34 protein-coding genes are annotated in these 43,575 nt (G+C 64.0%); 10 read left to right on the forward strand and 24 right to left on the reverse strand.

Annotated features, from left to right (window positions below; all coding sequences use genetic code 11):
* Positions 1–50 precede the first annotated feature (50 nt).
* A complete protein-coding gene (locus BLT42_RS13930; protein ID WP_233342520.1) occupies positions 51–329 on the forward strand; it encodes a transposase in 279 nt (92 codons plus the stop codon).
* On the opposite strand, the gene queG is transcribed toward BLT42_RS13930, so the two are convergent.
* The 4 genes from queG to BLT42_RS13950 are packed head-to-tail and all read right to left on the reverse strand — an operon-like array spanning position 326 to position 4,136.
* Positions 326–1,450 (reverse strand): tRNA epoxyqueuosine(34) reductase QueG, encoded by a 1,125-nt coding sequence (gene queG, locus BLT42_RS13935; protein ID WP_091771782.1) that lies wholly within the window; start codon positions 1,448–1,450, stop codon positions 326–328. The two genes, BLT42_RS13930 and queG, sit on opposite strands and share 4 nt — an antisense overlap.
* 11 nt (positions 1,451–1,461) lie before the next feature.
* The gene (gene fzlA, locus BLT42_RS13940; RefSeq protein WP_091771783.1) at positions 1,462–2,139 is read right to left on the reverse strand and encodes an FtsZ-binding protein FzlA; all 678 of its coding nucleotides are present in this window, start codon (positions 2,137–2,139) and stop codon (positions 1,462–1,464) included.
* A 31-nt stretch (positions 2,140–2,170) separates the two neighbouring features.
* On the reverse strand, positions 2,171–3,148 hold the full coding sequence (locus BLT42_RS13945) for a cation diffusion facilitator family transporter (RefSeq protein WP_091771784.1): 978 nt from the start codon (positions 3,146–3,148) through the stop codon (positions 2,171–2,173).
* A 46-nt stretch (positions 3,149–3,194) separates the two neighbouring features.
* A complete protein-coding gene (locus BLT42_RS13950; RefSeq protein WP_091771785.1) occupies positions 3,195–4,136 on the reverse strand; it encodes a nucleoside hydrolase in 942 nt (313 codons plus the stop codon).
* 99 nt (positions 4,137–4,235) lie between these two features.
* Here BLT42_RS13950 and BLT42_RS13955 point away from each other — a divergent pair, with 99 nt between their 5' ends.
* On the forward strand, positions 4,236–5,039 hold the full coding sequence (locus BLT42_RS13955) for an undecaprenyl-diphosphate phosphatase (protein WP_091771812.1): 804 nt from the start codon (positions 4,236–4,238) through the stop codon (positions 5,037–5,039).
* Positions 5,040–5,262: 223 nt separating this feature from the next.
* On the opposite strand, the gene leuB is transcribed toward BLT42_RS13955, so the two are convergent.
* From leuB to ilvD, 9 genes are read right to left on the reverse strand one after another with little or no spacing between them, the layout of a single operon-like run.
* The gene (gene leuB, locus BLT42_RS13960; protein ID WP_091771786.1) at positions 5,263–6,333 is read right to left on the reverse strand and encodes a 3-isopropylmalate dehydrogenase; all 1,071 of its coding nucleotides are present in this window, start codon (positions 6,331–6,333) and stop codon (positions 5,263–5,265) included.
* Positions 6,330–6,917, reverse strand: a complete 588-nt coding sequence (leuD, locus tag BLT42_RS13965; protein ID WP_091771787.1) for a 3-isopropylmalate dehydratase small subunit — start codon at positions 6,915–6,917, stop codon at positions 6,330–6,332. The genes leuB and leuD overlap by 4 nt, the downstream gene beginning before the upstream one ends.
* Positions 6,910–8,337, reverse strand: a complete 1,428-nt coding sequence (gene leuC / locus BLT42_RS13970) for a 3-isopropylmalate dehydratase large subunit (RefSeq protein ID WP_091771788.1) — start codon at positions 8,335–8,337, stop codon at positions 6,910–6,912. The genes leuD and leuC overlap by 8 nt, the downstream gene beginning before the upstream one ends.
* Positions 8,327–9,283, reverse strand: a complete 957-nt coding sequence (locus BLT42_RS13975; protein WP_091771789.1) for a branched-chain amino acid transaminase — start codon at positions 9,281–9,283, stop codon at positions 8,327–8,329. The genes leuC and BLT42_RS13975 overlap by 11 nt, the downstream gene beginning before the upstream one ends.
* A 14-nt stretch (positions 9,284–9,297) precedes the next feature.
* Complete coding sequence (locus BLT42_RS13980) at positions 9,298–10,884, reverse strand: 2-isopropylmalate synthase (protein ID WP_091771790.1); 1,587 nt, start codon at positions 10,882–10,884, stop codon at positions 9,298–9,300.
* Complete coding sequence (locus tag BLT42_RS13985) at positions 10,866–11,183, reverse strand: ACT domain-containing protein (protein WP_091771791.1); 318 nt, start codon at positions 11,181–11,183, stop codon at positions 10,866–10,868. The genes BLT42_RS13980 and BLT42_RS13985 overlap by 19 nt, the downstream gene beginning before the upstream one ends.
* A 2-nt stretch (positions 11,184–11,185) precedes the next feature.
* Positions 11,186–12,886 (reverse strand): acetolactate synthase 2 catalytic subunit, encoded by a 1,701-nt coding sequence (gene ilvG, locus BLT42_RS13990; RefSeq protein WP_091771792.1) that lies wholly within the window; start codon positions 12,884–12,886, stop codon positions 11,186–11,188.
* 28 nt (positions 12,887–12,914) lie between these two features.
* The gene (gene ilvC, locus BLT42_RS13995) at positions 12,915–13,934 is read right to left on the reverse strand and encodes a ketol-acid reductoisomerase (RefSeq protein ID WP_176780376.1); all 1,020 of its coding nucleotides are present in this window, start codon (positions 13,932–13,934) and stop codon (positions 12,915–12,917) included.
* A complete protein-coding gene (gene ilvD / locus BLT42_RS14000) occupies positions 13,931–15,649 on the reverse strand; it encodes a dihydroxy-acid dehydratase (RefSeq protein WP_091771794.1) in 1,719 nt (572 codons plus the stop codon). The genes ilvC and ilvD overlap by 4 nt, the downstream gene beginning before the upstream one ends.
* A gap of 934 nt (positions 15,650–16,583) precedes the next feature.
* Between ilvD and BLT42_RS14005 the strand changes: the two genes are divergently transcribed.
* A complete protein-coding gene (locus BLT42_RS14005) occupies positions 16,584–17,933 on the forward strand; it encodes an ammonium transporter family protein (RefSeq protein ID WP_091771813.1) in 1,350 nt (449 codons plus the stop codon).
* Positions 17,934–18,168: 235 nt separating this feature from the next.
* Positions 18,169–18,861: a TorF family putative porin gene (locus BLT42_RS14010; protein WP_091771795.1), complete on the forward strand. Its 693-nt coding sequence runs from the start codon at positions 18,169–18,171 to the stop codon at positions 18,859–18,861.
* Positions 18,862–18,910: 49 nt separating this feature from the next.
* Here BLT42_RS14010 and BLT42_RS14015 read toward each other — a convergent pair whose 3' ends face one another.
* Positions 18,911–19,969 carry a beta propeller repeat protein gene (locus BLT42_RS14015; RefSeq protein ID WP_091771796.1) on the reverse strand — a complete coding sequence of 353 codons (1,059 nt, stop codon included), beginning with the start codon at positions 19,967–19,969 and terminating at the stop codon, positions 18,911–18,913.
* On the reverse strand, positions 19,966–22,464 hold the full coding sequence (locus BLT42_RS14020; RefSeq protein ID WP_233342518.1) for a zinc-dependent metalloprotease: 2,499 nt from the start codon (positions 22,462–22,464) through the stop codon (positions 19,966–19,968). The genes BLT42_RS14015 and BLT42_RS14020 overlap by 4 nt, the downstream gene beginning before the upstream one ends.
* A gap of 328 nt (positions 22,465–22,792) precedes the next feature.
* Between BLT42_RS14020 and BLT42_RS14025 the strand changes: the two genes are divergently transcribed.
* The 3 genes from BLT42_RS14025 to ppa all read left to right on the forward strand — a co-directional run bounded on the left by BLT42_RS14025 (position 22,793) and on the right by ppa (position 29,391).
* Positions 22,793–24,235: an NAD(P)-dependent oxidoreductase gene (locus BLT42_RS14025; protein ID WP_091771798.1), complete on the forward strand. Its 1,443-nt coding sequence runs from the start codon at positions 22,793–22,795 to the stop codon at positions 24,233–24,235.
* Positions 24,232–28,761 carry a glutamate synthase large subunit gene (gene gltB / locus BLT42_RS14030; RefSeq protein WP_091771799.1) on the forward strand — a complete coding sequence of 1,510 codons (4,530 nt, stop codon included), beginning with the start codon at positions 24,232–24,234 and terminating at the stop codon, positions 28,759–28,761. The genes BLT42_RS14025 and gltB overlap by 4 nt, the downstream gene beginning before the upstream one ends.
* A 93-nt stretch (positions 28,762–28,854) precedes the next feature.
* A complete protein-coding gene (ppa, locus tag BLT42_RS14035) occupies positions 28,855–29,391 on the forward strand; it encodes an inorganic diphosphatase (RefSeq protein ID WP_091771800.1) in 537 nt (178 codons plus the stop codon).
* A gap of 7 nt (positions 29,392–29,398) precedes the next feature.
* On the opposite strand, the gene BLT42_RS14040 is transcribed toward ppa, so the two are convergent.
* Genes BLT42_RS14040 through BLT42_RS14065 form a run of 6 tightly spaced genes read right to left on the reverse strand, consistent with a single transcriptional unit; the run spans position 29,399 to position 34,759 of the window.
* Positions 29,399–31,024: a phytoene desaturase family protein gene (locus BLT42_RS14040; RefSeq protein ID WP_091771814.1), complete on the reverse strand. Its 1,626-nt coding sequence runs from the start codon at positions 31,022–31,024 to the stop codon at positions 29,399–29,401.
* 55 nt (positions 31,025–31,079) lie between these two features.
* Positions 31,080–31,472 (reverse strand): hotdog family protein, encoded by a 393-nt coding sequence (locus BLT42_RS14045; RefSeq protein ID WP_091771801.1) that lies wholly within the window; start codon positions 31,470–31,472, stop codon positions 31,080–31,082.
* Entirely contained in the window at positions 31,469–31,840 is a 372-nt protein-coding gene (locus BLT42_RS14050; RefSeq protein WP_091771802.1) for a MaoC/PaaZ C-terminal domain-containing protein, read from the reverse strand. The genes BLT42_RS14045 and BLT42_RS14050 overlap by 4 nt, the downstream gene beginning before the upstream one ends.
* On the reverse strand, positions 31,837–33,339 hold the full coding sequence (locus tag BLT42_RS14055) for an AMP-binding protein (RefSeq protein ID WP_091771803.1): 1,503 nt from the start codon (positions 33,337–33,339) through the stop codon (positions 31,837–31,839). Before BLT42_RS14055 ends, BLT42_RS14050 begins: the two co-directional genes overlap by 4 nt.
* Positions 33,336–34,118, reverse strand: coding sequence for an enoyl-CoA hydratase/isomerase family protein (locus BLT42_RS14060; RefSeq protein ID WP_176780377.1), 783 nt, complete (start codon positions 34,116–34,118; stop codon positions 33,336–33,338). Before BLT42_RS14060 ends, BLT42_RS14055 begins: the two co-directional genes overlap by 4 nt.
* Before the next feature lie 32 nt (positions 34,119–34,150).
* Complete coding sequence (locus BLT42_RS14065; protein WP_091771805.1) at positions 34,151–34,759, reverse strand: TetR/AcrR family transcriptional regulator; 609 nt, start codon at positions 34,757–34,759, stop codon at positions 34,151–34,153.
* Between the two features lie 144 nt (positions 34,760–34,903).
* Here BLT42_RS14065 and BLT42_RS14070 point away from each other — a divergent pair, with 144 nt between their 5' ends.
* The 3 genes from BLT42_RS14070 to BLT42_RS14080 all read left to right on the forward strand — a co-directional run bounded on the left by BLT42_RS14070 (position 34,904) and on the right by BLT42_RS14080 (position 39,118).
* Positions 34,904–35,755: an alpha/beta fold hydrolase gene (locus BLT42_RS14070; RefSeq protein WP_176780378.1), complete on the forward strand. Its 852-nt coding sequence runs from the start codon at positions 34,904–34,906 to the stop codon at positions 35,753–35,755.
* On the forward strand, positions 35,752–38,058 hold the full coding sequence (locus tag BLT42_RS14075) for a TonB-dependent receptor (RefSeq protein WP_091771807.1): 2,307 nt from the start codon (positions 35,752–35,754) through the stop codon (positions 38,056–38,058). The genes BLT42_RS14070 and BLT42_RS14075 overlap by 4 nt, the downstream gene beginning before the upstream one ends.
* A 118-nt stretch (positions 38,059–38,176) precedes the next feature.
* Positions 38,177–39,118: an alpha/beta fold hydrolase gene (locus BLT42_RS14080; RefSeq protein ID WP_091771808.1), complete on the forward strand. Its 942-nt coding sequence runs from the start codon at positions 38,177–38,179 to the stop codon at positions 39,116–39,118.
* A gap of 7 nt (positions 39,119–39,125) precedes the next feature.
* On the opposite strand, the gene BLT42_RS14085 is transcribed toward BLT42_RS14080, so the two are convergent.
* The 3 genes from BLT42_RS14085 to BLT42_RS14095 form a co-directional block, all read right to left on the reverse strand.
* A complete protein-coding gene (locus BLT42_RS14085; RefSeq protein ID WP_176780379.1) occupies positions 39,126–39,503 on the reverse strand; it encodes a BlaI/MecI/CopY family transcriptional regulator in 378 nt (125 codons plus the stop codon).
* 52 nt (positions 39,504–39,555) lie between these two features.
* On the reverse strand, positions 39,556–40,044 hold the full coding sequence (locus BLT42_RS14090; protein ID WP_091771810.1) for a hypothetical protein: 489 nt from the start codon (positions 40,042–40,044) through the stop codon (positions 39,556–39,558).
* A 74-nt stretch (positions 40,045–40,118) separates the two neighbouring features.
* Entirely contained in the window at positions 40,119–43,475 is a 3,357-nt protein-coding gene (locus BLT42_RS14095) for an error-prone DNA polymerase (protein WP_091771811.1), read from the reverse strand.
* Between the last annotated feature and the right edge of the window lie 100 nt (positions 43,476–43,575).

Here is a 43,575-nt window from a genome sequence, read left to right on the forward strand (position 1 = left end):
CGGACAAAACGATTGCGCCCCAACTCCTCGGTGCCTTGCCGCCCGGATGTGTGATCGCCGACCGAGGTTATGACAGCATGGCGCTCGTGAATTTTGTCCGGGACCGCGGCGGCGAGGCGCATATCCCCACCCAGAGCCGGGTTCGCATCCAGCGCAGCGTCCCTCCGAGCCTTTACCGTCAGCGCAATCTGGTCGAGCGCTTCTTCTGCAAACTCAAACAGTTCCGCCGCATCGCCACACGCTTCGAAAAACACGCCGACAATTTCATGGCCGCCCTCGCGCTCGCCTCAGCCCGAATTTGGATGCGCGCTATGGAGTCCACGCCCTAGCCGGCCGCGTCCGCCGCCAGCACGCTGCGCCATTCGGAAAGTACACCGGCATCCGCCTCATCCCCCGAACCGGCCATGGCGAGCGCATGCGCCTCTTGCGGTGCCAGTTGCGACAGGGCCCAGATGGCAGCGCCGCGCACCATGGCGTCTTCGTCCTGGACGTTGGCGCGCACAGCGGGCAGCAGGGTCAGATCCTGCGAATTGCCGATCGCGATCATCACATTGCGCACGAAGCGGCCCCGGCCGATCCGCTTTACCGGCGAAGCGGTGAAGACCTGGCGGAAGCTCTCATCATCCAGCGCGGCGAGCTCGCTCAGCAGCGGCCCCTTGAGTTCCGGACGCGGATGGAAGGCCATCTCCGCCGTCACCGCGGCGAACTTGTTCCACGGGCAAACGGCGAGACAATCATCGCAGCCATAGATCCGATTACCCATCGCGGCGCGAAACTCGAGCGGGATCGGGCCCTTATGTTCGATCGTCAGATAGGAGATGCAGCGCCGCGCATCGAGTTTATAGGGGCCGGGGAAAGCCTTGGTCGGGCAGATATCGAGACAGGACGTGCATGAGCCGCAATGATCGGTTTCCGGCGCATCGGGCTCCAGCTCGGCCGCCGTCAGCATGACGCCGAGAAACAGCCAGGAGCCGTGTTCCCGGCTGACCAGATTGGTGTGCTTGCCCTGCCAGCCCATACCGGACTTGGCCGCGAGCGGTTTCTCCATCAGCGGCGCGGTGTCGACGAAAACCTTCACCTCGGCACCGGTCTTGTCCACGAAGGCGCGGGCGAAATGCTTCAGCCGCTTCTTCATCAGGTCGTGATAATCGGTGTTTCTCGCATAGACCGAGATCACGCCCTCGGACTTGCGCTCCAGCGCCGCGAGCGGGTCGATATCAGGTCCGTAATTGAGCCCGACCACCACGGCCGATTTCGCGTCTGGCCACATCGCGGTCGGATGCTGGCGCCGCGCCAGCGTATCCTCCATCCAGGCCATTGAGCCATGCTGCCCCTGCGCCACGAACTCCGCCAGCCGCTCGCCGGCGGTCCAGGCATCATCAGCCCGGCAGATGCGCGCTTCGGTGAAGCCCGAGGCGAGGGCGAGGGATTTGACGGTGTCGGCGTCCATGATTGGCTCGCTTAGAAATCCAGATCCGCATAATGCTCCGAAGGCTGGGTGCCGGGAAGCTTGTCGGTAAGCAGGCCGCGGAAGGCGGGGCGGCATTTGACGCGCAGATACCATTGCTTGACCGGCTCGAACTCGTCCCAGGGGACATCGCCGAGATAATCGACGCAGGACAGGTGCGCCGCCGCGGCGATATCAGCCAGCGTGTAGCGCGGGCCGGCGAGGCCATCGCGGCTCTCCAGCAGCCAGGCCATGTGGTCGAGATGCCAGCGCAAATGCTCGCGGCCCTGGCGGATGGCGGCCGGGTCGGGCGAGCCGAGGCCCTGGACGCGTTTTTCCAGTTTTTCGTGCAGGAGATAGGCATTCACCTCGCCGTCGAACTTGCGGTCGAACCAGTCCATCAGGCGGCGCGCTTCGGCGCGGTCGGCTGGCCCGCCGGGCAGGAGGCAGGGGCTCGGCGAGGTCTCCTCGAGATATTCCAGGATCGCGCGGGTTTCGATGATGACGCGGCGGCCGCCGCCGGATTCGTCCACCAGGACAGGCGTGGTGCCGGCCGGGTTGAGCGATTGCAGATGGTCGGCATGCTCCCACGGCGTCTCGAGCTGAAGCTGGTGCTTCAGGGATTTCTCGTCGAGGGCCACACGGACCTGGCGCGAGAAGGGATCGAGGGGCCAGAAATGGAGAACGCGCATGGCGTCAGGTTAATCCGGTTTCACTTAACGACTAATGTTCATGATTGGGTGCAAGCCCGGCGCGGAAGAAAGCGGTGCCGTGCGGCTCGGCGGCTCCGTGCGGGTCGGCATGGATCATGATGTCAGCGGCCGGGTAGACCGCCATCAGGCGCCGCTCGCACTCGACCTCGATTTCGTGCGCCTCGCGCAGGCTGAGATCGGCGGGCAGGCCGAGATGGAACTGGATGTGCACCAGGGGCCCCGAAGCCCGCGTGCGCAATTGATGCAGGTCGATAATGCGCGGATCCTCGCCGAGCGCGATCTGGCGGATGCGCTCACGCTCCTCATCGGGCAATTCGCGGTCCATCAACTGATCGAGCGCACCCTTGGCGACGCCCCAGGCGGTGATGCCGAGCCAGAGGGCAACGCCGAGCGCCACAGCCGCGTCGAGCCAGAGCCAGCCGAGATAGACCGAGCCGGCAATACCGGCCATGACGGCCAGATTGGCGCCGAGATCGGAATAGTAATGCGCCCGGTCGCCCTCGACCGCGATCGAGCCGGTCTGCTCCACCGCCCGCGTCTGGATGATGACCAGGCCGATGGTCAGAACGATCGACAGGACCATGACAGCCAGCGCCCAGCCACTGGCCTCGATCTGCACGGGCTCGAATACGTGTTGAATGCCCTCGCGGAACAGCAACGCGGCCGAGGCCGCCACGAAAATTGCCTGCATCACGCCGGCAAAAGCCTCCGCCTTGCCGTGCCCGTAACGGTGTTCGGCATCGGCTGGTTCGGCGGCATAGCGCACGGCGAACAGGACGGTCAGCGAGGCGGTCAGATCCAGCGCGCTATCGGCCAGTGAGGCGAGCAGGGCGACCGAGCCGGACAGATACCAGACCACTGCCTTGGTCACGACCAGCACCACGGCGACGGCCACGGAGGCCGAGGTCGCCAGACCGGTGACGCGGCGCGCCTCGGCTGGTGCCAGGCGGCCGGGACCGCCGGAATCGTGGGAAAGATCGTGGGGCATGATGTAAAACCTCTCAGCCAGCTTTATGGCGCACTGACAAGGCGCGTCAATGCGGCGCGGGCGCGCAAATACACGCCTCGATCCAGTCCAGCGCCGCGCGCTGATCGACCCTGGTCGCGATTTGTACGGACCGGCCCTGGCCGCTTTCGCGCAACAGGCCGGGAAAGCTGGCATCATCAGACAATTCCAGCGCCAGGGTCTGGAAGCGGAACATGCCGGGCGCGGCCACTGCCGCGATGGCGAGCGTATCATGCGGGTAGCAGCCATCAATGCCGTCACTGGCGCGGTAGCGGTCCATATAATGGTTGTGCGCCCGTTGCAGGAAATGCGTCAGCGGTGACCCCGAACGCTCGGCTATCACGGCCAGACGCGCCCGGCGCAATACGACCTGGCGGCAAGTGTCGAGGGGAATCACGGTCAGGCGCGGCGCGGCCGCCAGCACACCACGCACCGCTTCCAGGTCTGAGCCAAAATTGAACTCCACCGTGCCGCGCCGCGAGCGCGGAATGCTCAAGGCGCCGCCCATACAGACGATCTGGCCGAGCCCGGCAAAGGCGTCGGGCTCCCGGCGCAGCGCGATAGCGAGATTGGTCAGCGGACCGAGGCAGACCAGCGCGCCGTCCGCACCGGTCCTGCGGGCAAAGCCGGCGATATGCCGGGCGCAGATCTCCGGCCCGTCCTCATGCACATGGCCGATTTCATAGCCCAGTACATGGCCGGAACTGGCACCGCCCAGCCCGTCCTCGCCATGGATGATGCGGGCATCGCGCCAGTGTCCGGTCAGGGGAGCAGTCGCCCCGACGCTGATGCCGACATGTGGCGGCTCGAAGAAGGATTGCACCAGCGCCGCATTGCGGGCCGCCTTGCGCGGCGCAACATTGCCGAACACGGTCGAGATCCCGGCCAGTTCAAGGCGCGGCGCGGCGAACGCACAGGCCAGCGCCAGCGCATCATCGATGCCGCCATCCGTGTCGATCCAGACCTTCATGCTGCCACCCCCACCCGCGCCGGACGGACGCGTGACAATCCACTGGCCAAGTTACCGCAAGTGATCGAATATGCCGCCCAATCCAGCAAAACGGCCCTCATGACCCTGATCCACCTCGTCGTCCTCGCCCTGATTCAGGGTATCACCGAATTCCTGCCGATCAGCTCCTCGGCGCACCTGATCCTGACGCCCACCTTGCTGGGCGAAGCCGATCAGGGGCCGCTGATCGATGTCATGGCGCATGCCGGCACCTTGTTGGCCGTGCTGGTCTATTTCTGGCGCGACATCCGCGATGTCGCGATCGGCAAATTTGCCCTGCTCACCGGCCGGGTCACGCCGGGAGGGCGTCTGGCTCTGCTGGTCGCGGCCTCGCTGCCGCCGGTGCTGATTTTCGGCGGCGCGCTGTTCGCCTTCGATCTGATCGACGCGCTGCGCTCGCCAATGGTGATCGCGATCTCGACCCTGGTCTTTGCCCTGCCGCTCTGGCTGGCTGACCGCTATGGCCGCAGCGTCAAATCGATCGAGACCATGAGTTTCAGGGATGCCGCCCTGATCGGTCTGGCCCAAGCGATCGCCCTGATCCCCGGCGCCTCGCGCTCCGGCGTCACAATGACTGCCGGCCGCGCCCTCGGCCTTGGCCGCAGCGAGAGCGCCCGCTTCTCCATGCTGATGTCAATCCCGGTCATCGTCGCCTTTGCTATCGTCTCCGTCATCCGCCTGATGGCCGAAACTGAAGCCACCACACAGCTCAATGACGGCCTCATCGTCGCCGCCCTGTCCTTCATCTCGGCGCTGGGCGCGATCGCTGTCCTGATGCGCCTCGTCGACCGTATCGGCTTCCTGCCCTTCGTGCTCTATCGCGTCGCGCTGGGGGTTGGCTTGCTGGTCTGGCTGGCGATGTAGCGGCAAAGATGGCGCGGATGACGGGGGGCACGCCCCTTTATCCCCGACCCGCCGGACCCATGCGACAATCCCCAGGCTCTTTGAACCCGTGAACCCCCCACCCCGCCTCCGGCCACGCGCCGGCCCAGACATTTGCCCGCCACTGTGAGCCGGTCATAATAGTCGTCGTAGTAGCAGTCGAATTTCCCGATTTCCGGGAAAAGTCCCGGATGTCCCGCCGCCGCTAACCCGCCGCCATCGCCGGTTGGCGCTCGAGATGCTGGATCAGGCGGATGCCGGCCTCCGAACAGGTCAGCGTGCCGCCGAGATCGCCGGTCCAGTCGCCGGCTTCGTGCATCGCGCCGACGGCCGCTCGCAGGCGGGCTGCGGCTTCGGTTTCGCCCAGTCCGGCCTCGAATAATTGCGCCACGCTCTCAATCGCGCCAAACGGGTTGGCCTCGTCCTGGCCGGCGATATCGGGCGCCGAGCCATGGATCGGCTCGAACACACCGGGGCGCGTGTCACCGAGCGAGGCCGAGCCGAGCAGGCCGATCGAGCCGGGCAGCATGGAGGCCTCGTCGGACAGGATATCGCCGAACATATTCTCCGTCAGCACGACATCGAATGAGGCCGGGTCGCGCAGCAAATGCATCGCCGCGGCGTCGACATACATGTGGCCGAGCTCGATATCGGGATAGGTTCTGGCGCCCATCTCGGAGACGACGCGCCGCCACAGACGGCTGGTTTCCAGCACATTGGCCTTGTCGACCGACATCAGCTTGCCTCGTCGCAAACGCGCCTGCTGAAAGGCGATATGCGCGACGCGTTCAATCTCGGCGCGGCTGTATGCGCACTCATCGCTGGCATAATCCTCGCGCTTCTGCCGGGCGCCGAAATAAATCCCGCCCGTCAGCTCGCGCACGATCAGCATGTCGACACCGGCGACCAGTTCGGCCCGCAAAGGGGACTTGCCGGCCAGCGCCGGATGCACGCTGACAGGGCGAAGATTGGAATAGACCTGCAAGGCCTTGCGCAAGCCCAGGAGGCCGGCTTCGGGGCGTGAGGCGGCCTTGTCCCATTTCGGCCCGCCCACGGCGCCGAGGAAGATGGCATCGCTGGCCTGGCAGGCTCTCAGCGTTTCAGCGGTCAGCGGCTCGCCAAACCGGTCGATCGAGGCACCGCCAAAAGCGTGCTCGGAGAATTTGAGGGCAAAGCCGGACAGGGCCGCCACGCTTTCCATTGCCGCACGGGCAACGGCGGTGACTTCCGGTCCGATCCCGTCGCCGGGCAGGAGGACGATTGAATAGGTTCTCATGCGCTGCAGGCCTCGTAAGCTGTGATGTCGTCGCTGTGCGAGAGCAGGAATCCGAGCGGATCCGTGCCCTCGATCAGGCAATGCTTGGCGAAGGGTTCGATCTCGAAATGAAAGCCGGGGCCATTGCCCAGATCGACATATTGCCGTTCCAGATCGATCTTCACTTCCACCCCCTCATGCTCGAGCAGCCAGGCATGGGAATGAGGCGGGGCGAGGATGGGGACGATATTATTCTTCGCCGCATTGGAGCGGAAGATATCGGCAATTTCGCTGGAGATGACGGCGCGAACGCCGAAATCATGCAGTGCCCAGGGCGCATGTTCACGCGAGGAGCCGCACCCGAAATTGCGCCCGGCCACGAGGATGGCGAATTCGCCGGTATCGAGCGTATTGAGGGCGCAATCATCGCGCGCCTTGCCGTCCTCGTCATAGCGCCAGTCATGGAAGGCCAGCTTGCCGAGGCCATCCTGTGTCGTGGTCGTCAGGAAACGCGCCGGGATGATCTGGTCGGTATCGATATCCTCCTGCGGCAACAGGAAGGTGCGGCTGTGCAGATGGGCCAGGCTGGCCGGATTGTCAGACATGGGCGGGCTCCATCAGGCTGCGTGGATCGGTGATGAGACCGGTCACCGCTGCCGCCGCGGCGGTCGCCGGGCTGGCCAGCACGGTGCGTGCGCCGGGACCCTGGCGGCCTTCGAAATTGCGGTTGGAAGTCGAGACCACCAGCTCGCCGGCCTCGCCACGATCGCCATTCATGGCGATACACATGGAGCAGCCCGGCTGACGCCATTGCGCGCCGGCGGCGACGAAAATCTGGTCGAGCCCTTCGGCCTCCGCTTGCTGGCGCACCTGGACCGAACCGGGAACAACAAGCGCCCTGACACCGGGAGCGACCTGGCGTCCACGCATGATTTCGGCCGCCTGGCGCAGATCGGTGATGCGCGAATTGGTGCACGAGCCGATGAAGACCTGATTGACCTTGGTGCCGGCAATCGGCTGTCCGGCCTCGAACTGCATATAGTCGAGCGCTTTCTGGTGCGAGGCCGAGCGGGCATCGGGCACGTGGCCGCCAATCGAAATCCCGGTATCGGGCGCCGTGCCCCAGGTGACCATCGGGGCGATCTCGCTGGCATCCATCTCGATCTCGCGATCAAAACGGGCACCGGGATCGCTGGCGAGCTGTGACCAGCGTGTCACCGCCTCGTCCCAGGCGGCGCCCTTGGGGGCGAGCTTGCGGCCTTTCAGCCAGGCAAAGGTTGTTTCGTCCGGCGCGATCATGCCGGCGCGGGCACCGGCCTCGATCGACATGTTGCAGACCGTCATCCGGCCTTCCATGTCGAGCGCCTCGATCGCCTCGCCGGCATATTCGATCACGCTCCCCGTGCCGCCATCAATGCCGAGGCGGGCAATGATCGCCAGCACGATATCCTTGGCCGATACGCCGCGGCCGGGGCGGCCATTGACGGTGACGCGCAGGGATTTCGGCTTGCGCTGCAACAGGCACTGGCTGGCCAGAACATGGCCGACCTCGGTCGTACCAATGCCGAAAGCGAGCGCTCCGAAGGCGCCATGAGTGGCGGTATGGCTGTCGCCGCACACCACGGTCATGCCCGGCTGGGTCGCGCCGAGCTCCGGGCCCATTACATGGACAACACCGCGATATTCGCTGCCCCAGCCATGCAGCGGGATGGAATTGGAGGCCGCATTGACTTCGAGCCTCTCGACCTGCAGCTGCGCCGCCCTGGTGGCATAGGGCGGCGCCTCGCCGGCCTTGAAGTCCAGCGTTGGCGTCGAGTGATCGATCGTCGCCAGGGTGCGGTCCGGACGGCGCACCTTGAGGCCCCGCGCCGCCAGCGCCGAGAAGGCCTGGGGCGAGGTGACCTCGTGGATCAGGTGCAGGTCGATATAAAGCACGCCGGGAGTTTCGGCGGTTTCCGCCTTGACCTGGTGGGCATCCCAGACCTTGTCGAACAGGGAACGCGGCGTGCTGTCGTCAGGCGACATGCTGGACCTCCATGCCATTGCCATGGGCCGGGTGCAGCCAGCCATGACGATCCGGGGTTTCGCCCGAGAACAGGCCGAAGAAGCGTTTCTGCATCAGCTCGGCAATCGGGCCGCGGCCCTCGCAGCGCACGATATGACCATCGACCGAGCGCACCGGCGTGATTTCCGCAGCCGTGCCGGTGAAGAAGATCTCGTCGGCGACATAGAGGCTTTCGCGCGACAGGGTCTGTTCTCGCACATCATAGCCTTCCGCCTCGGCCAGCTTGATCACCGCATCGCGCGTCAGGCCCGACAGGATGGAGGCCGAGGTCGGCGGCGTGCGGATGATACCATCGGAGACGACGAAGATATTCTCGCCGGCGCCTTCGGAGACCAGGCCATTGACGTCCAGCCCAATGCCTTCATCAAAGCCGCGCGAATGCGCTTCATGGCTGATCAACACCGAAGACAGGTAATTGCCGCCAGCCTTGGCGCCGGTCGGGATGGTGTTCGGCGCCGGGCGGTTCCAGCTGGAAATGCAGCAATTGACGCCCTGGGTCAGGGCCTCCTCGCCGAGATAGGCACCCCAGGGGAAGGCCGCGATGCAGACTTCGATTTTGGTGTCCTTGCCCGGCAGAACGCCGATCCCGCCATATCCGAAGAAGGCCACGGGGCGGATATAGGCGTCCTTCAGCCGGTTGCATCGGATGACCTGCTTGCAGGCTTCCTCCAGCTCGGCCTCGGTATAGGGCAGCGGCATGTGATAGACGCGCGCGGAATCAAACAGCCGCCGCACATGTTCCTTCAGCCGGAAGATCTGTGGTCCGTTCGGCGTGTCGTAACAGCGAATGCCCTCGAAAACGGAGGTGCCGTAATGCAGGGCATGGCTGAGCACATGCGTCTGGGCATCGTGCCAGTCGACCAGCTCGCCATTGCGCCAGATGAAATCGGTTTCCTGAATTGCCATGATATTTCTCCTGGTCAGACGGCGATTGCCGGTTGGGGGTGAGCTTCGCCGGTCGTGTCAAAGGCTTGACCCCGGTCGAGCGTAAACAAGAAGGCATCGATTGCTGCGGTGACGACATCCGGGCCGCGGGCACGACCGGAGACGTGTTTGCCGTTGAGATCGAGCCGGATTTCGGCAACGAAATCGCGGCCGGCCGGCGAATTCACCAGCCGCGTTTCCAGGCCGATGACTGTGGCGGTCGTGCCGGTAATGCGCTGAACGGCGGCAAAGGCCGAGGCCATTGGCCCGTCGCCGGACGCAATGTCGGAGACGCGGCCGCGTTCGGGATGCTCCAGCTCCACGCGGGCGAATTGCTGCGGTTTCGGCCCCGTCGTCGTGCGCAATTCGGTGCGCAACACCGTCCATTGGCAACCGCTTTGGGAGCGTTGCTCCATCAACGCCACCAGATCGGCATCGGTCGCTTCGCCATGTTCATCGGCATAGGCCTTGAAGGCGATGAAGGTGGTGTTGAGCGTGTCCGGATCGGGCTGATAACCCAGTTGTGACAGGCGTTGGGTCAGGGCGTGCTTGCCTGAATGCTTGCCCAGTACCAGGGCGCTGCCCGGCGAGCCAACGCTCTCCGGTGTCATGATTTCATAGGTGCGCCGGTCCGACAGCATGCCGTGCTGGTGAATGCCGGCCTCATGGGAAAAGGCGTTCTTGCCGACAATCGCCTTGTTCGGTGACAGGGCCGCACCCGTCACCCGGGTCAGTTTCTGGCTCGCTGGCCACAGACCGGTCGTGTCCAGATGCGTGTCGACACCAAAGATATCGGCGCGCACCCTGAGCGCCATCACGACTTCCTCCAGCGAGCAATTGCCGGCGCGTTCGCCGATGCCATTGATTGAGCACTCGATCTGACGCGCCCCACCCTGGACGGCGGCGAGGCTGTTGGCGACGGCCAGGCCGAGATCGTTGTGGCAATGGGCCGAGAAAATCACATGCTCGGGCCGCACGACTTTTTGGGCCAGGCTGGCAAACAGGGCCCGGATCTCGCCGGGTTCACTGACGCCGACCGTGTCGGGCACATTGAGAACATCGGCGCCGAATGAGGCGGCGCAGCTCATGGCCTCAATCAGGAAGTCAGGCTCGGTGCGCAGCGCATCCTCGGCGGAAAATTCAATCTCGTCGAAACGGCCGCGCGCATGCACCAACGCTTTCTCGATCGCGCGCAGGACTTCCAGCCGGGACATTTTCAGCTTGGCTTCGCGGTGGATCGGGCTGGTGGCGAGGAAGACGTGCAGGCGTTTGCGCCGGGCCGGCTCCAGGGCCCGCGCGGCTGCATCGACATCAGCCTCACCGGCCCGGGCCAGCGAACAAATGGTTGGCCCGGTGATTTCCGAGGCGATCAGGCGGATGGCTTCGCTATCACCCGGCGACGCAGCGGCAAAACCGGCCTCGATCGTGTCGACGCGGACGCGCTCCAACATGCGGGCGACCTCGAGTTTCTCCGAGGGCGACATCGAAAAACCGGGGGCCTGTTCGCCATCGCGCAGCGTGGTGTCGAAGATATGGACACGATCCTGCGCCTTGGGCGCGCGCATCAGGGTTGGCTTGGACATTCTGCCCTCCATTCGCTTGCAGTGGCAGGTGCCAGGCCGGCAGCAAAGTCCAGGGCTTCGGCGGCGGGGGTGCGGGAAACAGCGTGCACATCGAACAGGCGTTCGATCTGCCGCGTCAGCACATCGATCTGGCGTGCACCGCCGCGGGCGTCGACATCGACCGTGACCCGCGCGCTGCCATTACTCGGTGCTGACATCGCCATGGAGGAAATGACGAAGCCACGGCGCTCGATCAGTCCGATAAGCCGCACGAGCGCACCTTCGGTTTCGAAAATTTCGATGTTCAGCGTGTTGCTCATGGTCAATTCTCCATCATGTCAGCATTGGATGCGCCGGGCGGCACGAGCGGCCAGACGTTTTCGCGGGGATCGATCAGGACATGCGCCAGGATCGGGCCGCGTGACCGCAACAGGCGGTCGATGGCGCCGGGCACTTCATCGCGCGAATGCACGGTGAAGGATTCAACGCCGAAAGCGCGGGCGACTTCGGCGAAGTCAGGATTGTCGTAGAGGTCAATCTCGGAGAAATTCTGCTCGAAGAAATACTCCTGCCACTGCCGGACCAGACCCAGCGTGCCATTGTCGAGCAGCAGGATCCTGATCGGCACGCCATAGCGGCGTGCCGTCGCCAATTCCTGGATATTCATCATGATCGAGCCATCGCCGGTAATGGTGACGACCTTCATGTCGGGCCGTTCCATTGCCGCGCCGATCCCGGCCGGCAGGCCATAGCCCATCGCGCCCAGTCCGGCGCTGGTCAGATGGCTGGAAGGCTGTGCGAAGCGGCAATGCTGCGCCACCCACATCTGGTGCTGGCCGACATCACAGGCGGCGATGAATTTATCGCCGGCGGCTTCGGATAATTGCTTCAACAGGGCCGGTGCGAAAATGCCCGAGCCAGGGGCGTCGTAATCGAAGGCGAAGGCGGTCAGCCGGGCCGCACAGGTCTGGCGCCAGTCCTCGATAGCCAGATAGCCCGGATCGAGACGCGTCAAAGCATCGGCGATATCGCAATTCATGGCGACATCGGCCCAGCGCAACTTGCCGATCTCCGCCGGATCGCCATCGATATGGATAATGCGGGCATCGGGCGCGAACGTGTCCGGCTTGCCGGTGGCGCGGTCGTCAAAACGGGCGCCGACGCAGACCAGGAGATCGCTCTCATTGACCGCCATATTGGCCGTCCGCGTGCCGTGCATCCCGAGCATGCCAAGGAAGTTCAGCGCATCGGGGTGAGGTGTGCCCAGTCCTTTCAAGGTGGCGACGGCGGGAATGCCGGTGCGGGCCATGAAATCGCGCAGGGGCTCGATTGCTCCGCCCAGTCCGACGCCGCCGCCGATATACAGGACCGGACGTCGGGCCTGGGCCAGCAAAACCGTTGCCGCGTCCAGTAAGGGGGTGGAGGCAAGCAACGGCTTTGCTGCAGGGCGAGGCGCGCCGGGGGAAGGCGGAAATGCCTCGGCCTGTAACACATCCTTGGGCAAGTCGATCAGCACCGGGCCGGGGCGGCCTTCTTCGGCGATCCGGAAGGCTTCCTCGATCAATTCGGGGATACGGTTGGCGTCCCGGATGATGATGGAATGCTTCACCACCGGCAGCGTCATGCCGAAGACATCGACTTCCTGGAAGGCGTCCGTACCCATCAGGCCGGAGGGAACCTGACCGGTCAGAATGACCATCGGAACGGAGTCCATATAGGCATTGGCGATGCCGGTCAGCAGATTGGTCGCGCCTGGCCCTGACGTGGCGAGGCAGACGCCGGCCTTGCCGGTGATGCGGGCCTGGGCGTCAGCGGCAAAGGCCGCCGCCTGTTCATGGCGGACCAGAACATGCTGCAGGCTTGAGCCTGTCAACGCGTCGTAGACGGGCATGATCGCACCACCCGGATAACCGAAAATCCGGGTCACACCGAGTTTTTCCAGTGTCCGCACCACCAGGTGCGCACCGGTATTACGGGTGCGTTCCTGGGCGGTGGTTTCGGTCTTTGGCAGGGTCGACAGCATAGTCATTTTCAGGTCCAGACAGGGGTGTTCAGGTGTTGGAGCCGGCTTGCAGCCACGGCATTTCCGAGCGCAGCGCGGCCCCGGTTTTTTCGATCGGATGTTCGAGATCCTTGCGCAGCAGGGCGTTGTATTGCGGCTTGCCGGCCTGGTTCTCCATGATCCAGTCGCGGGCGAAGGTGCCGTCCTGGATGTCGGTGAGAACCTCTTTCATTCGCGCCTTGGTCTCGGCATTGATGACGCGAGGGCCCGAGCGCAGATCGCCATAGATCGCGGTCTCCGAGATGAATTCATGCATCTTGGCGAGCCCGCCCTCATAGAGGAGGTCAACGATCAGCTTGAGCTCGTGCATGCATTCGAAATAGGCGACTTCCGGCTGGTAGCCGGCCTCGGTCAGCGTCTCGTAACCGGCCAGAACCAGTTCAGTGGCGCCGCCGCACAACACGGCCTGTTCGCCGAACAGATCGGTCTCGGTCTCTTCGGCGAAGCTGGTCTCGATCACGCCGGCGGTGGAGCCGCCGATACAGGCGGTATAGCTCAGGGCGCGATCCCGCGCCTTGCCGGTGGCATCCTGATGGATGGCGAACAGGCAGGGCACGCCGCGGCCGCGTTCGAATTCGCGGCGCACCAGATCGCCCGGGCCCTTTGGTGCGACGAGGATAATGTCGACACCGTCGGGAGCCTGGATGCGGCCGTAATGCACGGTGAAGCCATGCGCGAACAGGACGGCATCGCCGGCACTGATATTCGGTGCGATTTCGTCGCGGAAGATCGCCTCATGCGTCATGTCGGGCGTCAGAATGGCGATCAGCGAGGCGGCCCTGGCGGCTTCGGCAATCGGTGCGGTGCGCAGGCCATCGGCCTTGGCGCGGATGTCGCCCTTGCCGCCGGGGCGGACGCCGACGATCACATCGCAACCGCTATCCTTCATGTTCAGCGCATGGGCACGGCCCTGGCTGCCATAGCCGATGACGGCGACAGGTCTGGACTTGAAGTCGGCCGTGTCGATCTCGAACGCCATGCGGCGGGTCGGTGTCTGAGGGGTGGTCATGCGCTTCTCTCCTGGGTGGTCTCGGACTGTTGCGAGGATGATGTGGTGGTGGGGTCAATCGTCACGGCTCCCTGGGAGGCCGATGAAACGAGGCGGGAATATTTGGTGAAGACGCTGCCCATCGGATTGGGCAGGGGCGGGGTCCAGTTCTGGCGGCGTGCGTCCAGATCGGCATCGCAATCAATGCGGCGGGCGGCGACGTCGATGCAGATGGTGTCGCCTTCACGGATCAGGCCGATGGCGCCGCCCTCGACGCTTTCCGGGCAGACATGGCCGATGACGAAGCCCTTGGATGCACCGGAAAAACGCCCGTCCGTGATCAGCGCGACATGTTCGCTCAGGCCCTGGCCAACCAGGGCGCCCGTGATGCCCAGCATTTCGCGCATCCCCGGGCCGCCGCGCGGCCCCTCATTGCGGATGATGATGACATCGCCGCGTTTGATACGGTTGTGCTCGACGGCGTCGAAAGCATCTTCCTCGCGTTCGAAAACGCGGGCCGGGCCCTCGAACCGGGTATGGGAGTGGCCGGACAGTTTCAGCACCGAGCCCTCGGTCGCCAGGTCGCCATAGAGGATGCGGAAGCCGCCATCGGGTTTGACCGGATCGGCGACGGTGCGAACGACGCGCTGTCCGGGCGATTCAACCGCGCTGGCGAATTCCTCGAACAAGGTCTTGCCGGTCACGGTCGGTGCGTCGCTCAGGCGGCCGCCTTCCATCAGGCGCTGGCCGAACAGGCGTGTGCCGCCCGCCAGGAAGAGGTGATGCGCCAGAAAGCGTCCGCCCGGCTTCAGATCCGTGATGACCGGCGCGGTGGCGGAAACCTCGTCGAATACATCGATCGAGAAGGGCACGCCGGCCTCTGCCGCGATGGCCGCCAGGTGCAGGATGGCATTGGTCGAGCCGCCGCTGGCGGAGGCCGCGATGGCGCCATTGCGCAGGGAGGTTTCGGTGATGAAGCTGCGTGGGCGTGTGTCCGATTTAACCAGATCGACAACCAGCCGGCCGCAGCGCGCGGCCGCTTCAGCCTTGTCGGGGTGGGGTGCGGGAATGTCATTGGCTCCCATCGGCGACAGGCCCATGATCGACAGGATCATCGCCATCGTATTGGCCGTGAACTGGCCGCCGCAGGCACCGGCGCCGGGGCAGGCGGATTTCTCGACTTCGGCCAGGCCGGCATCATCCAGCGACCCACAGGCATGGGCGCCGACCGCCTCGAAAACATCCTGGATCGACAAATCCTTGTCGCCCTGGCGGCCTGGCATGATCGTGCCGCCGTACAAGACACAGCCGGGGATATCCATCCGCGCCAGCGCCATTGCGGCGGCCGGGATGGTCTTGTCGCAGCCAACCAGCACGATCACCCCGTCCAGGGAATGACCGCGAACCGCCAGTTCTATGGAGTCGGCAATCACTTCGCGTGAGATCAGCGAGGCGCGCATGCCCTGCGTGCCCATGGAAATGCCGTCGGAAACGACGATGGTGTTGAAGTCGACCGGCACACCGCCAGCCGCGCGGATCGCCTCGCGAACCGGTTCGGCCAGGTCGGCCAGATGCATATTGCAGGGCGTGACCGTGGTCCAGGTGTTGACCACCGCGATCATCGGCTTGTCGAAATCAGCGTCCGACATGCCGGTCGCGCGCAACATGGCGCGAGCCGGAGCGCGCGCGGCGCCGAGCGTGATGGTGTCTGAAGTCTTTGGTCGTTCGGTCGACATCGGAATTTCCCGTGTGACAAACACGAAAAACCCCGCTCCGGGTTCCGGGAGCGGGGTTTTTCATGTCTGCCGAGTTTGCGTTTGCTAACTGGCAGGCGCGGAAACCGCTCCCGTTATGGAGGTAAGAATAAGTACAAGTACGAGGAGGAGTGCGCTGACGAGCACCCGCGCGTCCGGCAGGACGGCGGCCGATGAGATCGGCTGATGGGTGATCTTGTTACGCATGACGCGGGCAGTTCCTGACTTGTGTTGCAGTGCAAGGTGGCGCGATGTTTCCGCTATGGCAAGCATAAATGTGCACAAAATGTGTGTTCGGCCTCAGCGCGGCGTTCAGCGCTGCAATAATTTGCCCTGATCGGAGGGGCGATGTTTTTTGGCGCCAGGGGCGCGAGGGTGCCAGATTCTGCCACAAAACCGGGCAAGCCTGCCCATTTTCGGGCGTCGGACACAGGCTGTCAGTGAAACCCGAGATTCAGGTTGACCTTCATTTGTGCAGCTGCAGCAATTTGACGGCGGCATCCTTTTTGTCGCGACTCTGTGGATTAAACTACTGGCGGCGGCCGACGCCAGTCTTTTCGAAGTTCGCAGAAGATAATTGCGCATTTGCGTCAAAAACTATCCGTAATCGGTGATTTTTTGACAAATTATGGCAAGTTGAAGAAAAATGTTGCGATGCAATATTTCCTGTTCTAGCCTGACGAGATCAAGAGGTGCACCAACGCACCCGACCACAGATCGCACACATGGGATCCGCCGCTGCCAACCGGCAGTGCGGATCATGGGTAGATGCCTGGCGAGCGCCAGGGCCGGGCCTGCAAGGGCCCAGGACGACCCGAGATCCAAGAGAAATTTTTGTTCTGCCATGGGGCAGGCCGGTCACCGGCGTGAATCCGTCACGCCGATCGGGAATTTCACACCTGGAAGGGGGATCGCCATGCGTGGCACCAAATTGAAATACGGAGCGATGGGAGCTATCGCCTGCGCCGCAATCGGCGCGGGTCTGGCCTTCACGGCACCGGCTGCGGCCGAGGTGAGTGAGGAGACCGCGTTTGTCTTCAACACGCTCCTTTTCCTGATCGGCGGCTTTCTCGTCATGCTGATGGCGGCCGGTTTCGCCATGCTTGAGGTCGGTTTCGTCCGTACCAAGCACGCCGCTGCAATCTGCCTCAAGAATATCGCGCTCTACGCCATTGCCGGGGTGATGTTCTACCTTGTCGGCTATCAGGTCATGTATGGCGGGGAGACCGCATTTTTCGGCATGCCGGCGGTCTGGGCCCCGTCTGAACTGACCGGTGACGCCGAAATCGATCTTTCAACCGGTTATGCCTCGGCCTCCGACTGGTTCTTCCAGATGGTCTTCGTTGCCACCACGGCCTCGATCGTCTCCGGCGCCGTCGCCGAACGCGTCAAGATCGGGCCATTCTTCCTGTTTGTCGTTGTGCTGACGGCGGCGATTTATCCGATTCAGGGCTCCTGGGAATGGGGCGGTGGCTGGCTTGATGCCGAGTTCGGCTTCTCCGACTTTGCCGGTTCGACGCTGGTTCACTCGACCGGTGGCTGGGCCGCCCTGGCTGGTGCGATCCTTCTCGGCGCACGCTCGGGACGGTTCGGACCCAATGCCAGCCCGATGCAGCCCTCTTCCCTGCCACTGGCAACCCTGGGCACATTCCTGCTCTGGTTCGGCTGGTTCGGGTTCAATGGGGCGTCCCAGCTCGCGCTTGGCTCGGCCGCCGACGCCGTCGCCATCAGCCAGGTCTTTGCCAACACCAATATGGCCGCCGCCGGTGGCGTCGTGACCGCCTATGTGCTCTCGCTCATCCTCGGTCGCGGCAAAGCCAATCTCGCCTATTGCCTCAATGGTGCGCTGGCCGGTCTGGTCTCGATCACGGCAGAGCCGCTCACGCCAACCATTATGGACGCCATCCTGATCGGTGCGGTCGGCGCGGTCATCGCCACCTTCGGTGCCAAATTGCTCGAACTGGTCCGGATCGACGATGTCGTCGGTGCCATCCCGGTGCATTTGTTCGCCGGCATCTGGGGCACGATGGCGGTGCCGCTGACCAATAGCGATGCGAGCTTTTACGGCCAGGCCGTCGGCGTCGGTGCCATCGGAGCCTTCGTCTTCACCGCCAGCTTCGCTGTCTGGTTGATCCTGAAAATGACTGTCGGAATCCGCCTCTCTCCGGATGAGGAGATTGTCGGTGGCGATCTGTCCGAACTTGGACATGCCGCAGGCAGCATTTTCGCATCGCCTGAGGGAAAGGATCCGGTCCCGGCACACTAACGGGGCGAGCGAGCGTGTCCGGCACCCTTGCGGTGCCGGCCGCGACTCGCGAACCCGGGACCGCCTCCGCCCAAACGCCCACCAGCAGACGCCTGCCGCTCAGGCGGTCCCGACCATCTGACGGGCCCGGCCTGAAATCGCCTCCGATCGCCCTGCGCGCACCGGAGACACCCCGATCGCGACCGCATCAGAGGCGGCCGCGAGCCAGTACAGAAACCCTTGAGGAGTAATTGTCATGAAAACCGCCAACGCAAAATTCGCCGGCCTGGCCCTCGCGGCCCTGTTGGGCACGGCTGCTGCCACCACCGCCTCGGCGCAAACGGTCGAGGGCAATGTCGCCCTGACGTCCGACTACATCTTCCGTGGTGTCACCCAGACCGATGGTGGCCCGGCCATTTCCGGCGGATTCGATGTCGCTGATGACAGCGGCCTCTATGCCGGTATCTGGGGCTCGAGTGTCGATTTCGGTGATGACACCACGATGGAGCTCGACCTCTATGGCGGCTATGCCACAACGCTCGGAAGCTGGGATATCGATGTCGGTGGGATCCTCTATGGTTATCCCGACAGTCCCAGTGCCGGTGGTGACCAGAATTTCTGGGAATTCTATGCCGGTGTCGGCCACACACTTGGTCCTGTGGCCTGGGATGCCAAACTGTCCTGGTCGCCGGATTTCTATCTCGAAAGCGGCCCGGCGGCTTATATCGAGACCGGACTGGCCTATGAATTTGCTGCCGGTGTGGCCCTTGATGCCCGCATCGGTGCCAGCCGGTTCGACGACATCCCCGCGGCGGACTACGAGGACTATCAGATCGGGATATCGGGCACGGCCTTCGATACGGTCAGCTGGGATGCGCGCTATCACGCCCTGTCTGACGATGGCGATGACAGCTTCGTCTTCACCATCTCCCAATCCTTCGGCGGCTAGCTGAAGGCGGCAGGACGGCCCGTTGCCTCCCCATCGGGTCGTCCTGTCTCTATTCCAGGCCGCGGCGTATCGTCAGGCGCGCGATCTTGCCGTCGGTGCCGACGGCCCAGCCCGTCAGGGTGCCCGGAGCGAAGGCGACGGCATTATAGCCCGCCTCGGATATGCCCTCCCAGACACGCCCGCCATCGCGGCTCAGATCGCTCCCATTCGGCCCCACGGCCAGAAAATGCCCGCCCAGCCCCGGGATGGACGCTACCGCCGACCGGTAGCCTGCGGGGGGTGTCTCCGGTTCGAACCAGATATGACCGCCATCGAGCGAATAGGCGGCGACACCCGCCCGCGCATCGGCGCGGGTATAATCTCCGCCAACGGCAACCAGCGTATTTCCGGCCGCAGCGATCGAGAATATTCCGGCGCCTGCTTGTCCGCTGGCGAGGGGGGCGTTGACGACGCCCCAGCTGGCACCGAAATCCGGGCTCGACAGGATACGGGCCCGCGCCGCGCCCCCCGTCCCGATCCAGACGCGGCCTGCCTCGCCCAGCGCAAGGCCGGTGTCGGAGGCAGCAAATCCGGCTTCACCATCGAGCGGTGCGGGCAGATTGGCGGCAGTGGTCCAGCTCCGGCCGCCATCGTCGGTCAGCAGGATGTGGAATATTCCGTCGACCGGATCCGAGAAGGCGATGCCGCGCATCGCGTCCCAGAAACCCAGCCCGTCGAAGAAAGCGGCATCGGAGCCGTCTTCATAAAGCAGGGTGAATGAGGTCCCCCCATCGCGGGTCTCGAACAGGCGGGCCGGACTGCCGGCCGTAAAGAAGAGGGCATGATGGGCGTCAAAGCCGTGGGCTGAACGCAAATCCAGCCCGGCAGCGGCCTCGATGCGACTCCGGGTCCAGTTCGTGCCGCCGTCCACGGTGCGCAGGACAACCCCGTCGGGGGCGCCGATCCAGGCGATATCGGAATCAACGACAGCGAGCCCGCGCAAGCTGCTCTGTACGCCGCTCTCCTGCATCGCCCAATCAATGCTGGTCACAGTGTGGCGCGGCACCGGCTGACAGGCGCTGAGCGCGATCAGGCCGGCGGCCAGAGTGGCTGTGCCCAACTGTTTCACTGGCCGAGGCCGAGGATGTCGGCGCTGTCGCAATGCCAGCAAGTCGCAGCTCCGATCGGGCTGCCGGGCGGGATTTCAGTTTCGAAACCGCCAACCTCTTCACCGCGATCGATGCGGGCCAGTCCGGCCTCGATCTGCCGTGCCAGGCCGAGACGGTCTTCGCGTGGACCGGCGGCGGTGGCGCGGCCGCTCGGCAAGGCCGCAGCGAGCGCTTCAAGCCGGGCTCTTGCCTGGCTGGAAGCGGCGCGGGGCCCGTTCGCGGTCACGGCCAGCAATTGGGCGACATATTCGCCCTGGATGGCGCCGCGCAGCGGGACCAGGCGGGCAGCCTCATCGCGCGGCGCGGTGAAGATGGCGCGTTCCAGCGTTTCAAGTACCTCGCCCGGAGCAAGCTGATCCGGATCGCGGGCGCTTTGCTCGCCGATCCGCGCGAGGCGGGCGGGTGAGAGCATGGCCTGGAGTGTGATCCGGGCCGCTGCCGCGGCCGCATCGCTACGGCTGAAGGCCGGGTATTGCGAGGAGGCGAAGATTTCGCGCGTCGCTGCCGCGTCGTAGTCCACATAGGGCGACGGGGTCAGCTGCGACAGGGTGGTGTCGTTGATGTCCAGCACGGCCGGATCGAGCGTCGCGGTCAGCGCGTTCAGGGCCCGGCGCTGGTCCGAAGCCGGTGCCGGGCTGAGGCCTTCAACCCCGGAACCATTGAGCGCGTACTCGAAATACACCCCGCCCAGAGTCTTCGCGGCCGCTTCCACCTGGTAACGGTGATAGAGATAGATCGGTGAAAAGACGGCGCGCAATTCGCTTGCGGGCAGGCCCGGGGCGAGGGCGTGCGGTCCGAAATTGGCCAGTGCGGCGGCGCGTACGGCCATGATCTCGTCAAGCGTCTGGATCGGGTCGCTGCCATTGTCCCAGAGATTGGCCAGTGGATGGCCGGAATCATTGCCGCGTGCATGCCGGTCAGAGATGAAGAGCAGGCCGTCGGCGCGGGCTGCGGCGAGGATGGCCTCCTGTCCGTCGGCCTCGGTGGCCGGGTCGGCATATTGGGCGTAGAGCCAGCTGATCGCGGCACGGTCCCAGGCGGCAATGCCCTGTGAATAGGCGTCGCTGACATCGATATTTCCATCGGCATCGAGCGAGACGAGCGGCACCGGATAATCCATCACAGAGGCGCGATCATTGGCGCTGGCGGCGAAATTATGCATCAGGCCAATCGTGTGCCCGACTTCATGCGCAGAGAGCTGCCGGATCCGCGCCAGGGCGAGCTCGAGCGGGTCGCTGGCACTGCCGCTGCCGGTCTGGTCCGTACCCAAAAGTCCTTCAAAGATGATCCGGTCCTGGCGGATGCGCTGGCTGCCCAGAATAACATGGCCCTTGAGGATCTCGCCCGTGCGCGGATCAATCACGGCACCGCCATAGGACCAGCCGCGCGTCTGACGGTGAACCCACTGGATGATGTTGTAGCGAAGATCGAGCGGATCAGCCCCCTCGGGCAGAAGCTCGACCCGGAAGGCGTCTTCGAACCCGGCGGCGGCAAAGGCGTCGGACCACCAGTTCGCTCCGTCGATCAAGGCGTCGCGGATCAGCGGCGGGGTGCCGCGTTCGACATAATAGATAATTGGTTCGACGACCGGACCGGAAGCCGCTGTCGGGTCCACCCGTTCCAGCCGGTGGCGCACGGCGAGGTATCGGCGCACAGGCGCATCGAGCGGTGCGGCCATGTCATAGATCTCGGTTGTGATCGCGCCGGCGCGGTCGTCAGCCTCCCGGATTTCATAGCCGGGCTCGGGCAGGGCCGCGAAGGAGTGATGAACGGTCAGCGTCACGGAATGGGCGGCTGGCGTCACGGCGCGGACTTCAGATCCCGGATCGTTCGATGTCAGGGTCAGGAGGGCATCGATTTCGACATTCAGCGGGAAGGCGCGAACGCTCTCGGTCAATGCCGCGCTGCGATCCGCATCAATCGAGAAGCTGCCCTGTTCCGCGGCGGCCAGCTGGCCGATGGTCCCGACCGGGTCGCGGGTGAGAAATCCGGCCAGATCGACCAGCACGCGGTCATCCTGTTCAGCGACAATTTCGCCGCTCCAGACGATGGAGCGGGCGAAGGATTGTTCCGTCGCCTGGCGTTCGTCGGCTTCGGCACCGATCGCGCGATAGCGATTATTCTCGAACTCGGCGAAGACCCGGTCATTGACCCGGAAGAAGCGCAGGATTTCTGAATCCGTGCCGAGACCGCGATCCAGCCCGACCGGGTTGGAGCCGAGGCCGGAGGCGAGCCAGGCGGTGTAGATCATGCGGCCGAGCGAGCCGTCATCCTGCGGCGTCAGTTCCGCGAGGATCCGGCCGTCGCGATGGTCGACATGAAGGGTCAACAGGCCGGAGGCTTGCGACAGGCCAGCAGTTGATTCGGAATAGCTGGGCACCGGGTCCTGGGACAGAGCTCCGGCAGATGTGATCAACACGACCAGGCCGGCCGCCAGATTGCGCAAACTTGTCATGATGTAACCCATTTCGCTGATCCTGTTTGGCGAGACGCTAACCCGCCGGCGGCGGCCTGTCACCTCGGCCGGAGCCGACCCTCATGCCCCTGCAGGGGCTGTCCTTGAACGGCAGATCCCGGCGGCAGTTTGCAGCGCGACTTCTATTGCAATGCAGCAAAATTCTTGAGCCCGAAATCGAGGCAAATCATCCCAATATTCATCCATGTTTTTGCTAACATGATCTGAAAATGCTATAATGACCCGATCAAGTGAAAAAATTTACCCAATCTGGCCGTAAGCGGGCTCTTGAGTGACGATCGAGAGTGTGCTGCACTGCGGAAAAGGTATGCGGTTGCGAGGTCATCCATTGCTGCGATTTGTCGATATCGATCAGGCCTATCCGGGGAAGCGGGCGGAAACCGAGCGCCGCACCGATTTTCTCGAGATCTATCAACCTGTTGAGATTGAGAAAGTCACGGGACAGGCCTCCCGTTGCTCGCAATGTGGCGTGCCGTTCTGTCAGACCGGATGCCCGTTGCAGAACAATATTCCCGACTGGCTGATGCTGGCCGGTACCGGCCGGATGCAGGAGGCCTATGAGGCCTCAGCCGCGACGTCGACCATGCCGGAGATCTGCGGCCGTATCTGCCCCCAGGACCGCCTGTGCGAAGGCAGCTGTGTTGTCGAGAAGTCCGGTCATGGCGCGGTGACGATCGGTGCTGTCGAACAATTCATCACCGACACGGCCTGGGATGAGGGTTGGGTCACCCCGATCGTGCCAGGCGCACCGCGCGGCCAGAGTGTCGGCGTGATTGGTTCCGGCCCCGCCGGGCTGGCCGCAGCCGAACGGCTGCGCGAAGCGGGCTGCGTCGTTACCGTCTATGAGCGCGCCGATCGTGCCGGCGGCCTGCTGATGTATGGCATTCCTGGCTTCAAGCTCGACAAGCACGTCGTTCAGCGCCGACTCGACCGGCTTGCGGCGGGCGGTGTGGAGTTCAAGCTGAATTTCGAGATCGGGCGCGATGCCTCGCTCGGCGCGTTGCGCTCACAGCATGACGCTGTCCTGATCGCGACCGGTGTTTATGCGGCTCGCCAGCTCGTCTGCCCGGGCGCCGGCGAGGAGGTTGTCCAGGCGCTCGATTATCTGGTCCGCTCCAATCGCGACGGGCTGGGTGATCCGAAGGCGACCGATGAGCGGCTATCGGCTGAGGGCAAGGATGTTATCGTGATTGGCGGCGGAGATACGGCGATGGATTGCGTTCGTACCGCGATCCGTCAGGGCGCCCGCTCAGTCACCTGTCTCTATCGCCGCGACCGCGCCAATATGCCGGGCTCCGCTCGCGAAGTGCGGCATGCCGAAGAAGAGGGCGTGGTCTTCGAATGGCTTTCAGCGCCGCTTGCCGTTCTGAGCCACGGCGCGGATGTGACCGGTGTCCGCGTTCAGCGGATGCGGCTTGGAGCGCCCGATGCCTCCGGACGCCGCATGCCCGAGGCTGATAGCGGCAAGACCGTCGATTTGCCTGCGAATATGGTGATTTCCGCGCTTGGCTTTCAGCCCGAGAATCTCAGCGAACAGTTCGAAGCGCCCGAGCTGAACCTGACCGAATGGGGCACGATCGAATCCGATCCCGATTCCAGCATGACCAGTCTGAACGGTGTCTTCGTGGCCGGCGATATCCAGCGCGGTGCCTCGCTGGTCGTCTGGGCGATCCGCGACGGGCTCGATGCGGCCCGTTCGATTGAAAACTATCTCGATAATCGCCTCGCCGTGCTCGGAGCCGCCGAATGACACATTCAAACTGGTCTGAAGCCCGGCACCGCAAGGGTCTGGAGCTGCTTGAAACCTCCGGCCTCTACCGTCCGGAAGACGAGCGTGATGCCTGCGGCGTCGGCCTGATCGCCGACATGAAGGGGCAGCCGCGGCGCGAGATCGTCGAGCTTGCGATTCACGCCCTCAAATCCGTCTGGCACCGTGGCGCTGTCGATGCCGATGGGCGCACCGGCGACGGTGCCGGACTGCGCCTCGGCGTGCCGCAGGACTTCTTCAAGGCCGCCGTCGCGCGCACCGGTCATGAGCCGCAACGCGGCGATGTCATTGTCGGCATGATCTTCTTGCCGCGTACCGATTTTGCTGCCCGCGAACGCGCCCGCGCCATCATCGAGGCGGAGATTCTGGGCCAGGGGTTCAGCTTTTATGGCTGGCGCCAGACACCGACCAATATCTCCGTGCTCGGCACCAAGGCGCGCTCGACCTTGCCCGAAATCGAACAAGTCCTGTTCCGCGATCCGCAGGGCCGTGATGCGGCCAGTGTCGCCCACACGCTCTACATCATCCGGCGTCGCATCGAGCGACGTGCCCGCGAAGAGAATCTGCGCGAGCTCTATGTCTGCTCACTTTCGCCGCACGACATTATCTACAAGGGCCTGTTCCGCGCCGAGGATATCGACGCCTTCTATCTCGATCTGAAGGATGAGCGCTTCATCTCGCCCTTCGCGATATTCCACCAGCGCTATTCGACCAATACATTCCCGGAATGGCGTCTGGCGCAGCCCTTCCGCATGCTCGCCCATAATGGCGAGATCAATACGATTCGCGGCAATACCAACTGGATGAAAAGCCACGAGATTCACATCGCTGACACCGCGTTCGAGGACGCGCGCCAGGATGTAACACCGGTGATCCAGCCCGGCGCTTCGGACTCTGCAGCGCTCGACCAGGTGTTTGAAATCCTCGTCCGCGCCGGCCGTAATGCGCCGATGACCAAGACCCTGCTCATTCCCGAGGCCTGGTCGAAACGCTCCGACGTCATGCCCGATGGCTGGAGCGCGATGTATGAGTATTTCAATTCGGTGATGGAGCCCTGGGACGGCCCGGCTGCCATCGCCGCCTTCGACGGACGTTGGGCGATTGCCGGGCTGGACCGCAATGGTTTGCGGCCGATGCGCTATGCGATCACCGATGACGGGCTTCTCGTCGCCGGCTCGGAAACCGGCATGGCGCCCATCGCGCCGGAGCGCGTCATTGAACGCGGCGGTATCACGCCGGGCCGCCTTATCGCGCTCGACCTCGAAGAGGGCCGTTTCTATCGCGAGCACGAGATTCTCGACACACTCAGCGAGACCCATCCCTATCAACGCTGGCTCGGCGAGGTCGAGGATATCGAACCGGCCATCGGACTGGGGCCGGAACCGGTCAAATTCAGCGCTGATGAACGCTTGCGTCGCCAGGCCGCTGCCGGTTTCAGCTTCGAAGCGATCGAGCTTGTCCTCGCCGCCATGGCTGATGATGGCAAGGAGGCCGTTGGCTCGATGGGCGATGACACGCCGCTCGCCGTGCTGTCGGAAACCTACCGGCCGCTGTCACACTTCTTCCGGCAGACTTTCGCGCAAGTGACCAATCCGCCGATCGACCCCTTGCGTGAAGGCCGCGTGATGGGGCTCAAGACGCGTTTCCGAAATCTCGGCAATATCCTCGCCAAGGGAGAAACCCGGGCCAATGTCCTGGTGCTCGAAAGCCCGATCCTGACCAATGGCGCCTATTGGCGCTGGCGCGAAATGATGGGCGGGGGCGTGAAGGAAATTGATTGTCTGCTGCCGGTTGCCGAGGCGACGGGCGACGGGCATGCGCTCGGCGCCGCGATCGACAAGGTGATCGAGGCCGCGGTCTATGCTGTGCGCGATGGCGCTGCCCATCTCGTGCTCACCGATCACAATTCTGATGAAAATCACTGTGCCTTGCCGATGATCCTGGTCGCCGGCGCCGTCCATTCGCGCCTGACCCGCCACGGCCTGCGCAATGCCTGTTCGATCAATGTCCGGTCGGCCGAATGTTTTGATCCGCACTATGCCGCCGTTCTGATTGGTCTCGGCGCCACGACCGTCAATCCATACCTGGCCTTTGAAACCGTGACGGCTGGCCGCGACCATCCCGGCGAGGACAGCATGGCACGACGCCGGGCCAAACAGCTCAAGCTGGCGCTCGACGGTGGTTTGCTGAAGATCATCTCCAAAATGGGGATATCGATCATCTCCTCCTATCGCGGCGGCTGCAATTTCGAAGTGCTCGGCCTGTCGCGTGCGCTGGTCGAAGCCTATCTGCCGGGCGTAGTGAGCCGGATATCCGGCCTCGGCCTGCCGGGCCTGGAAGCGCGCACCGTCGACCTGCACCGCACGGCCTGGCGCGGCGATGCCCGTCTGCCGGTCGGCGGCTTCTTCCGCCAGAGGTCCAGCGGCGATCGGCATGCCGTAACCGCCAGCTCGATCACCGAGCTGCAATCCGCCGTCAAACACAATGATCCGGCAGCCTGGAAACGCTATCGCGAAGCGCTTGACGCGCAAGGCGCGATCCAGTTACGCGATTTGCTCGACATGCGCGCGCTGGGGCCCGCCCTTGCGGTCGACAGTGTCGAGTCGATCAATGGCATTCGCCGTCGTTTCGTGACGCCGGGCATGTCGCTTGGTGCCCTGTCGCCGGAAGCCCATGGCGCGCTCAATGTCGCGATGAACCGGATCGGGGCCAAATCGGTGTCCGGTGAAGGGGGTGAAGATCCGCGCCGCTACAAGCCGCTGCCCAATGGCGACAACATGAATTCGGCCGTCAAGCAGATTGCCTCGGGGCGTTTTGGCGTCACGGCGGAATATCTCAATCAGTGCCGCGAGATCGAGATCAAGGTTGCCCAGGGCGCCAAGCCCGGCGAGGGCGGGCAATTGCCCGGCTTCAAGGTCACCGACTTCATCGCCAAAATGCGCCTGGCCACGCCGGGCGTGTCGCTGATCTCGCCGCCACCGCACCATGACATCTACTCGATCGAGGATCTGGCCCAGCTCATCTACGACCTCAAACAGATCAATCCGCGCGCCCGTGTCGGCGTCAAACTGGTTGCCTCGGCCGGGGTCGGCGCGGTCGCGGCCGGCGTCGCCAAGGCCAATGCCGATATCATCAATATCTCCGGCAGTGTCGGCGGCACCGGTGCGGCCTCGTTGAGCTCGATCAAATTTGCGGGCGGCCCGCTCGAACTCGGCCTTGCCGAGGCGCACCAGATGCTGTCGCTCAACGGGCTGCGCGAGCGCATTACGCTGCGCGCCGATGGCGGTATGCGATCGGGCCGCGATATCGTCATTGCTGCGATGCTCGGGGCCGAGGAATTCGGCATCGGAACGGCATCCCTGCTGGCACTGGGCTGTCTGATGGTTCGCCAATGCCATTCCAATACCTGCCCGGTCGGCATCTGTACCCAGGACGATGATCTGCGCCTGCGCTTTGGCGGCGCACCCGACTACGTCGTCAATCTGATGACTTTCCTGGCCCAGGACGTGCGCGAAATTCTCGCGGGCCTCGGTGCCAGGGATCTGGAGGATGTGATCGGCCGCACTGATCTGCTCGACCAGGTCTCGCGCGGGTCCGAAGCGCTCGACGATCTCGATCTCAGCGCCATCATGGCGCGCGCCGATGCAGCGGAACGTCCGGCCCGTTCGACGCGGGAACAACGCAATCCGGTGGCGCCGAGCCTGGATGAGCAGATCATCCTCGATGCCGCCCCGGTCTTCGCCCGCGCCGAGAAGATGCAGCTCGACTATGCGGTCAAGAATACGGACCGCGCGGTCGGGACGCGAACCTCGTCGGAGATTATTCGCGTGTTTGGCGGTGCCGGTCTGGCCGATGATTATCTGACGCTGAAACTGCGCGGCTCGGCGGGTCAGTCGCTGGGGGCATTCTCGACCGCCGGTTTGCGGATCGAGCTTGATGGCGACGCCAATGATTATGTCGGCAAGGGGCTGTCGGGTGCGACCATTCTGGTGCGACCATTCGGCGGTTCGCGCGAGCAGACGACGGGCAGTGCCATTATTGGCAATACCTGTCTTTACGGCGCGACGTCCGGGCAATTATTCGCCGCCGGTCTGGCCGGACAACGCTTTGCCGTCCGCAATTCCGGCGCCGTGACTGTGATCGAGGGCTGCGGCGCCAATGGCTGCGAATACATGACCGGTGGCACCGCCGTCATCATCGGCCCGGTCGGCGATAATTTCGCCGCCGGGATGACGGGCGGCGACGTGTTTGTCCATGATCCGGAGCGCCGTCTCGATGCACGGCTCAATACCGATACGGTTGTGGCTTTCGCCCTGGCGGCTGAATCGGAAGCGCGATGCCGCGAGCTGATCGAGCAACACGCGCAGCAGACCGGTTCGGCTCGGGCGCAGCGCCTGCTCGCCGACTGGGAGGTCGAGCGTGGGCATTTTGTCCATATTCGCGGCGAGGAGGCCGTGCGGCGTGAGACAGTGGCCGAGCCCGGTCTGCCGGCTTCGAGCGTCGCCTGATGCCCAAGGGGCGTGTTGCGGTGCAGCACGGGATTGGATCGCGGGCCTTATCAGCGTAAGAGGTCGCAAAATCCTCGCGCCAGGAGCATGACTATGCGGATCGACAAAATTGCCGCGGGTGTGAACCCGCCTGAAGACATCAATGTCATCATCGAAGTTCCCGTTGGCGGTCAGCCCGTCAAATACGAGATGGACAAGGAGGCGGGCACCGTCTTCGTCGACCGCTTCCTGCACACACCGATGAGCTATCCGTGCAATTACGGCTTCATGCCGCACACCCTGTCGGAAGATGGTGATCCGATTGATGTCATGGTGCTGGGGCAGACGACCCTGATGCCGGGCTGCGTCGTTCGCGCCCGCCCGATCGGTGTGTTGTTGATGGAAGACGAGAGCGGCATGGACGAGAAAATCCTGTGCGCACCGCATCACAAGCTGACGCCCTTCTACGATGATATCCTTGACTATTCTGACGTTCAGAAGCCGCTCATCATGCGCATCACGCACTTCTTCGAGCACTACAAGGATCTCGAACCCCATAAATGGGTCAAGGTCGAGGGTTGGGGCGATGCCGCACGGGCTCGCGAACTGATCCTGGAAGCGATCGAGCGTGAGAAGGCGGGCAAGGCCTGATTTCTGCCTAACGTCGCTTGAAATCCTTGAGGATTTCACGAGCCGCATTATGTCCGGGCGCGCCGGTGACCCCGCCGCCCGGATGCGTTCCCGATCCGCATTGATAGAGCCCGGCGACCGGGCTGCGATGATCGGCATGTCCGAGTACCGGGCGCGCGGAAAACAGCTGGTCCAGGCTGAGGGCGCCGTGGAAGATATCACCGCCGGTGAGGCCGAATATCCGTTCGAGGTCGAGCGGCGAGAGGGCCTGGCGGCCGAGCACTGATTTCTTGAAGCCCGGCGCCCATTTATCGACCGTTTCGATCATAAGATCAGCGACTTCCTCGCGGTGATCATCCCAGCTGCGACCGCCCGGCAGAACCGGCGCGACGTGTTGGCAAAACAGGCTGGCGACATGCTGGCCCGGTGGGGCGAGACTGTCATCCTGGGTTGAGGGGATGAGCATTTCGATGATCGGTTCGCGCGACCAGCCATGGCGGCGGGCATCGCTCCAGGCGCGGTCCATATAATCCAGTGAGGGCGCCATGATGATCCCGGCCGAGAGATGGTCACCGGGGCCTGGCAGGCACGTGAAACTGGGCAGTTCCGACAGCGCGAGATTCATCCGGAATGTGCCGGATCCGCATTTGTAATGAGCGATGCGTTCGTTGAAATCTGTTGGTAAAACAGTGGGATCAATCATCGAGCCGAAGAGGAGTTTCGGGTTGAGATTGGACACGACCGCGCGGGCATAGAGCACTTCGCCGGACTCCAGCAGCACGCCCTGGGCGGTGTGGCCGTCGGTGAGGATTTCCTTGACCGGAGCGTCTGTTCTCAGCTCGACTCCGCGTTCCCGGCAGGCCGCGGCCATCGCCTGGGTGATCGCACCCATTCCGCCAAGTGCATGGCCCCAAACGCCTTTTTTGCCGTTCACATCGCCGAACACGTGGTGGAGCAGGACATAGGCACTGCCCGGCGTGTAGGGGCTGGCATAATTGCCGACAATGCTGTCGAAGCCGAAGAGTGCCTTGACCGGCTCGCTCTCGAACCAGCCATCGAGCCAGTCGCCGGCGGATTTCGAAAATAAATCAAGCAGATCGCGCTTGGCGGTGAGGTCGAGACTGCCGAGCTTGCCGCTCAGATTGAGGGCCTTGAACACTTCCGGCATGGCACCGGCCCAGCCGCCTTCGCGCAAATTTGGCGGTGTTTGCAACACCATGGCGCGTAGCGTGTCGGCGATGGTTTCGAGTCGCGCTTCATACGCGTCCAACTGCTGTGCATCACGCGCTGAGTACTTGGAAACCTGCTGTTGGGTCACCCCCTCGCCTGCCAGTAGATAGCCGTCCTCGCGCGGCAGGAAATTTCCGAGCTTGCGCTCGATGATTTTCAGACCATGGCGGTGCAGCTCGAGGTCGGCGATGACTTTCGGATTGAGCAGCGACACCGTGTAGGCGGCGACCGAATTGCGAAAGCCCGGATGGAATTCCTCGGTGACCGCAGCGCCGCCCAGAACATGCCGGCGTTCGAGCACTGTGACCTTCAGACCGGCCCTGGCGAGATAGGCCGCGCAGACGAGCCCGTTATGGCCACCGCCGACGATGATGATGTCCTGGTTGGGTGTGGGGTGTGAGGCCGATTTGCGTGGAGCTGACATGGCCAGCAGTTTCCACATGAAACCGAAAAGGTAAATGCAAATCGCAGGTTGTGGCTCAGGCAAAAGCCCCGGCGACATCACGCGCCAGCACCAGGGCGCGGCCGCGTGCGATCAGCGCCCCGGAAGGCGAATGGCATGTGGTGGCAAGGTCGACCAGATGTTTCTCCGGACGCAGGCGGGTGATTTCAACGCGTGCCGTCAACGGCTCACCGATCGGCGCAGCCTGCAGGAATTCTGTCTCCTGCTTGAGATAATTCGTGCCCTGGCCGGGCAGGTCGACGCCGAGCAGGGATGAGAAGAGGCCGTTGATCAGGGCTTCCGGTACGGCATCCTGGCTCAGCGGGGCGCCGGACACGGCGTGAAGCGCCTGGATATCGGCCGGGTTGAATGTGCGGGTGATCTGCGCCGACCGGCCGGTCGTCAGGGGCTGTCTGGCGGTGTCGGTCATGCCTCGACCTCCGTCTCGCCACTGCAGGTAATGACCATGTCCGACAGGCGCATCACCTGGAGTCGGATCCTTGCCACCGAACCGTTTTCGGCGACCATTTCTGCGTCGAAGCGCAGCCGCTGATCGACCGGTGACGGGGCGGAATACTGGGTCGCCTGCCGGATCTGCCGGCCGCCGGGCACCAGCTCCTCGACCAGGCCGCGCAATACGGCACAGAGGAGCGCGCCATGGGCAACGGTCTGGCCAAAGCGGGTGCGGGCGGCGAATTCCGGATCGACATGGATCGGATTATTATCGCCGGAGACGTGGGCGAAGGCATCGAAATCGGCTTGCGAAAAACTGCGTTCGAGCGAGGCTGTCCGGTTCATTCGCGATCCCCCGGCTGCGGCAGCAAATGTTTCTGGACCTTGCCGGCGGCGGTGCGCGGGAGGTCGTGCGCGAACAGGACATGGCGCGGCACCTTGTAGGCGGCGAGGCGCTCGCGGCACCAGTCAGCCAGCGCCTCGGCATCACGGCCTGCCCCCTGGCGCAGGATGATATGGGCGCAACCGACCTCACCCCATTTTTCGTCGGGCACGCCGGTGACCGCAGCTTCCTGCACGGCCGGATGGTCGGCCAGGACATTCTCGACTTCGGCCGGATACACATTCTCGCCGCCGGAAATATACATCTCCTTGATGCGTCCCGCGACGAAGCAATAGCCATCCGCGTCGAAGCGGCCGAGATCGCCGCTCTTGAGCCAGCCATCACGGGTGAAAAGCTCCGCGGTCTCCTGCGGGCGTTGCCAATAACCCGGCGTGAGGCCCGGGCCGTGGAACTGGATCTCGCCGGTTTCCTCGGCGGCCAGGACGGCGCCATCGGGGCCGGCGATGCGGGCCTCGACCAGGATCTGGGTCTTGCCCACCGAACCGATTTTCTCGAGCGCGTGGGCCTCGTCGACCAGGAAGGCGGTCGGACCGGTTTCGGTCATGCCGAAGCCATTGCAGACGATGGCGCCGCGCGCGGCGAAGGTCTCGACCAATATGTCCGGCAGGGGCGCGCCGCCACAGGACCAGTGGCGCAGCCGGGTCAGATCGGTCTTGGCAAAATCGGGATGCAGGGTCAGTTCGCGATAGACGGCCGGTACCCCGATGAAGACATCCAGCGCTCCGGCATTGATCAGTTCGAGCATCGGACCGGCCTCGAAACCGGGCAGGATGTGAATCGTGCCGCCACCGAACAGTACGGGCAGAGTGTGCAGATTAATGCCGGCGGTGTGGAAAAGCGGCAGGAAGTTGAGGGTGGAATCCGTGCCGCGCAGACCGATCGCCTGACCGATATTGATCGAATTGACCAGCGCCATGCCATAGGTCTGGATCACGCCCTTCGGCTTGCCCGTCGTGCCGGAGGTATAGATCAGATACCAGCATTCCTGGCCCGGCCAGCTGTCACGGCCCGGATGCGGCCGCGCCGCATCGCGTAAACGATTATAGTCATCGTCAAGATCGAGAACGCGCATCGCCATCGGGTCCGACGCGGCGTGTGCCGTGTCACGGTCTTCCGCACCGGTGACCATCAGGACCGGCGTGCAATCCTCGAGCAGCTGGACGAGTTCGCTCGCCGGCATGCGCCAGTTCAGCGGAACCAGGATGGCGCCCAGCTTGGCGCAGGCGAACAGAAGTTCGAAAAACTCGACGCGATTGCGGCACAGGATCGCCACCCGGTCACCGGCCGCAATGCCGCGGTCCTGCAACAGGCTTGCGGCGCAGGCGCTGCGTTGTTCCAGCTTGCGATAATCGATCTGTTCGCCGGTCTCGACGACATGGAAGGCGATGGCATCCGGTTCGATGGCGGCGCGGCGGGCGGTTATGTCGAGCAGGGAATTCACGCGTGCGCCTCCACCTCGGCCGGTTTGGAGGAGCCGCCGAGAAAGCGGTCCATCCGGACGCGCGTTTGCGGGCGCGCAACCTGTATCAGAAAGGCCTGGCGTTCGGCGTCGAGCCGGCCGGCCAGCCCGCCGGGTCCGGCCTGGGCATCGAGCAGCTGCCGGCTGGTCGCGATCACGCTGGCATCATGGGCTTCCAGCCTGGCCAGCATATCTGTCAGTGCCTGGTCGAAATCCGCGGGCTCGGCGAGCTGGTCGATCAGACCCATTTCCAGGGCCTCATCCGCGCTCACCCGCTGATCGAGGGCCAGCCAGCGCGCGGTGCGGGCGCGGCCAATTCGATCCGGCAGCAGGGCGGTCCAGCCGCCATCGGGGGCAAAGCCCATCTGCGCGTAATAGGGCTGGATGAAAGCTGTGCGCACCATCAGCGACAGGTCGGCGGCGAGCACCAGTCCAAGCGATCCGCCGGTCACCGGTCCGTTGACCGCGGCGATGACGGGGCAGGGCAGGGCGCGCAATTGCAGCAGGACGCGGTTGAGCCCGCCGACAAGGGCGTCGCTATAGGTTTGCAGGTCTTCAGCGCTCGTATTGTGTTCACGGATCGCCGCGACATCGCCGCCGCTCGAGAAACAGGAGCCGGTGCCGGACAGAACCACGGCCCGCGCTGTGCCTGCCGCATCTTGCAGGGCCTGGCTCAATGCGTCGAGCAGGCCGGGTGTCAGGCTGTTGCCGCGCCCGGGCCGATTCAGCGTGAGCCGAGCGACGCCATCCGTGTGGCTCACCAGAATCCCGGATTGGGCAGCAGCGGAGACGATCACGGCGCGAGCCCCCTGGAGATCAGGTCGGAGGCCTCGCGGGCGATTTCGTCGGCACTGCGTGCCGGCTCCCATATGCCGAAGCGAAGGCCGAGAAACACGCTCATCCCGATCAGGGCCCAGGCGCGGGTCTCCTGATTGCCATCGCTGATCTCGCCCCGTTCGGCGGCCTCTTCCAGATTGCGCCGGTAGCGGTCGGCGAAACTGTCATAGTGTGCCTTGTATGCATCAGGGGCGACGAATTGTGCCTCCTCGATGATGCGGTAGAGATTGGGGTGGGCACGGGCGAATTCGATATAGGCAACCAGCCCCTTGTGCTCGGCGTCGAGCCGGTCGGTGGCCCCCTTGACGCGTTCGGCGATCCAGCTTCGGGTCATCTCACCCATATGCGCGACAAGTGCCCGGAATATCTCATCTTTTGAATCGAAATAGACGTAGAATGTGCCCAGGGCGACCGAGGCGCGGCGGGTGATATCGCCGATCGAACTCGAGTGAAATCCGTTCTCCCCGAAGGATTCCTCGGCGGCATCAAGCAGACGATTTCGTGTCCGCTGGCCGCGCGCGGTTTTCGGGCTTTTCGGAGAAGTCGAAGAAAGTGAAGTTGACATATGATTCAGTTTTCACAAAATTGCCGATAACGCAATATGGCATGAAAGCCACGGCGTGTGATGCATCCGGGAGAGATCGCCACAGTGCTCAACATCCGATCAGACAGCGCCCAGGGCGCGGAGACGACGCTGCGATCCTGTCGCATGAGCGACGGATCCGTGATGCGTTATCGTGATCTTGGCGCCGGGCCTGTCCTGTTGCTGGTGCATGGCTGGGCCGCCTCGGGCGATTTCTTCGATACGATTGCTGATCTGCTGGCCACCGAATTTCGCGTTGTCATTCCGGATCTGCGCGCCCATGGCGAGACGCCGGCCGGTGAGGCTGCGCTCGATATAGACCTGCTGGCCAATGATCTTCAGACGCTGATCGACGCGCTGGAGCTGGACGATATCACAGCCCTGGGCTGGTCGATGGGCGCGACCGTGCTGTGGCAGCTGATCGCCCGCAATGGCCATGCCCGTTTCGCTGGTCTGATCATCGAGGATATGAGCCCGCGCATTCTCAATACCGAGGGCTGGGCGCTGGGCATGGCGACCGGAATGGATATTGCCGGAAGCGGCCGTGCGGTCGAGGCAATGCGCAATGACTGGCCCGCCTATGCGGCGGCATTTGCGCCCAAGATGTTTGCCCGCGGCCGCGCGGCCCGCGAACCCGAAATGATTGCCGATATTGTCGCTCGGCTCAGCCAGCGCCATGGCGGTGCGATGGCAGATTTCTGGCTTTCCATGGCCAGCCAGGATCTGCGCGAAGCCCTGCCCAGCATGAACTTGCCGACGCTCGTCATTTCTGGCGCGCGAAGTGAAGCCTACGGCCCGGAGACGAGCCGGTATCTCGTCGACTCATTACCCGAAGCGCAATCGGTGACGTTTGCGAACTCGGGACATGCTCCGCACCTGGAAGAACCGCAAGAGTTCGCCAGTGCGGTCACACAATTCGCCAACCGCGTGCATGCGGCGGCGGTCACCCACCATAATACCGAGGGAAAAGCATCATGAAACCGACCCAGAAAATGACGCGGGCAGCGCTCCTGCTCAGCACGATCGCATCGACCATGCTCATCGCGGCACCTGTCCAGGCCCAACAGGCCGGCGACACGGCCACCTCTGACGTCATCACCGTGACGGCCCGCCGCCGCGAGGAATCGCTGCAGGACGTGCCGCTGGCGGTCACCGCCTATACCGGCGACCAGCTCGAGGCGATGGGCGCTGTCGACATCCTGGCGATTGCCGAGACAACACCGAATGTGACGCTCGAAGCTTCGCGCGGCACCAATTCGACCCTGACCGCTTTCATCCGCGGCGTCGGCCAGCAGGATCCGGTTGCCGGCTTTGAAGCCGGCGTCGGCATCTATGTCGACGACGTCTATTTCAACCGCCCGCAGGCCGCCGTGCTCGACATTTATGATGTCGAACGGATCGAAGTTCTGCGCGGTCCCCAGGGCACGCTCTACGGCCGCAACACCATTGGTGGCGCGATCAAATACGTCACCCGCCGCCTTGACCCGGACGCGCCTGCCCTGTCGGCGCGCCTGAATGTCGGCTCTTTCGGCCAGCTCGACCAGATCGTCTCCGGCAGCGTGCCAATGGGCGACACTTTCCGCCTCGGCGCGGCTGTGGCCAATCTCCAGCGTGACGGTTTCGGTACCAATCTCACCACGGGTGAGGAAAATTACGACAAGGACGTGCTCGGCTATCGTGTCAGCGCCGAATGGGAACCAAGTGCCGACCTCTTCTTCCGTCTCGCCTATGACTCGGTGGAAGACACATCCAGCCCGCGCGGCGGACACCGTCTGATCCCGAGTGCTCCGGGCTATCCGGCCGCCTATGGCGTGCTCGACGATGTTTTCGACACCCGTGCCGGCCTTGATGTGGTCGCGCAGAATGTCCAGAGCGATGGCCTGTCCCTGACGGCCGAGTGGAATCTCAATGAAAACTGGACCGTGCGGAACATCCTGTCCCGGCGTGAAGACGAATCCACCACGCCGATCGACTTCGACAACCTGCCTGAAGGCGATCTCGACGTTCCTGCGATCTACACCAATGAGCAGACCTCCGAAGAGTTCCAGCTCCTTTATGAAGGTGATCGTCTCGCCGGTGTGATGGGTTATTACTCGCTTGAAGCCAACGCGACGACGGTGTTCGACGTTCTGCTCGACACGGTCCTGACCGGCCTCAACGCCCAGACCTTTGGTGATGTGGATACCAGCACCTGGTCGGTCTTCGCCAACTTCACCTATGACCTGACCGATACGGTCAGCATCACCTTGGGTGGCCGTTATACCGAAGACGAGCGTACATCGCGCGTCCTGCGCCGGACCTATCTGGGCGGCTTCTCCGAGTATTTTGGCGGCGCCGGTTTCGCAATCGCGACCACGTCCGACTTCCTCGGCACCAATTCCTGGGATGATTTCAGCCCGACGGCGTCGATCTCCTGGCAGCCAAGTGCCGCCAATAATTTCTACTTCACCTATAGCCAGGGCTTCAAAGGCGGCGGCTTTGATCCGCGGGCCCAGACCACCGGCACCCCGGACTTCGACCTCAGCGGCACGATTACAGCCGACGAAGTGTTTGAGTTCATGGCCTTCGATCCGGAATCGGTCGACAGCTTCGAGCTGGGTTGGAAATACCAGGGCGAACGCTACAGCCATGCTGTTGCGCTCTTCCACATGGATTATACCGACATCCAGGTTCCCGGTTCGGTCGGCATCGATACCGATGCTGATGGCATCAACGACACCTTCACCGGTGTGACCACCAATGCCGGTGCCGCAACGATTACCGGTATCGAATATGAAGGTACGCTCGACCTCGGCCGTGACGTCTTCACCACTGGCGATGCCCTGAACTTCTCCTGGGCACTGGGTATCCTCGACGGCAATTACGAGGAATTCATCAATGCTTTCGGTGTTGATATCTCCAACCAGGTCCAGATCCAGAACACGCCGGATTCCACCCTCAGCGCGACGCTGAGCTATCTGACCTCGGTCTATGGCGGCGATCTCAACGCCTCGATCACCGGCTCACACCGCGGCGATTCGAGCCAGTTCGAAATCCCGTTCCCGGCCCTCGACCAGGCAGCCTACACGCTGTGGAATGCGTCGATCGTCTGGGACAGCGAAGATGGTGCCTGGCAGTTGGGCCTGCATGGCCGCAATCTGACCGACGAGGAATACCGGGTCTCCGGCTATGACTTCGTCGACAACACGACCTTCGCTCCCGAGCTCGGTACTTCGGGCACGCTGGTCGGCTATTACGGCAATCCACGTACCGTTACGGCAACGCTGGCTTACCGCTTCTAGGCTGAAGCATGAGAGCGGACGCGAACCTCCCGTGTCCGCTCTCGACCGACTTGACCGGCCGGCGCTTCCTGAGCATCAGGGATCGTCGGCCGTTTTTATGTGAAACCGAGGAAATCCCATGTCCCGCACTGTGATCGCATTTATCGTCCTCGCCGCCCTGATCGTGATCGGGGCCCTGGCCTGGATGCTCACCCGTCCCGCTGCAGAACCGGCGCTGGATCAGGCCGCGCGGCTGGATTCACCCTACTGGACCGACGCTGACCGCCTGGTTGATATCGATGGCGTGATGGCACGCGTGCGCAGCGAGGGGCCGGCCGATGCGCCCGTCATCGTCATGGTGCACGGGTTTTCCTACTCGCTGGAAAGCTGGGACGGCTGGGCGGCCGATCTGAGCAGCGACTACCGCGTTATCCGCATGGACCTGCCCGGCCATGGCCTCACCGGTCCCGACCCGCAGCAACGCTATTCCGTCCCGCAGACCGTTGAATTCCTCGGCCATCTGCTCGATGAGCTCGGCCTCGACCATGTCACCCTGGCGGGCAATTCCCTTGGCGGTCTGGTTTCCTGGCGTCTCGCCGCCGAGCGCCCCGACCTGGTCGAACGCCTCGTTCTGGTCGCGCCGGGTGCCTATTCCATCAATGGCGTCACCGAACAGCCCGTCGCCGTGCCGATGGGGGTGAGCTTCTATCTCACCAGCGCGCCCGAAGCGATGGTCGCCGCGGCCTCCGCCGGCCTGTTCGGCGATATCAGCCGCATGGACCCGGCCCTGCCCGGCCGCGTTCACGCCCTGATGCAGACGCCTGGCGTCGGTCAGGCCCTGGTCGAGCGGCTCGAAGTCTTCACCCTGCCCGACCCGGCTGCCGATCTGGCGCGGGTACAGGTGCCGGCACTGGTGCTGTGGGGCGGGCGTGATGTGATGATCCCGGTGGAACAGGCGGCACGCATCGCCGACGATCTGCCGCAAGCCGAACTGATCATCCATGACGATCTTGGCCATATCCTGCACGAGGAAGATCCGGCGCGCACCATCGCCGATGTCCGGGCCTTCCTGGCGCAATAGGCGCGGATCAGCGGTTGGATCTTGCGGCGTTTTTCGCGGCGATTTCCGCCTGCAGATCGGCCCAGTCCTGCGGGTCGACATCGCTTTCGCGCAGCACCACCACACCGAGACCGGTGCGGTCATCGCCCGCCGCTTCCGACAATAGCCGGCCGAGCGTATGCGTCGGGGCCGTCTGGCGGTTGAGGCGCGGCAGATAACGGACATCCCGTCCGCTCTGCTGGCGTTCGACCGCCCCCTTGCGGCGCAGGCGCTGCAGGATGGACAGTGTCGCGCTGGCCGGCTGCCGGCTCGCCCGGGCCAGTTCCGATACCGACGCGCCACCACGATCCCATAACAGGCGCATGGCGTGGGCTTCGTCTTCGCTCAGGCTTTGTGGCTTGCTCATGACAACTCCCAATCTGCTGCCGGTTGACCCGCTTCGCAACAGGTCCGGCATGTTAGGGTTTTGTTTGCAATTGGCGCGCCGGAGGGCTGAAGAACCGGACCCGAAGCCAGGGGAAGATCGCAAACATGCACTGCCCCGCCAGTCCGATGACATGGCTGGGCTGGCGGTAGAGGGCCAAATGCTCTTGCAGGCTCAAGCCATTCAGTCCCACCGAAAGACCGGCCTCGGCCACCAGCAGCAGCGCCAGTGCGAATGCGCCCATCACGCTCGCCGAACGCTCGCCACCGGTGAGCGACAGGCGGGCGATCAGGGCGCCGCAAATCAGCCAGGCAAGGGCGAGGATGACCGGGATTTCGACCAGGACCACGCCCAGCCGGGTCAGGTTCGGGAAGGCTTCCAGAGCGAGTGTGCGCAAAACGCCGAACCCGAAACCAAGCGCGAAAATGGCAGAAAAATACAAGCACCCGGCCCATGCAGCCTGAGGCAGGCCGCCGCTGGACGTGTGCTGGCTGGTCGCCGTGACGCGGGCAGAACGGGACATGAACCGAGTATTTCTGAAACATGCGCTGCTATGCAAGCGCGGAGTGGTCTACCCGGTGCGCGGGCCTTGGCTCCTCAATGAAAATCCCGGCTCTTCGGCAGCACATCCTCCAGCCGCTCGCCCTGCATGACGCGGCGATAAATGCCGATCAGGCGGGGATCGTCCTGCGGGCGGGCGATTTCGTCGGCGTGGGCGAGGGCCTCGGCGAACGCCTCGCCATCGGCGAGGGCGGCGAGGCGCCAGGACTGGTCGGTGATGCGGCTGGCGATGATGTGGATCACCTCACCTTCCTTTTGCAGCCGTCCGGTGACGCTCATCAGTTTGGAGCGCATCACGATCTTGCGGTGACGTTCGAAGCATTTCGGCCAGACAATGATATTGGCCACCCCGCTCTCATCCTCCAGCGTCGCGAAGATCACACCCGAGGCCGAGCCGGGGCGCTGGCGCACCAGCACCAGGCCGGCCAGCGTCACCCAGCGGCCATCGCGCATTTCGCCCAGTTGTTCAGACCGCACATGGCCGCTTTCTTCCAGCTCAGACCGGAAAAAGCTCATCGGATGCGCCTTGAGCGAGAGGCGCAGCGCCGCGTAGTCCTGGGCGACCTCCTCGCCGGCGCTCATCTGCGGCAGGGCGGTGGCAGCCTCATGGCCATATTCATCGGCATGCTCGAACAGGGGCAAGGGCTTGCCGGCCTGGGCGAGGGCGGTCCAGCCGGCTTGACGGCGGTCGAGCGCGATGGAGCCGAAAGCATCGGCATTGGCGAGCCGGTCCATGGTGGAGCGATCAAGGCGCGAACGGCGGGCGAGATCGGGCACGCTGGTGAAGGGCCCGCCCGCATTGCGCGCCGCAATCAGGCGTGCGGCTGAGGCTTCGCGCAGGCCCTTGATCTGGCGCAGGCCGAGGCGCAGGGCGAAATGCCCCCGCTTCGCGGCCCCCTCCGTCCCGGCCCCCTCCGTCCCGGACCTTGTCCGGGACACCTCCCCCGCCTTGCGGGGGAGGATGGGCGCATCCTTGCTCCCTCGCAGCGCGGGGGAGCTGTCCGCGCAGCGGACTGAGGGGGCCGGTTCCAGCGTACAGTCCCAGTCGGAGTGATTGATGTCGGGCGGGCGCACTTCGACGCCGTGCTGGCGCGCATCGCGGACCAGTTGCGCCGGGGCGTAAAATCCCATCGGCTGGGAGTTGAGGATCGCGGCGGCGAAGACGTCGGGATAATAATGCTTCAGCCAGCAGGAGACATAGACGATCAGGGCGAAGCTGGCGGCATGGCTTTCCGGGAAGCCGTATTCGCCAAAGCCCTCGAGCTGTTTGAAACAGCGCTCCGCGAAATCGGGCTCATAGCCTTTCGCGATCATGCCCTTCATCAACTTCTCGCCCATTTCATGGATCGAGCCGGAGCGGCGGAAGGCGGCCATGGAACGGCGCAGCTGGTCGGATTCGGCTGGCGTGAAGCCGGCGGCGACGATGGCGATCCGCATCGCCTGCTCCTGGAAGAGCGGCACGCCGAGTGTCTTGCCCAAGACCTCCTCGAGCGCCTTTGACGGGTATTCCACCGCTTCAAGCCCCGAGCGGCGGCGCAGATAGGGGTGCACCATATCGCCCTGGATCGGACCGGGGCGGACGATGGCGACCTCGATCACCAGATCATAGAATGTGCGCGGCCGCAGGCGCGGCAACATGGTCATCTGGGCCCGGCTTTCAATCTGGAACACGCCGACCGTGTCGGCCTTGCAGATCATGTCATAAACGGCGCTATCGGCCTGGGGCACGGAAGCCATGGTCAGGCCACGGCCATAATGGCGCTCGATCAGGTCGAAGGCGCGGGCGACGCAAGTGAGCATGCCAAGGCCGAGCACATCGACCTTCATCAGGCCGAGCGCGTCGATATCCTCCTTGTCCCATTCGAGCACGGTGCGGTCGGGCATGGCGGCATTGTGCAGCGGCACGATCTCGTCGAGCCGGCCCTGCATCATCACGAAACCGCCGGGATGCTGGGAGAGATGGCGCGGAAAGCCCATCAGCTCGCGGGCATAATGCAGCGTCATCGCGATATCGGGCGTGTCGGGGTCGAGGCCGAGCTCGGTGCGGATGCGGTTATCGGTGAGATCATCAGTCGACCAGCCCCACAATGTCTTCGACAGGGCCGAGATGACATCGCCGGACAGGCCGAACACCTTTCCGACCTCGCGAATGGCGCCGCGCGGCCGGTAGCAATTCACCGTCGCGGTCATGGCGGCGCGCCGGCGGCCGTATTTCTCATAGACATACTGGATCACCTCCTCGCGCCGCTCATGCTCGAAATCGACGTCGATATCGGGCGGCTCGCCGCGTTCCGCCGAAACGAAACGCTCGAACAGGAGGTCGATCAGGGTCGGGTCGACCTCGGTAATGCCGATCGCGAAACACACCGCTGAATTGGCCGCCGAACCGCGCCCCTGGCACAGGATTCCCTGGCTGCGGGCAAAGCGGACGATATCGTGGACGGTGAGGAAATAGGCCGGGAAATCGAGGCTTTCGATCAGGGTGAGCTCATGGGCGATGGCGGCGCGGATCTTCTCCGGCGCACCATCGGGCCAGCGCCGCTCCAGCCCCTCTGCCGTCAGACGGCGCAGGGTCTGGGCCGGGGTTTCATGGTCGCCGACCACCTCGCTGGGATATTGATAGACCAGTTCTTCAAGGCTGAAATTGATGCTGTCGGCGAGCGCGACCGTATTGGCGACGGCGTGCTCATAGCCGCGAAACAGGCGCGCCATTTCCGCGGGCGGTTTGAGATGGCGTTCGGCATTGGCGGCGAGGAGAAAGCCGGCCGCCTTGATGGTCACATGTTCGCGGATACAGGCGACGACATCGGCCAACGGCTTGCGTTCGGGGACATGATAGAGGGCGTCATTGCTGGCGATGCAGTCCAGACCGAGATCTGTCGCGCACTGGCTGAGCTGGTGCAGGCGTTCACCATCGCGGCCATCGAAGCGGCGGGTGAGTGCGAGGACGTGATGGGCTTTTGAGCGGGCGCAGAAGTCCGCCGCCCTGGCCTGCCAGTCCGCGCAGGGCGGATCGGGCGGCAGGAGGATGAAAACCTGGTCCGTTGAGGCCTCGACAATCTGTTCCAGCCACAGCTCGCATGTCCCTTTCCTCGAGCGGAAATTGGCGTCGGTGAGCATGCGCGCCAGCGCACCATAGGCGTGGCGGTGTCTGGGATAGGCGACCAGTTCGAAACCGCATGTTGTCACCAGCCTCACTCCGACCAGGAATTTGATCCCGGCCTCCTTCGCGGCGAGATGGCCGCGCACCGCGCCGGCAAAGGAATTGCGATCCGCCAATCCGATTGCTGCCAGCCCGAGCGCCCTGGCCTGGGCGACCATTTCATCGCTATGCGAGGCGCCGGTCAGGAAGGTGAAATTGCTGGCGGCGACCAGCTCGGCGAATGCGGTCACCGCTTATCCTTGCTCCCCCGCCTTGCGGGGGAGCTGTCCGCGCAGCGGACTGAGGGGGTGTTTGGCGGTGAGGCCCCCTCCGGCCCGGACTTTGTCCGGT

The organism is Maricaulis salignorans, from assembly GCF_900103475.1.
Lineage (GTDB): Bacteria > Pseudomonadota > Alphaproteobacteria > Caulobacterales > Maricaulaceae > Maricaulis > Maricaulis salignorans.

What these genes read in the sequence shown, in the direction of transcription:
- BLT42_RS13945 (WP_091771784.1), bottom strand. Translation starts at nt 3,148, where the DNA reads ATGCCCCACGATCTTTCCCACGATTCCGGCGGTCCCGGCCGCCTGGCA.
- BLT42_RS14085 (WP_176780379.1), bottom strand. Translation starts at nt 39,503, where the DNA reads ATGAGCAAGCCACAAAGCCTGAGCGAAGACGAAGCCCACGCCATGCGC.
- gltB (WP_091771799.1), top strand. Translation starts at nt 24,232, where the DNA reads ATGACACATTCAAACTGGTCTGAAGCCCGGCACCGCAAGGGTCTGGAG.
- BLT42_RS14040 (WP_091771814.1), bottom strand. Translation starts at nt 31,024, where the DNA reads ATGTCAGCTCCACGCAAATCGGCCTCACACCCCACACCCAACCAGGAC.
- BLT42_RS14045 (WP_091771801.1), bottom strand. Translation starts at nt 31,472, where the DNA reads ATGACCGACACCGCCAGACAGCCCCTGACGACCGGCCGGTCGGCGCAG.
- BLT42_RS14075 (WP_091771807.1), top strand. Translation starts at nt 35,752, where the DNA reads ATGAAACCGACCCAGAAAATGACGCGGGCAGCGCTCCTGCTCAGCACG.
- BLT42_RS14050 (WP_091771802.1), bottom strand. Translation starts at nt 31,840, where the DNA reads ATGAACCGGACAGCCTCGCTCGAACGCAGTTTTTCGCAAGCCGATTTC.
- BLT42_RS14070 (WP_176780378.1), top strand. Translation starts at nt 34,904, where the DNA reads ATGAGCGACGGATCCGTGATGCGTTATCGTGATCTTGGCGCCGGGCCT.
- BLT42_RS14065 (WP_091771805.1), bottom strand. Translation starts at nt 34,759, where the DNA reads ATGTCAACTTCACTTTCTTCGACTTCTCCGAAAAGCCCGAAAACCGCG.
- BLT42_RS13985 (WP_091771791.1), bottom strand. Translation starts at nt 11,183, where the DNA reads ATGAGCAACACGCTGAACATCGAAATTTTCGAAACCGAAGGTGCGCTC.
- BLT42_RS14080 (WP_091771808.1), top strand. Translation starts at nt 38,177, where the DNA reads ATGTCCCGCACTGTGATCGCATTTATCGTCCTCGCCGCCCTGATCGTG.
- BLT42_RS14090 (WP_091771810.1), bottom strand. Translation starts at nt 40,044, where the DNA reads ATGTCCCGTTCTGCCCGCGTCACGGCGACCAGCCAGCACACGTCCAGC.
- leuB (WP_091771786.1), bottom strand. Translation starts at nt 6,333, where the DNA reads ATGAGAACCTATTCAATCGTCCTCCTGCCCGGCGACGGGATCGGACCG.
- BLT42_RS14025 (WP_091771798.1), top strand. Translation starts at nt 22,793, where the DNA reads ATGCGGTTGCGAGGTCATCCATTGCTGCGATTTGTCGATATCGATCAG.
- ppa (WP_091771800.1), top strand. Translation starts at nt 28,855, where the DNA reads ATGCGGATCGACAAAATTGCCGCGGGTGTGAACCCGCCTGAAGACATC.
- BLT42_RS13950 (WP_091771785.1), bottom strand. Translation starts at nt 4,136, where the DNA reads ATGAAGGTCTGGATCGACACGGATGGCGGCATCGATGATGCGCTGGCG.
- queG (WP_091771782.1), bottom strand. Translation starts at nt 1,450, where the DNA reads ATGGACGCCGACACCGTCAAATCCCTCGCCCTCGCCTCGGGCTTCACC.
- BLT42_RS13980 (WP_091771790.1), bottom strand. Translation starts at nt 10,884, where the DNA reads ATGTCCAAGCCAACCCTGATGCGCGCGCCCAAGGCGCAGGATCGTGTC.
- BLT42_RS13955 (WP_091771812.1), top strand. Translation starts at nt 4,236, where the DNA reads ATGACCCTGATCCACCTCGTCGTCCTCGCCCTGATTCAGGGTATCACC.
- ilvG (WP_091771792.1), bottom strand. Translation starts at nt 12,886, where the DNA reads ATGCTGTCGACCCTGCCAAAGACCGAAACCACCGCCCAGGAACGCACC.
- BLT42_RS13975 (WP_091771789.1), bottom strand. Translation starts at nt 9,283, where the DNA reads ATGGCAATTCAGGAAACCGATTTCATCTGGCGCAATGGCGAGCTGGTC.
- BLT42_RS14005 (WP_091771813.1), top strand. Translation starts at nt 16,584, where the DNA reads ATGCGTGGCACCAAATTGAAATACGGAGCGATGGGAGCTATCGCCTGC.
- BLT42_RS14020 (WP_233342518.1), bottom strand. Translation starts at nt 22,464, where the DNA reads ATGACAAGTTTGCGCAATCTGGCGGCCGGCCTGGTCGTGTTGATCACA.
- BLT42_RS14010 (WP_091771795.1), top strand. Translation starts at nt 18,169, where the DNA reads ATGAAAACCGCCAACGCAAAATTCGCCGGCCTGGCCCTCGCGGCCCTG.
- ilvD (WP_091771794.1), bottom strand. Translation starts at nt 15,649, where the DNA reads ATGTCGACCGAACGACCAAAGACTTCAGACACCATCACGCTCGGCGCC.
- ilvC (WP_176780376.1), bottom strand. Translation starts at nt 13,934, where the DNA reads ATGACCACCCCTCAGACACCGACCCGCCGCATGGCGTTCGAGATCGAC.
- leuC (WP_091771788.1), bottom strand. Translation starts at nt 8,337, where the DNA reads ATGTCGCCTGACGACAGCACGCCGCGTTCCCTGTTCGACAAGGTCTGG.
- fzlA (WP_091771783.1), bottom strand. Translation starts at nt 2,139, where the DNA reads ATGCGCGTTCTCCATTTCTGGCCCCTCGATCCCTTCTCGCGCCAGGTC.
- leuD (WP_091771787.1), bottom strand. Translation starts at nt 6,917, where the DNA reads ATGTCTGACAATCCGGCCAGCCTGGCCCATCTGCACAGCCGCACCTTC.